Genomic DNA, 56156 nt, shown 5'->3' with positions numbered 1-56156 from the left:
CCACGTTCGGCGGCAACGCAGGAATGTCGAGTCAGTATCTCGAAGTACGAGATCTGACAGTCAGTTTCGACGGTTTCAAAGCCAACACCAACGTGGACCTGACGCTGATGCAGGGCGATCTGCGCTTCCTCATCGGGCCCAACGGTGCAGGCAAGACCACCCTGATCGATGCCATCACCGGCCTCGTCCCGGCCACCGGCTCGGTCACCAAGTCCGGGGTCGAGCTGCTCGGCAAGAAGGTGCATCAGATCGCCCGCCTCGGCATCGGCCGAACCTTCCAGACCGCCAGCATCTTCGAGAATCTGACGGTATTGCAGAACCTGGATATCGCCGCCGGTTCCGGTCGGTCCGTGCTGACGATGCTGCGTCGTCGAGGATCGGTACTCCCCCAGATCGAGGAGGCCCTCGAGACCACCGGCCTGACGGCCGAGCGCGACAAGCCCGCGGGAATTCTCGCGCACGGGCAGAAGCAGTGGCTCGAGATCGGAATGCTGTTGGTGCAGAACGCCGACGTGCTCCTGCTCGACGAGCCGGTCGCAGGCATGAGTCACGAGGAGCGCGAGGAAACCGGCCAACTGCTGCAGCGCATCGGTGGTGAGCGGACCGTCGTCGTCGTCGAGCACGACATGGACTTCATGCGTATGTTCGCCACCTCGGTGACGGTGTTGGCTGCCGGACGTGTTCTGGCCGAGGGCACGGTGGCCGAGGTACAGGCAGATCCGAAAGTCCAAGAGGTCTATCTCGGCACCGCAGCGGCGGGCGAGGAACTCGACCAGATCGCAGAGGAAGGAGCCGACCATGCTTGAACTGGTGGATGTGCGTACCGGCTACGGACGCAGCGAAGTGATTCACGGTGCGTCGCTGACGGTTCCGGCCGACGGTGTCGCCGCGGTCATGGGACACAACGGCGCAGGCAAGACCACTCTGCTGCGGGCTGCGGTGGGGTTGCTCAAGGTCAACTCCGGCAAGGTCATGTTCGACGGCGAGGACGTGAGCGCGTTGCGTCCCAGCGCCCGTGTCGCCCGCGGACTCGCGTATGTGCCGCAGGGTCAGCAGTCGTTCGGCCAGTTGACGACGGCCGAGAATCTGCAGGTCGTCGCCGACGGTCGCAAGCGTGGCAAGGCACTCGTCGACGAGGCACTCGATCTGTTTCCGGCGTTGAAGGAGTTGCTCGGTCGCAGAGCGGGATTGCTCTCGGGTGGTCAGCGCCAACAGCTCGCGATCGCACGAGCACTGATCACCGAACCGCGGATGTTGATTCTGGACGAGCCGACCGAGGGCATTCAGCCGTCGGTCGTCGCCGAGATCGAACGAACCGTCATCGAACTCACTCGACGCGGAGGATTGGGAGTGTTGTTGGTGGAGCAGCACATCGGCTTCGCCCTCGAGTCGGCGCAGAACTACTACATCCTCGAGGCCGGCCGCATCACGTCCACCGGCGTGGGCGGGAGCGAGTCCGAGGCGGACGTCCGCGCAGCCATGGCGATCTGACCGGACCCATCGTGCCGCGCAAGGACCTTCGCGAGAAGGTCTATTCGTCACTGCGCCGGGATCTGATCTCCGGCGCCATCAGCTCCACCGAACGGCTCGGCGAGGAGCGTCTCGCCGAGCTGTACGGTGTCTCGCGCACACCGGTGCGCGAGGCGCTGGCGCGGCTGCAGGCCGACGGCCTCGTCACCCGCGACGAGGCCGGCCTGCACGCCTATCGCCCCCGGATCGGCGATCTCCCCGATCTCTACGAGCTCCGGTCGACTCTCGAAGCCCGGGGCATCACCCGATCGATGTCGCACCCGGTCGATCGGTCGTCGTTGTCGCACCTGTTGGACACCTGGATCGGTTTGCGGGCCGACCCACCCGACACCACCGACGATCTGGTCTCGCTCGACGAGAACTTCCACGTCACCTTGTTGGCTGCCTCGGGCAACCCTGCTCTGACCGATGCACTGTGCACCGTGAACGCCAAGGTGCGTCCGGTTCGGATACTCGGCGGACTCACCGCCGCAGCCGTCGTCTCGGCGATCGATCAACACATCGACATCGTCGAACGTGTCCTCGCCGGGACCTTGGACTCGGCACTGGAACTGCTACTGGCACATATCGATTCCTCACGCGACCTGGTGGTCGAGCGGGCCGAGCAAGCTGCGGCGCTGGCGGGCGCAGTCCGGATGTGACTCGGATCAATTCTCCGAGAGAATCCGATCGATGTCGTCGAGCACGGTCTGTCCGCCCTTGGGTCCGACGCCGGTGATCCAGTACGACAGGTCCACCGCGTGTGGATTCGGCAGTACGGCCGCGTTGGCGGTGATCGACTCCGGTATCGCTGCGGGGTCCGACGGGTCCGAGGCGGTGACGACGATCAGATCCGCGGCCGCCTGAGCTGCCAGCTCGGGCGAGAGGTCGACCGAGATCTCGTCGACCCATTCCGGCCTCGGCGGGGTGGTGAAGCCTGCGCACTCGAGCGTGCTCCCGGCGAACGACGTCGGCCCGTAGAGGGTCAGTTCGCCCGCGCGGGGGCGGATCAACTGTGCCGTCTTCCCAGCGGTGTCGTGTTTCTCGGCGATCTCGGCACACCGATCGTCGTACGCGGTGAGCAGTTGCTCCGCAGTGTCCTCCTTGCCGAGAGTGCGTCCGACGAACCGGACGTTGTCGCGCCACGGATCGGATTGGGAGGCCATGAACACCGTCGGCGCGATGGCGGCGAGTTGGTCGTGGTACTCGGCGTGCCGAGTCTCCGTGCCCAGGATGAGATCCGGTTGCAGAGCCGCGATGTCCTCGATGGTCGGTTCGGCAACGGTGCCGACGGTGGCGATGTTCGCGGCTTCGGTACCGAGGTACGACGGCACGCCGCTCGCCTCGCTGAGCACCGCGGTCCCGACGGGTACGACGCCGAGGGCGACGGTGGTGTCGAGTTCGACCGGCTCGAGCGTGACGATGCGCAGCGGGTTCTCGGGAACCTCGACCGTTCCCCGGACGGTCTCGACCGAGCGCGTCGCGCCGCCGTCGGCGTCGGAGGTGGCCTCGGTGGACGAACACGCCGTCGCAGCCACGCCGATGGCGACGGCCAGAGCGAGGGTCACGATGCGGTTGTGAGACTTGGTCAAGGGTCCTCCGTGGCTGCATTGTCTGGAATCACAAAGAGGCTAGCCTATCCTTTGTCGACCCGGTGACGCCTGGCCGTCCAGTGGGTACGGTGTGGCTGTGACCACTCCACGCATTCCGTCCGGTACCGCCAGAACTCTCGGGCCCGTCAACTGGGTCATCTGCAAGGTGATCGCCAAAGGTGCGGGGGTGCCCAATCCTCATCTGTTCACCACCCTCGGGCGCACCGGCGGACTGTTCCGAGCCTGGCTGTTCTACAGCGGGCACCTGATGCCGGGCGGCAAGATCTCCCGCAAGGAAACCGAGATGGTGATCCTGCGCGTGGCTCACATCCGAGAGTCCGCCTACGAGATGGATCATCACATCCGGCTCGGCAAGCGCGCGGGTATCGACCGCGATCTGCTCGAGCTGATCAAGACCGGACCCGACGCACCAGGCCTGTCGACGCGGTATCGGACCATCCTGACCGCGGTCGACGAACTCATCGCCACCAAGATTCTCTCCGACGCGACCTGGAACGAACTCGCCACCCAGTTCGACGAGCGCAGGCTCATCGAATTCGTCCTGCTGGTCACCCAATACGACGGGCTGGCAACCACTCTCGCGACCCTGCGCGTCGAACGCGACTACACCGAACGGTAGAAGGTGTCCGCCGACCGCCCGATCCCCACCTCGCGTACCGCACGGGGTGCCGCGCTGGGACGCGCAGCGGCCGGCCAGGCGGTCCGCACCGCGGGAGCCCGCATGTCGATGGTCGGACGGTCCGAGGCGGTGCGCGATCGGATCTCGGAGAAAGCCTCGATGCAGGCAGCCGATCAGCTGGTGACCGTGCTCGGCAGCATGAAGGGCGCAGCGATGAAGCTGGGCCAGATGTTCTCGGTACTCGATCCCGCCCTGGTCCCCGAGCACCATCGACAACGGTTCCAGGACAAGCTCGCCGCACTTCGCGACCGAGCCCCGGAAGTCGACTTCGACGCGATGCGCGCCGTCGTCGAAACGGATCTGGGCGACTCCGTCGCCAACCTCTTCGCCGAGTTCGACCGAGATCCGATCGCCGCCGCCTCTATCGGCCAGGTCTACCGTGCTCGCCTGCACGACAGCCGAGTCGTCGCCGTCAAGGTCCAGTACCCCGGAGTCGACGACGCGGTGCGCGCCGACATGAAGAACCTCGCACTGTTTCTGAAGTTCTGGCGCAACGCTCTTCCCGCGGTGGCCGAGCCGGAGCTCGTCGAGGAGTTGCGTCTGAATTTCGAACGCGAACTCGACTACCGGGAAGAGGCGCGCACCCAATCGATCCTGGCCGATCGATTCCGCAACCACCCGTTTCTCGCTGTGCCCGACGCGATCGAGGGCATGTGTACCCGCCGAGTTCTCGTCACCGAGTTCTTCGACGGCATCGCGTTCGATCGAATTCGGTCACTACCCGCCGCCGAACGCGATCGCATCGGCGAGATCGTCTACCGCTTCTACATCGGTTCGCTGTATCGGTACGACGAATTCTGCGGTGATCCGCATCCGGGAAACATGTTGCTCGGCAACGATGGTCGCGTCGGGTTCATCGACTTCGGCCTCTTCAACCGCATGCGACGAGAGCACGTCGAGTTCGAGCTCGACTGTCTGAGGATGGCGTCGGAAGAACGCGGCGAGGACCTGCTCGCCGCGATGATCGCCCGGGGTATCGTCGACGCCACCGCCGGCGTCACCGCGGACGAATGTCTGGAGTACGTCTTCGCGGCGTCGGAATGGAATCTCGTCGATCGGGTCATGACGGTGACACCGTCGTTGGCGTCGAGTGGGCTGATGCTCGCGATCGACCCACGCGGTGGACAATTCACCGGAATGAAGCGGCAGAACCTTCCTGCCGAGCACCTGTTCTCCCGTCGAGCCGATTTCATGACGTTCGGCGTTCTGGGGCAGCTCGAGGCGACGGCCAACTGGCACAGGATCGCTCGCGAATGGATCTACGGCGACGCCCCGGTCACCGAACTCGGTGTTGCCGAGTTGCGGTGGCGGGGCGAGCAGAACCGCTGACGCTGCGCCGCTACTTCGTCACCCCGGCGCGCTTGTTTCCCGCCGACCGGCCGAGCCGACCGAGCGGGGCCAGAATATCCTGATAGCGCGGACCCACGAGTCGCGGAATCAGATCGAAAGCGCGGGCGTCGGGGCCGATCAGAACGCGCGGCTTGTTCTTCTCCACTCCCGCGAGGATCACCTTGGCCGCCCTCGTCGGTGTGGTCAGCGCGATCTGTTGGAATCGACGCGAGGCTTCGTCGGGTGTGCCGAGGTCGTCCATTCCGCGGGCGTTGGCCACGATGTTGGTCTTGATGCCGCCCGGATGCACGCACGTCACTCCGACAGGGTGTCGAGCGATCTTCATTTCCTGACGCAGTGCCTCGGTGAATCCCCGAACGGCGAACTTCGCGGAATTGTAGGCACTCTGACCTGGGATGCCCATCAGGCCGAACACGCTGGAGACGTTGACGAGGTGACCCTCACCCGACTCGATCAGGGCAGGCAGAAATGCCTTGGTACCGTTGGCAACTCCCCAGAAGTCGATGTTCATGACCCACTCGAAATCGTCCCAGGTCATGTCGACCACATCGGCACCCAACGCGACGCCGGCATTGTTGGCGACGAAATTGACGCGTCCGAATTCGCTCAGCACTGCATCCGCGTGCGTGTGGACGGCGGACCGGTCCGACACGTCCAGCTCGTACGTCACCGTGCGGGCTCCGACCTTCTCGCACACAACGAGGGTTTCGCCGAGTCCTTCGCCGTCGATATCGGACAGCGCAAGCTGCGCTCCACGCTCGGCCAGATCGAGCGCGAGGGCGCGACCGATCCCCGAACCGGCACCGGACACGACGGCGACCTTGTTCTCGAAATTCTTCATATACGCACTTCTTCCACATTCTCGCTGTCGGTTCCTGCTCCGGTCGGGAGCAGGAATTCGTACTGTGCCGGATCGAATTTCCTTGTGCGAAGCCAGTACTGCCAGGTGAATCCGGGCCACACCGTCCGGTTGGCACCGTGCGAATCGAGGTACCAACTGGTGCAGCCGCCCGTGCTCCATACGCCCTTGTTCAGCTTCGCCTGGATCTCGGCGTTGAAGCGATCCTGTGTCTGCTGTCGAACCGTCACCGCGTCGGCGGCACTGGACCGGACGAAGTCCATCACCGACAGGGCGTACCGGATCTGTTGTTCGATCATGAACACCACGGAGTTGTGCCCGAGCCCGGTGTTGGGACCGAGCAGGAAGAATGCGTTGGGGTATCCCGCGGCCACGATTCCCAGATGAGTCTCGATTCCGTGTTCTTGCCAGTGCTGCACCAGCTTCCGGCCACCGATACCGGCCACGTTCAGACCGTCGAACCCGTCGGTGACATGAAAACCGGTGGCGTAGATGATGACGTCCACCTCGCGTTCGGTCCCGTCTGCGGCGACGATCGACCGTTCGCGTACCTCCGCGATCGAGTCGGTGATCACGTCCGTGTCGGGCCGAGTCAACGCCCGGTAATACGTGTTGGATCCGAGCAATCGCTTGCACCCGATGCGATAGTTCGGGGTCAATTTCTTGCGCAGCTCCGGATCCGATACCTCTCGCTCGATGAACCTGCGTGCAGCTGCCTCGACCGGACGCAGGAGATTGGAATGCCCGTTGAGGCCTATCGCGAGAGACTCCGCAGACCAGTAGATCGAATTTCGGAACACCTTGCGCGCCAGCGCCGATCGACGAAAGAGCCGTCGGAGACCGGTCGGGATGTCGAAATTCCGCCTCGGGAGTACCCACGCGGGAGATCGTTGATACAGGTGCAGTTCGCCGACGGTCTCTGCGATCTGCGGGACGAACTGCACAGCGCTCGCACCGGTTCCGATGACCGCCACTTTCCTGCCGGTCAGATCCACCTCGTGATCCCACCGCGCCGAGTGAAAGGCCGTGCCCGTGAACGACTCGATGCCCGGCAGCTCCGGAGTGTTGGGAACGTGCAGCGCTCCGATGCCGGAGACGATGAACTGAGCGACGTATTCGTCACCGTTCGTCGTCGTGATGTGCCATCGATGCTCGTTCTCGTCCCAGAAGCCACCGTCGCACTCGACACCGAACCGAATGTTGTCGTCCAGGCGATACTTGACCGAGAGCTGTTGTAGATAGCTCAGGATCTCCGGTTGGGCAGACCACATCTGCGACCACTCGGGGTTGGGCTCGAACGAGTACGAATACATGTGCGAGGGGACGTCGCACGCGCAACCCGGATAGGTGTTGTCTCGCCAGGTGCCCCCGACGGACTGTGCCTTCTCCAGAACGAGGAAGTCGTCGCGACCGCGGGTGCGGAGCGAGATCGCCATCCCCAACCCGGAGAAGCCACTGCCGATGACCAGAACCCCGGTGTGATGGACCGTCATCGCCGATCCTCCGAGGGCACGACGCCGGTCATCTTCCACAACACAGCGGTGATCGTCCCCTCGAGCATCCCGGCCGAATCGAGAAAGGCGACGGTGTTCGATGCGTCCCGACGCCTGATCGCCGCCCGTCGACGCCGCGAGGCGACCATGCCCCGGACCGGGGACATGCCGACGGATCGATACACCTGGGGCGAGACGCCGAGACGAAGGATCACGTTGGCGAGTAAAGCAAGCAGCAATCGGTTGAACGCGCGAGAGAGTCTGTTCGACTTCTCCAGCGCGGCAGCCACTTCCGATCGGGCGAATGCGAAGCGATCGGCGCTTTCGAGTCGATGGATCTTCACCGCCTGCCGAACATGGGGTTCGATTCCTGGTTCTGTCACCGCACCCTGCATCGATCGGGAGAAGGTCTCCTCGACCAGCAGGGTCGACGCATGGGACGCCGCACCGAGGGGCAGGAAACTCAGCAGTTTGACTGCCGTCGTCGTCCCCTTGGGAAGCCTGTACGGCGGGACTTCCGAGGCGCGAACGAGCCGTCCGAAGGTGATCGTGGTCCGCGAGCTACCTGCGACCTCTGCGAGTGCATTGCGGGACGCCGGGCTGTTGAGCCCCTCCTCCGCCGCCCGCCGGAGCTGATTGCCGGTCAGCATCGCGGACAGATAGGACACGGTGCTCCACCTGCTCACTGCCTCGTGCAAGGCGAGCGTGCGCCGGTCCTGCTCGGTCAACTTGGCCCACGAACGAGTTCCGTGCAACGTGATCGATTCACGGGGAAGCGCAAATTCGTCCGGCTGCCAGGGAGATTCCCAATCGATGTCGACGTGCGGATCGTATTCGACCGCCGACGAACGCGGGCTCATGCCAGATCGTCCGGCATCGCCCGGGTCATCTTCCACAGACGACGGGTCACGACACCGTCGCACATACCGGCGTCGGCGAAGAAGCGGATCATGGGTTCGGAGAAGAACTGCATGTTGGTCTTGTAGGTGGGACTCGCCATGGCCGTGACGATTCCGCGGATCGGGTTGATGCCGATCGATCGGTACACCTTCGGGTTGATGAGGGCCAGGTACGTGAAGTTGGCGATCGACGCGAGGATCACGCGATGGATGGCACGGTTCACGCGATTCGTCGCGGCCATCGCGCGCACCATTTCCTCGCGCGCGTAGGTGATGTGGCGCGACTCCTCGATGACGTGGATTCGCATCATCTGGCGCAGGTGCGGCTGCATCTCGGGGTCGTACTGCGCCTCGCGCTGCGCCCGGTCGAGAACCTCCTCGATGAGCAACACTCCGCCGTAGGTGGCGGGTCCGAGCGCCAGAAACTGCCCGATCTTCCCGAGGAACACTGCGGGCTTGGGCATCAGGTACGGGGTGAGCCCGGTCTTTTCGATCAGCTTTCCGAACATGATGGAGTGTCGAGATTCCTCGCCGATCTCGGCTATCGAATACATCGAGTGATCGGAGAAGGTGCCTCTGCCGAACACCCGGAGCAAGTTCGCGCTGAGCATGCCTTCGGCGTAGATGCCGAAGGACAGAATGCTGACGATCTCGTGGCGGCCCAGTTCGCGACGCTGTTCTTCGGTCAGTTTGTCCCACAACTTGGTTCGGTACAGCGAGATTCGGTGCTCGGGCATCCAGCGCATACCGTCGACCATCGGAGCATCCCAATCGATGTCGGCCTCGCCGTCGTAGAACTTGTTCGCAGTCGACTTCAGCAGTCTTCGCGCCGTTTTGTCTCTCGGTCCGACTGTCTTCGCACGCGAGGTCGACTGGTCCTCGGTCATCAGCCGACCCGGAGACGATCCGGCATCCCCGCCACCGACTCGCTCATCGACAATTGCACGCTTCACAACCGATCCCCCTTGTGATCGACGGGCCCCCCGGCCCTTCCGACTACCCCGAACTCGCGGTAGCCAGTACCGGCGGTAGTAGGTACTGTGTCGAGTGTGGTTCAACTCACCGGACGTGTCAACCCCGAGGATGGGCGGCACTCGACCCCGTGCAAGAAGATCGATGCTCGCACCGAACGCTGGCGCGAACACCGCCTCGAGGTGCGACGGAAGTTCGTCGCGGCGGCACTGGTTGCGATCGACGTGCACGGCCCGAGTGTCAGCATGGGCGATATCGCGAAAGCGGCCGGTACCGCCAAACCCAAGCTCTATCGACACTTCGCCGACCGGTCCGATCTGTACTCGGCCATCGTCGAGCACGTGCAACAGATGCTGTGGGATCGGATAGTCGGCACGGTCAACCTGTTCGAGGATTCGGTGACCGACCTCATCGATCGCAGCGCCGCCGGATACGCGGCAGTCGTGTCGGAACATCCCAACCTCTTCCGATTTCTCGTCCACGGCCACTTCCTGGCCCGCACGAGTGGCCGGCAGACCACGACCGACTCCGCAACGGACCCAGCGCTGGCCTCTGCGCGTGCCGCATCCGACACGGTTGCTCAGATGCTCGCCGGTGCCATTCACGGACCAGCAGTGGACAATTCGACGGTCGAGATGGTTTCCTATTCTGCATTCGGCGCGGTGGCCACCGCCACGGACTGGTGGCTCGGCAGTTCGGACGACCACGAGCTCGTCATACCGATAGAAGCTTTCACCGCCCATCTGGCAGCCATCGTGCGGGGGATCGTCGAATCCTCGTGTGCGCTCGTCGGCGTCCGCATCGAATCCGATCAACCCATGCATGTCGCGTTCGTACGCGAGGAGGGAAGAGGAAACCCGTGAGTGATCTCTCCGGCAAGCCCGACTACCGCGGTCCTGCCACATTGACTTTCGACGATCCGGCGGCCGAATTCGACGTCCGGATCGATCTGCGCGGGCACTCCCAACCCATCGACGGCATCTTCCGTTGGTACGGACGCGTCCGGCCACACGAAGGACTCCAGGAATTCATGGAGGCCGCGGCCAGTAGCCGCAAGGGCCTGCTGAGCACCGACAGCGGTACCGCCCCCGTCACGGTGGGCGACGTGGACTTCTGGGGTCGATACCGGCTGCAGGGCAAAGGAAATCCGCCCTACCCGCTCGAACCCGAGGAAGACTGGGACGACACACCGGCCGCAAGCACACCATCGGCCGAGGACCGAGCGCTCGCGAGAGCGGCGGCACTGCTCGAACCCGAATTCCGCGCGAGCGCGGACACGACCGAGGGCTACGTGGAACTGCTCGGCGGTACGCCTGCGCCGTCACCGACCACCGCGAGCAAGGCGATGAACAACCGCCTCGTTGCCTCGATCTACGAAAAGCTCTGGCGTCCCGCCGGTATCGCCATGATGGGGGTCGGTGGCCTGTCCATGTCCGCCGAACGTACCAAGGCCGCCTCGGACCTGCGACTGACCGGCGACATGAAGGTGCTGGACGTGGCATCGGGACCGGGAAACTTCACCAGGAACCTGTCGGAGCACCTGAGCGGAGACGGCATCGCCATCGGATTCGACATCTCGGAGCAGATGATTCGCCGGGCCGTTCGAGACAACCGCGGGCCCCACGCCGCGTACATGCGCGGTGATGCGCAGTCACTGCCGTTCGCCGACAACACTTTCGACGCCGTGTGCTGCTTCGCCGCCCTGTACCTGATCCCGAACCCGCTGACCGTGGTCGACGAATTGGTCCGTGTGCTCCGGCCGGGTGGTCGAATCGCGATCATGACGAGCTACGGCCGTGAGACCGCTCCGGTGCGGTCGGTGGTGGGTGCAGCGTCGGGGCGTATCGGGGTCCGCATGTTCGAGAAGAAACAGTTCACGTCGATCTTCGAGGCATATGGGATGACCGAAATCGAACAGCAGGTGCGCGGGCTCGCCCAGTTCGTCAGCGCCACGAACGCTTCCTGACCCCGGGTCAGGTCTTGGGGCCGTAGTCGCTGACGATCCACTGACCGTCCTGCTCGGTGACCGTCACGAGCAGGAGGTTGGGCACCTTGCCGGGGTCCGGTTGCTGCACGTTCTGTGTGGTCTGCTGCGCGAACACCGCCACCTTGTACTCGCCTCCGGACTCGGAATCGATTGCGGCAGAGAGTACCTCGCCGTTGGCGACCACCTGGGACTCGTTCATGATGGCAGTGAGGGCATCACGAACTCCGCTGTAGCGATCCTGCAGGGACTGCGATGCGCCCTGGTCGACGCCGTCGAAGAACGCGTCGAGGTTGCGGTAGTCGTAGGTCAGCGACCGCGCCGTGTAGTCGGTGGCGGTGTTCAACGCCATCTGTCGATCCTGATCGTGCGCACGCTCGTCGGCCAGATCGCCTGCTGCGGAATGCCACAGCACTCCGAACACCGCCGCGAGCGCGATGCCCGGTACCGCGGCAGCGACCACGGACCACCGAATGCGGCGACGTCGGGGGGTCTCGGCGGACACCGGTGTCTCCTCGGTCCGGGATTCTTCTACTTCGACCATGAGGGGGTCACTCCAATCAATTCGGAATTTCTACGGAAAGCCTCGCCGGCCCGCCGAGAGGGAAGACGGTCTGCATCACGTCGACGATCGAGCCTGCGTCGATCCGCATCGGCTTGATGGGTGCGGTGTACGGCTTGAGCAGTGTCGCTATCAGTGCGAGGTCGGGCGACAGCGGTGTGAGGTACTGATCGATCTTCGGCCCGATCTTGCCCAGCGGATCGTCCCAGACGTCCGCGCCGACGTACGAGTAGTCGTTGAAGCCCTCGAGCAGGTTTGCCACACCCGAACCCGTCGCGCCGACCCACGGTGCCGCGTCGGTCATCACCGGACCGTATCCGTAGGCGAGGCGCCCACCTTGTTGCGCATTGTCGTACAGGCGACGAATCTCTCCGCTCTTGTCCCGCAACGTCGCTGCGAGGAATCGGAATGCCTCCACGAGACGATCGATATCCGAACCACGGCCTTCGACGGCTGCCGACGCGGTATCGGTCAAACCCCTCAAGGCATTCGTATCGAGTTGCGAGGCGAGCGAATCACCCAGGCTGAGGGCCTCGCTGACGGTGACCGACGGGCGTACGTGATCGCTGCCGAGGACATCTCCGTCCGTGAGATACGGCCCTCCGACGCTTCGAGGCCGAAGGTCGAGGAACTGCTCGCCTGCTGCGGACAGGTTCGCCACCACGACCTCGGAGTCGGCCGGTATACGGTTCGCGGCGTCGAGCGCGAGTGTGACGTCGAGGCCGCCCGGCACCACCGCGATGGACTCGACCCGGCCCACCTTGATGCCTCGCGAGGTGACCTGCGAGGTATCCATCAGCCCGCCGGAGGATTCCATGTGCACCACGACACGATCGATCGTTCTGGTCGGGTTCACGTCGAGCACGCCAACGACCAGGTACCCGATGCTCGCAACGGTCATGGCCGTCAGTGCCACGAGGGAGACGAGTGTTCCCCGCTTCATCGGACGATACCGATGCCGCGCAGGATCCCGATCATGTCGTCGGCCAATGCGCCGGCCCCCTGATCGGTCGACACCGACCGCACCGCAATGTTCGGAGTGGACTCGAAGTACGGGATGAGGCGCTCGCGCAAGAGGGTGTTCGCTTTCTCCATGTTCATGGGCACCGTGGTGTCTGCGTTCGAGATCGTGATCAATGCAGGCGCGATGATGTCGATGGCACCTCTGAGTTCCGGATACGGGCCGGCGAGAACGTCACCGACGTTCTGCGACATGTATCCCAGCATGAAGATCATGTGTACGACGCTGAACAGGACCTCGGACAACCCGTCCGATCGTCTCGGGCCCAGCTCGAGAACACGCTCGACGCCGTCACGTTGCGTCACAACGGTATTCGACACACTCTCCGCCGCCGCGAGTATCCGATCGATCTCGCCGGTGTTGTCGCCGATGTCGGTCAGCGCAGCCCGAGCGGCGGAATTGATCTTGTCGACCTGGGCCGGGTCCGGAGGAATGGCCGCATTGACGTTGTTCACCGCCTCCTGCAGTTCCACATAGTGACCGCCGGTCACGATGTTCGACAATCCTCGCAGCACGTCCTCGACGTTGTCTGCCGGTACCGTCCGCTCCACGGGAATGACGTCACCGTCGCGAAGATAGGGCCCGCTCGAACCCGCACTCGCGTTCGCGTCGGACGGCGGTTGCAGCGAGATGTAGATCTCGCCCAGGATCGACGACTGTCGAAGCTCGGCGACGGTATCGGTCGGCAGCTGAACATCGGCCGACAGATCGACGGTCGCGACAGCGGTCGAACCGACGAGGTCTACTCGGTCGAGAACGCCCGCATCGACACCCTCGACGATGACCTTGGCCTTCTCCGGCAGATTCAGGACACTCGCGAACTCGATTCGCAGAGTGTATTTGTCACCCGACACATAACTTCCCGGAATCGGCAGCTCCGCCGGGTCGACGCTGCACGCCGACAGCAGAGCGACGCAGCACAAGCCGATCACCGCCCGCCTCATCGCCATCCCGCCGAACCGAGTACCAGCTGCACCAATCCCACGTCGATGACATCGCCTCGTTGCTGATCGGCCGAACACGTCGGGCGGTACTTGTTGAGCAGAGCGCAGACCTCGTTCGGCGAGTTGGTGTCGATCTCGAACTGTGGCGGGTGATAGATCAGGCGCCCGCTCTTGGAATCGTTGTCGTACATCGTCATCAGGTTCTGCCCTACGGTCGGCACCTGCTCGAGAATGTCCTTGATATCGCCCACTCGCCCGAGCAGGACGTCGACCACAGGGGCCGCCTGGTCGAGAAATGCGTAGACCTTGTCGTCGTACTTCGCGACGTTGCGCGCGAGTGGCGGCATGAATTCGGTGGTCAAAGCGACCGTGGTCCCGAACGACTGGGTGAACTCCGACAGCGTGATCATTCCCCGCTTCAGGTTGTCGAGTAGCTTCGCCACCTCGGGCCAGCTCACCACGAACGTGTCGATGAGGCCGTCGAGATTGTCGATCAGGCGTCGCACGGTGGTGTCTCGGTCGGCCGGATCGCCGACCAGCTGGGCCAACTGCTGGAGGCTCTCGTTCAGCTGGGCACCGGACCCACGGAGCGAACCGTCGACCGAACGAAGTGTGTCGCCCAGGACTTCGTCGTGCTTGCCGTCGGCGTCGGCCGGGCCCAGCAGATCAGCAGTGAGGCCCGATACGGCATCGAGAGTATCGCTGATTCCCAACGGGGTTCTGGTGCGCTCCAACGGAATGCACTGCGCGCGATCGAATTCGGCGCCGCCGGTGTACGGCTCGGTGAATTCCACGTGCCGGTCGGTGACGATCGAACTGGACAGTGTCACGGCACCGACTTCCGCAGGCAACACGAGGCTGTCGTCGACATCCATCGTGACCATCACGGAGGCGTCGGTGTTCTCGATGTGCGTCACCGTCCCGACGACCACACCCAACATCATGACCGAATTGCCCTCGTACAACCCGACCGTATCGGTGAACTCGGCGCACACCGACGAGCTGCCCGCCCCGGAATCGATGACGGCGGTCGCCGACGCGACGGAACCGACGAGAGTGATCACCACAGCCGCTGCCACAGCGACCTTCACGATTCTGCGCCTCATCAGCACGCCTTCCCCGGCAGCGGAATGCAGACACCGACACCGACGACCGTGTCCTGCGACTGATCGATCACCGGACCTTGACCGCCCCCGATCAGTGCGGCGAGACCGTCCGTACTCTGCTTCATGGTCGTGATCGCCCCGTCGAAATCACCGAGCTGCGCGAAGAGCTTCTGTGTGATCTCCTCGAGCTGGACGATCGACGGCTCGAGCCCCTTCTCGAATGCGACCACAGGCCGATGGAAGAGCTTGAACATCCGTCCGAGCAGGTCGAAGGCATTGACCACTTCTGCGCGCTTGTCTCCGAATCCCTTTGTCAAAGTGCCGAGTTCGTGAACCAGCTCTACGAGCATCACTCGATCGGCTGCCAATGCGCCGACGTACTCGTCCGACACCACGAGCCCACGTTCGAGCTGTTCGGAGCGGGTCGCGATGACGTCGGTGAGCGAGGACAGATTGTCCACGATGGCACGGGTCGACTGCGGCTGCGTGCTCACTGCCCGGTCCAGTTCGGCCACGGTCTGTCGCAGCGTCGGTCCGTCGATATCGCGGACCAACGGAGTTGCCTGCTGGATCGCGTCGGACAGCTCGTACGGAAGCGCGACCCGCTCCGACGGAATCGGTGCCGAGTCGAGCGCGCCGTCGCCATGAGAGGTGAGCATCACGTAATGACCACCGATCGGCGTGAGCAACTTGACCGTCAGCGTCGATGCGTCCCCCACGAAAACGTCCGATCGAACACTGAATTCGACATCGACGTGATCGCCCGCGAGCTCGACCGAGCGCACGGAGCCGACGGGAATTCCGGCGATCCTGATTTCGTCACCCGGCTTCACCCCTGCGGCCGAGCCGAACTCCGCGGTATAGGTGCGATCGCCGAACGGAACCGTGTACAGAACGGCCGCGACGAGGAGGAGTACCAAGGAGAAGGCAACACCGACTGCACCCCAGAAGAAATGTGTCTTGTTCTCCGACTGCTCGTCACGAACGCCCCTGCGCAGCACGCGTTTCATCGACACACCACCAAATTCTGTCCGCCGAGCACGATCTGCCCGATCCCCGGGATATCTTGTTGGCCCTGACTACACGTGTAGGTCTTGGCACCCGGCGCGGGAATACTCGCGTTGAGGCCGGTCAACAATGCGGGGGCAAGGGCGAGCATCTCGGTCACCTGTTCCGTCTGCGGAAGCATTCGCCGCAGCGCTCCGTCGACCGGCGCATAACTGTTGTCGTACGCGCTTTCCAGTCCCTCCATCAAACCGACCAACGGAGTGAGCCCGTAGTTCGCCTGATCCAACGAGGCCAAGACCCCGTCCATCTGTGTACTGAGCTTGGACACCAGACCGTGTAGTTGTTCGAGCAGGTCGGCCACGGAGGAGGACTGGCCGCCGATCGAATCCGAGATCTGGCCGAGATTGTCGATGAGCAGGCCGATGATCGACTCCCGTTGAACCGCGAACTGGGTGATGCGGTCCACGTCGCGGAGCACCGGACCCAGGCCGGACCCGTCGCCCTGCACCATGCGCAGAATGTTCTCGGTGAACTGATTGAGCTGTGCGGTGTCGAGCGTGTCGAAGATCGGTTTGAATCCGTTGAACAGCGTGGAAATATCGAACGACGGGATCGTGCGATCCACCGGGATCGTCTCACCCGACGCCAGGGGAGCACCGGTAGCCGCATCCTTCTGGATCAACTCGACGTAACGCTGGCCGAGGAGGTTCTGGTAGCGGACAGCTGCCTGAGTGTTCGCGAAAATCGGTCGCCTGTCCTCGATTTCGAATCCGACGCGCGCAATGCCTCCGTCGAGGTCGACCGAGGAGACCTTGCCGATCTGCACCCCGGACATGCGCACATCGTCGCCCACGTACAGACCCGACACGTCGTCGAACTCCGCGCCGTAGGACGACAGCGGACCACCGACCGGGGTACGGAGTGCAGCCACGATGATCACGGCGCACACCGCGGTCACCGTGAAGAAGACGAGCAATTTGAGCACAGGTCCGGTTACCTTCTTCACCCGTTCGCCTCCTCGTGCGCGGCAACGGCTCCGGCCAGATTGGGCATGGTCCGAACTATCAGGTCGAGCTGGAGTTGCGGCTTGCCGTCGACGATGGGGAATGCGTCGGAAATGCCGTCGATCACCTGCGGGACCCTGTTGTAGCTGGGCGCGAACGTGCCGATCGATGCCGTGATCGGCACCAGCAGATCGAGCACGGTCGACAGAAGCGGAGTCAGGTTCGGATTGTTCTTCTTCAGCAGGTCGCCCACCGGAACCATCAGCTGATCGCTCAGACCGTCGTTGGCCGCGATGGTCCTGGCCCTGTCGGCGGGCGCTTCGACGTACGCACTCTTGTCCACCACTCCCACCACCAGATCGAGAAGAGGTGGAATCAAGTTGGCGATACCGTCACCGAGTTCCGCCCCTCGGTGCAGCTTCCAGGCGAGCGGATCGATCTGATTGTTCGCCATCATTTGCGCAGTATCGAAGTACGGCTTCAGGTTTCGACTCACCTCGACGGACGTGTTCGCGATGAGATCGAGAAGGTTCTGCACTTGTTCGGAGTCGAGTACCTCGGTCAGTTCGGCGACTCGCCGGAACACTCCGGTCACCGTTGCACCGCGCAGTTCGCTCGACACTGCCAGGGTCGAATTCGAGGCGAGTGGATTGCCGGTACCGTCGGAGACCAATTCGATTGCAGTGGAACCGAATACGTTGGACGAGGAGAACTGGGCCTGCATGGTGTCGGTCAGCTCGCCCGCCTGGCTCGGGTCGATCTCCAGTTCCAGCCTCTGATGGCCGAAGCCGACGGTCTCGATGTGGTCCACCGTGCCGATCGACAGGCCCCGGAACTTCACCTCCGAGCCGGGGGTGAGACCGTCGCCGACCGACGCCGCGTCCAGCGTGAGTTCGAAGGGCGACTCGAAGGTACCCCGCGCGTACGCGGTGAGGCCGCAGGCGAGAACGGCAGCGGCGACAGCAACCGCCAGTCCGCGCATGCGAAGGGTTGCAGGACCGGCCGATCGACCGGTCAGATCATCGAACACTGCCATCTCTACCCCGAAATCCTTATCCCCGAGTCGAATCCCCACAGAACCAAGGTCATGATCATGTCCAGCACCACCACCGCGACGAGGCTGGCTCTGATGGCGCGGCCCGACGCTCGCCCCACACCTTCCGGACCGCCCGAGGCGTAGTACCCCTGGTAGCCGTGGATCAGAATGATCGTCACGACGAACACAGCAGCCTTGAGCAGGGAGAACAGCACGTCGATCGGTTGCAGAAAGGCACTGAAGTAGTGGTCGTAGGTGCCGGAGGACTGTCCACCGACGACCCGGACCACGAACGCGCACGACAGGTAGCTCAGGATCAGCGTCAGCAGATACAGCGGCACGATCGTGACGATTCCCGCGATCACCCGGGTGGTCACCACGAACGGCATCGACTGGATTCCCTGAGCTTCGAGGGCGTCGATCTCCTCGGAGATCCGCATTGCGCCGATCTCGGCCGTCATCCGACATCCTGCTTGCGTCGCGAACCCGATGGCCGCGATCATCGGGGCGAGCTCACGAGTGCTGGCGTACGCGGAGATGAAGCCCGTCAGCGGCTCCATCCCCACCATGCCCAGTGAATTGAACCCTTCGATTCCCACGGATGCACCCACCGCGACACCCAGGACGACGAGAACCGACACCGTTCCGCCACCGACGATCAGTCGTCCACTGCCCCAGGTGATGTCACTGAGGATCAGCAGCATCTGACGTCGGTAGGCACGAACCGTGTGAGGTATCGCCACGAGCACCTTGACGCAGAACGTCAGCTGATGGCCCAGCATCTCGAGTACCTCGAACGGCTTACGTCCGAGGTATCTGGCACCGCGGGTCAGATGAGCGGTGCCGTGCACTGTGTATCGAGAAGGAGTGGCCACGTCAGCCCAATCTCTGCGGCATGAACATGGCGACCAGCTGGGTGATCACCACGTTGACCGCGAACGCCGACACCACACCGAGCACCACGGACGCATTGACCGCGTTGGCCACCCCGCGAGGACCGTGCGAGGCGGACAAACCGCGGTGGCACGCAACAACGATGACGATGACCCCGAATATCTCGGTCTTCACCAGGGCGACGACGAGGTCTGCCACCGAGGCGAAGCTCGCGAACGAGCTGATGTAACTGCCGGGCGTGCCACTCTGGAAACCGACGTTGATCGCGTAGCCGGCGGCCAGACCCATGAAGATGATCAGAATGCACAGAAACGGTGCCACCAGGAGGATGGCTGCCAGCCGTGGCGCGACGAGCCTGCGCACCGGGTCGATTCCCATCGTCGACAAAGCATCGATCTCGTCGCGAATGGTGCGCGCCCCCAGATCGGCTGCGACCGCCGACCCTGCGGCACCGCCCAACAACAGAGCCGCGACGATCGGTGCCCCTTGGCGGATCACCCCGAGACCACCTGCAGCACCTGCGATGGACGTCGCGCCGATCTGATCGGTGAGACTGCCGACCTGCACGGAGACGATGACGCCGAACGGAATGGACACCAGTACCGCTGGGACGACCGTGACGGTGACGACGAACCAGGCCTGGTCGACGGTGTCACGCCACGGATGCCGCAACGTGGCGATGTCACGTACGAGGTGAACGAAGGCCAGTACGCCCAGCTCCAGCGTCTGGCCGAACGTCCTGAATCCACCGGAAACCCCGTCGCTGACGCGTGCGAGCGTCGATACCGGCGACGACAATTCCCCACCCCCCAAACTCGTGTTCATGGCGACTCCCCCGCGCCGAAAACGAAAAGTACCAGCCGGCAGTCGACCAAGTGACGTTTTCCTCACTTACCGACCTATGAGAAATCACAGACTTCGGCCGGGCTGCCTGAGGTTCCGTTGCGACCGAGCGCTCGGGTGCGCGCAGCGTCGTACGGGCGTCGCTCGCCTCCAGTACGGACCGTTCGCCCCGCTTTACTGATACTTTGAATTCTCATCGACGCTGGGAGAAAAGATTGACAAGCGCTCCGGATCGCACCCGCATCGAATTCCCCGACATCTCCTCTCGCGCGTGGGAACACCCGTCGGATCGAGCTGCGCTGGTCACCCTGCGCACCCTCAAAGGTTTCGACACCGTTCTGCGCACGCTGTCCGGGCTGCTACGCGAACGGCAGCATCGCCTGATGTACCTCGCCACAGCGGTACGCGTCGACGAGCGCCAGTTCAAGGACCTGAACGACCTGCGCACCGACTGCGTGAACATTCTCGGTGCCGAGGAGACACCCGAGTTGTTCGTCGTGCAGTCACCGATGGTCAATGCGTTCACCATCGGAATGGACCGCCCGTTCATCGTGCTGACCACGGGCATGCTCGACATCATGACCTACGAGGAGCAGCGTTTCGTCGTCGGTCACGAGCTGGGCCACGCGCTGTCCGGGCACGCGGTGTATCGCACCGTGCTCATGCATCTGATGCGGCTCGCCGGCACGGTCGGCTGGGTTCCGGTGGGCGGCTGGGCCCTACGCGCGGTCATCGCAGGATTGATGGAATGGCAGCGAAAGTCCGAACTATCCGGTGACAGAGCAGGTTTGCTGTGCGGACAGGACGTGCACACCGCGATCCGCGTGCAATTGAAGCTGGCCGGCGGCGCACGCATCAGCGAAATCGACGTCGATGCCTTCCTGGCTCAGGCCGCCGAGTACGAGGCCAGCGGAGATCTGCGCGACGGCGTACTCAAGCTGCTCAATCTCGAACTCCTCTCGCACCCGTTCTCGGTGCTCCGCGCCGCGGAGTTGAAGAAGTGGGTCGACGACGGCGAGTACGCGGCCGTACTTCGCGGCGACTACCCACGCAGGTCCACCGACCACGAGGCCAAGGTCTCGGAGGAGTTCCGTAACGCAGCGCGCACGTACAAGAACAACTTCGACACCTCCGAGGACCCGCTGATCAAGACGGTGCGAGACATCGGAAGTGGCTTCACCGGAGCCGTCGACGCCGTCGGCAACGGAATCGGCGACGTGGCGTCGGACATCAAGGGACGCTTCGATCACTGGCGAAAGTCGTAGCGCCGGAGCAGGACCCGAGAACGACGAGGGCGGCGACCACCGAAGTGGTCGCCGCCCTCGTCGTCGTTCGGCTGGGATCAGAAGTTGATCATGTGCCCCGCGAGGCCGTGGATGGCCTCCTGCAGTGCCTCCGACAGCGTCGGGTGCGTGTGCACGTTGCGTGCCAGTTCGTTGACCGTGAGGTCCCATTTCTGGGCGAGGGTCAGCTCGGGCAGCAGCTCGGAAACGTCCGGTCCGATGAGGTGTCCGCCGAGCAGTTCACCGTGCTCGGTGTCGGCGATGAGCTTGACGAAGCCGGTGGCGTCGCCCAGTCCGTGTGCCTTGCCGTTGGCGGCGAACGGGAAGTTCGCAACCTTGATGTCGGACCCGCGGGCCTGAGCCTCCTCGCGGGCCTGATCCTCGGTGAGACCGAAGCTGGCGACCTGCGGCTGGCAGAACGTCGCACGCGGCATCATGCGGTAGTCGTCGATCGGCAATGTCTCTGCGCCGCCGATGGTTTCGGCAGCCACGACGGCCTGGGCCTCGGCCACGTGAGCGAGCTGCAGCTTGGCGGTGACGTCGCCGATGGCGTAGATGTGCGGCACGTTGGTCTGCATCGTGTTCGTGATGCCGATGGCACCGCGATCGGTGAGCTCGACGCCGGTCTTCTCCAGGCCGAATCCTTCGACGCGAGGCGCGAAGCCGACGGACTGCATCACCTTGTCGACGGTGAAGGTCTCGCTCTCACCGGACTTGTTGTGCTTGATCGCGACGGTGACCTTGGAGCCGTCGTCGTCGATGCTCTGCACGCCTGCGCCGGTGATGACCTTGACGCCGAGCTTCTTGTACTGCTTCTCGATTTCCTTCGAGACGTCCTTGTCCTCGTTGGGGAGCGCGCGATCGAGGAACTCGACGATGGTGACGTCGACTCCGTAGTTCTTGAGGACGTAGCCGAACTCCATGCCGATCGCGCCGGCACCGACGATGAGGATCGAACCCGGCAGATCCTTCGTCATGATCTGCTCTTCGTACGTGACGACGTTCTCGCTCAGTTCCGTCCCGGGAAGCAGCTTGGTGGTGCTGCCCGTCGCGATGATCGCGTTGTCGAACGTGATCGTCTCGGTACCACCCTTGGTCAGCTCGACCTCGATGGTGTTGGCATCGGTGAACGTACCCTTGCCGTCGTACTCGGGGATCTTGTTCTTCTTCATCAGGAAGTGGATGCCCTTGACGCGGCCGTCGGCGACCTTGCGGCTCCGATCGAAGGCTGCGCCGAAGTCGAAGGAGGCTTCACCCGAGATGCCGAACAGCTTGGCCTCTTTGGTGAAGAGGTGCGCCAGCTCGGCGTTACGGAGAAGGGCCTTCGAGGGGATGCAGCCGACGTTCAGGCACACACCGCCCCAGTACTTCTTCTCGATGATGGCAGTGCTGAGTCCGAGTTGTGCCGCGCGGATAGCAGCGACGTACCCACCGGGACCGGCTCCGAGGACAACGACGTCATAGTGTGAGGTCACGAGTCCCCAGCGTAGTCGTGCGGTCCGACGCTGTCTCGACCTGGTCTTCGTTACCAGCCGGTAGCCACGCGAGCGCCGACCACCCCGACGGCCCGAGTGCTGCTAGAACTGTGGAATGGCAATCTCGGACGACCCGTACCTCTGGCTCGAAGACGTCACCGGCGACGCTGCGCTCGCGTGGGTGCGCGAGAAGAACGAGGTGACGGTCGAGGCGCTGAGCGGGACGGCGTTCGAGGCCACCGAGGCGAGCATCCGAGAAATTCTCGACACCGACGCGCGCATTCCGTACGCCCGTCGGCGCGGGCGATTTCTGTACAACTTCTGGCGCGACGCCGAGCACGTCCGCGGCCTGTGGCGTCGAACCACGATGGACGAGTACCGAACCGAGAATCCGGCGTGGGACGTGCTGCTCGATCTCGATGCGCTGGCCGCGAGCGAGGACGAGAACTGGGTGTGGGGTGGCGCTCAGGTGCTGCGCCCCGATCAACGGCTGGCTCTGGTGACGCTCTCTCGCGGCGGCGCCGATGCAACGGTGGTCCGCGAGTTCGATCTGGACTCCCGCACCTTCCGCGCCCCGGAGAACGGCGGATTCGCCCTGCCCGAGGCAAAGACGGACATCGGGTGGATCGACGCTGACACCGTCTTCGTCGGAACGGATTTCGGACCGGGCTCGCTGACCGAGTCGGGCTATCCGCGCATCACGAAGCGGTGGCATCGCGGTACCTCGGTCGACGAGGCCGAGACCGTGTACGAGGGTGCGGCACAGGACATCTCGATCTCCGCCTGGCACGATCGCACCCCCGGCTTCGAACGCGACTTCGTCCAGCGCGCCACCGACTTCTACAACTCCGAGACCTACGTGCTCGACGGGTCCACGTTGACCCGGATCCCGACGCCCACCGACGCGTCGACCTCGGTGCACGAGAACTGGTTGCTGGTTCGCACGATGACGCCGTGGACGGTGGGCGACGAAACCTATCCGGCCGGCGCACTGCTCGCTGCGGATTTCGACGAGTTCGTCTCCGGCACGATCGCTCTCACCGTTCTCTTCGCTCCCGATGCGCACACCTCCCTGCACCAGTACGCCTGGACCGAGAATCACCTGCTGCTGGTGACCTTGCAGGACGTACGGACGCAGTTGCACGTCCTCACCCCCGGCGAGAAGGAGTGGGCAACCGGCACGATCGACGGGTTGTCGGATCTGACCTCCACCGAGATCATCGGAACCGACGCCGAGGAGAACGGTGACGAGTTCTTCCTCTCCTCGTCCGGCTATCTCACTCCGGCGACATTGCTGGTGGGCACCGTGGGCGGTGAACTCGAAGTTCTCAAGCAGGCTCCGGCGTTCTTCGACGCCGACGGCCTGACGGTGGAACAGTTCTTCGCACGGTCCGACGACGGTACCGACATCCCCTACTTCGTCGTCCGACGCGCCGATTCCGGTCCCGGACCGACACTGCTCTACGGTTACGGCGGCTTCGAGATCTCGATGACGCCCGGCTACAGCGGTGCGACCGGACGGGCGTGGCTCGAACGTGGCGGCACCTACGTCGTCGCGAACATCCGCGGCGGCGGAGAGTACGGGCCGTCCTGGCACACCCAGGTCCTGCGCGCCGGACGCCATCTGGTGCACGAGGACTTCGCCGCCGTCGCGCGCGACCTCGTCACCCGCGGCATCACCACCACCGAGCAGTTGGCCGCGCAAGGCGGGAGCAACGGCGGTCTGTTGATGGGCATCATGGTGACGAAGTACCCGGAACTGTTCGGCGCGTTGGTATGTCAGGTCCCGCTGCTGGACATGAAGCGGTACCACCTGTTGCTCGCGGGGGCGTCCTGGGTGGCCGAGTACGGCAACCCCGACGACGCGGACGAGTGGGAGTTCATCTCGCAGTACTCCCCCTACCAGAACGTCGTCGCCGCATCCGAACGTCGGTATCCGCCGATTCTGATCGCCACGTCGACCCGCGACGATCGCGTCCATCCCGGACATGCACGCAAGATGGCGGCTCGATTGGCCGAACTCGGCCACGACGTCAGCTACTACGAGAACATCGAAGGTGGGCACGGTGGGGCGTCGGACAACGCGCAGTTGGCGTTCAAGACCGCGTTGACCTACGAGTTTCTGTGGCGACACCTCGCTCGTAGCTGACGGTCAGGCAGCGAGAGCGTCCTCGAACATCGGCCAGGAATCGTGCAGGTCGTTCTGCCAGTAACCCCACGAGTGAGTCCCGCGGTCACGCAACTCGAAGTGGGCCGGGATGTCGAGCTGCTCGAGGGCCGTCTTCAACCTGCGAGTGCAGTCTCCGGTCGCCACCTCGATAGCACCGCCCACGACCATCTGGTTGAGCAACACGAAGCCGGTTCCGTTGGGGTTCGTACCGTCGAGGGTGTCCGATGCCCCCGCCAGCCCGCTGCCGTTCGAGATGTACAGCGCTGTGCCACGCAACTTTTCGGCATTGATCACCGCATCGTTGCGTACCCAGTCCTGATGATCGTCCGGCCCCCACATGTTCGTGACGTTCGCGCCGAGCGCCATGGACACGACCGTCTTGACGTATGCCTGGCCCAACGCGTCGGTGGTCGACGCGCATCCACTGTAGGAACCGACGGCACGGTAGAGCCCCTGGTGGTGAGCGGCCAGGTTCAGGACCGAGGTCGCGGCCATCGAGATACCTGCAATTGCGTTGCGGCCGTTGGTATCGAGCAGATCGTCCACGAGCGGTGGGAGTTCGGCGGTCAGGAAGGTTTCCCACTTGTTGCGCCCGAGCCTCGGATCGTCCTGCTGCCAGTCGGTGTAGTAGGAGTAGGCCCCTCCGACCGGGGTCACCACATTGACGTTCTTGTCGGCGAAGAACGACACGACATCGGTCTGGGTGTACCAGTCCATTCCGTCGAGTCCGCCGCCCGCGCCGTTGAGCAGATACAGCGTGGGGCTCGGAGCCGTCCGATCGGGAGATCGCAGAATCTTCAGTGGGATCGTCCGGTCCATCGCGGCCGAGTGAACGAATGCCGTCATGGCGACGTCGTCGGTCACCTCGGTGCGCACCACGTACGACTCCGTCGGACCGGACGTCTCCTCGGCCGGGGTCGCGGAGGCGAGCGGGTGCGCCCCCGCCGCGGCGCAGGCCACCACGCATACGACGACCACTCTGCGTAGCGCCCTCGATCGGAGAAACTGCTCCCCACCACCGATTCGACGAACAGAATCCCCCAGGCCGCTCATAGTCGTGCTCGCTATCGTCGTTCACACAATTGTTGGTTCAAAGACTTTGTACACCAAAACGAACCAGAAGCATGTGCAAACGTACGAAAACCAGTGGATTACCCAGTTCGGATCCGAACCCGTCAGCGATGCATCCACTCCGCCACGAGGTCAGCGACCGCCGTGGGGCTACGGATCCACCCGTTGTGTCCGAGTGGCTCGTCGACGTGCACCGAGGTGACTTCGGCACGGGCAAGCTTGCGTACGAGGTTGTCCATCGAGCCACGGGGTGCGAGGTCGTCGCCTTCGATGGTGACTGCGAGCACGGGAAGCGTCAGACGGCCCATCCGCTCCTCGTAGTCCATGTCCGCTCCCGCCGGTTCGATCGTCCCGGTCCGCGCGAACCGGGACCAGTCGTCGATCAGAACCCTCGACTGACGGCCGAACCCGCCGATACCGATCCGATCTCCCGGCCAGAACCCGGCGATGCTGCTGGTGATCGCCATCGCTGCGGCACCCACGTACAGCGGGACGCCGCGGGTGGTGCCGAATCCGCGGTGGTAGGGCGAACCCGACGCCACCAGGATCAGTCCGCCGAGCCTGCCCCTGATGCGGGCGGCGTACATCGCACCGAGCTGGCCGCCCATGCTGTGGCCGAGCAGGAACGGCGTCGCTTCCGGGAACTGCTCGCGAACCACCTCGAATATCGCCGGGAAGTCGACCGAAACCAGTTCCTGGTACCCGTAGCGACTCGCCGAACTCGGCTTCGGCACGCTGTCCCCCTGACCCCGGAGGTCGCCGATCGCAGCATGGAAACCGCGCGCGACGAGAGCCTCGGCGAACAGCCGGTAGTAGCCACCGGGAATGCCGAGGCCGGGAAGAACGACGATCACGGGTGCATCGTCACGGCCCTCACCGGGGAACAGTGACACCGGCACGGTCGAACCGTCGGGCATCTGAATCGGAACCGTCTGCATCGGCTCACCCTATGACGGGTGCAACCATGCCTCCCCCCAGGGCTCGTGTTCACCGGATCGCCGGCCAATCATCGAGTGGTGCAGATCTTTTCGGTCGAACGAATGACATCTCCAACGAATGCACGTCGAACGACGAGAGCCGGGCCCGACGATGCGGACCCGGCTCGAAGCCGTGAATCAGGAAGTCATGAGTCAGGAGGGCAGGCCGGGGATTTCGACGGCCGAGCCGCTACCTTCCGAGCTACCGAGAGCGAGCAACTGCAGCAGGATTGCGAGCAACTCCATGAAAACTCCTTCGAGAGAGGGGGATTCGATGCCTGGACAGCATCGCGAACCGTCACGAGTTCATCGGATGTAGAGATCCGTGCAGCCGTTGGGCCGCAGGCCCAACGGCGCGGCGGTCGGTCAGTCCGAGGAGGAGCTGATTCCCGAGAAGAGCTGGAGGAAAATTGCGAGGAGGTCACCGAGTTCAGCGGACATGCGAAATACTCCTTCTTCGAGGGGGGTGTGCAGATCGCCTGTGACGGATGTCACGCGATGATCTCTGCAAGAAGATTTGTACCGCAGTCGGTCTCGGTTTGTACACGGAAACAACAGTAAAAGTCGAAAATCTTGGTGCGGTGTCACAAAACGGTGACGGTACCGACCGTGGCCGCCCCCGACGAACGGTCACGGCCACGGTCGACACGGATGAACTACGCCGCGCTACCCGACGTCAGCACGCCGACGATCTGATCGACGATCGCGTCGACGATGCCGTCGTAGACGCCGGTGGCGATGTCGGAGATGAACTGCGCTGCTGAACCCATGAGAACTCCTGTTACTCGTGTGCAAGGACAGCCGTAGGCAATACGACCTCGTTCGTTCCTACCGCACCGACGATGACGGTGCATAGCCCGGTACCAACTCGAGACATCGAAGATCCACTACCGCAACGACTTACCGGATATTGCACCATATTACGCGGCAAAACTACTCGCCGATCACGTCTTTCGCGCGCCCCACGAGCAGAGGGTCTGTTTCACCGACTATTTCGGAATCCTTGTTCGCGTAGTCGAATTTGTTGAGCACGAAGCGCATGGCGTTGATGCGAGCCCGCTTCTTGTCGTTGCTCTTGACGACCGTCCACGGCGCGACATCGGTGTCGGTGGCACGGAAGTTCTCCTCCTTCGCCGCGGTGTAGGCATCCCACTTGTCCAGCGAGGCAAGGTCCATGGGCGAGAGCTTCCATTGCCGCACCGGGTCGACCTGCCGGATGGCGAAGCGGGTGCGCTGCTCGTGCTGCGACACCGAGAACCAGAACTTGGTCAAGCTGATGCCCTCGTCGACGAGCATCTGCTCGAACAGCGGTGCCTGCCGAACGAACTGAGCGTGCTGCTCGTCGGTGCAGAACCCCATGACCCGCTCGACGCCCGCCCGGTTGTACCAGGACCTGTCGAACATGACGATCTCCCCGGCCGCGGGCAGATGTGCGATGTAGCGCTGAAAGTACCACTCGGTCGACTCACGAGCCGACGGCTTCTCCAGCGCGACCACGCTGGCACCGCGCGGGTTGAGGTGTTCCATGAATCGCTTGATCGTGCCGCCCTTACCGGCGGCATCTCGGCCCTCGAAGATGATGACGTGCCGTCGCCCGGTCTCCTTGGTCCACATCTGCAACTTGAGGAGTTCGATCTGCAGAAGACGCTTCTCCAGTTCGTACTCGGCACGCGTCATACGCTCGTCGTACGGGTAATTCTCGCGCCAGGTGTCGACGACGTGGCCGTCGGGGACGGTCAGCAGTACCGGATCGTCGTCATCGGAGTCGTCGACGGTGAAGCCCGACGTGTCGGCAAGATCCACGGCTGTCGTGATGTCGAGCAGGTCGCTCAGGTTGGTACGCGCAGCCGTGCCGTTGCGGAGATCGTTGTCGGTCATGGGCCGAAAGTTAGTGCTCATCGGTGACCGATCCATGTCGGTTCGGTGAACACCCGATGCATCCGGTTTCACCGCAGGCGCTACCCGGTCCGCAAGGGGGACGGACCGGGTAGCGCCTGCTCGTGAACTCGCCGATCTCATGCGAACGTATCGGCCGTCACAGCGGTAGGTCCAGGGGTCTGCCCGGAAAAGTCGACGATCTTGTTCGAGCGCCGATTTCGGACCGTTCGTTTGTCGGGGTCGATATGGGTGAAATCCCCGATGCGCCGAAAGGTGTTGCTGATGCAGACTTTTCAGCATGACATTCGAGAGCGGTTCCCCCAGAGAGTTCACCAGGTCGAGTTCGCAGAAGATGATGGGAGGTGTATGCGGCGGAGTTGCCGAATATTTCGGCTGGGACGTCAACATCGTCCGACTCGCGACCGTTGCCGGCGCAGTCCTGACCGGCGGCACCGTCGTGCTGATCTACCTCGCGGCGTTGATGTTGATGCCGCTCCGATGAAGCCCGAACGCGACGAAGCCCCGGACCTCGACAACAGGTCCGGGGCCCCGCGACCGACTACTCGGCGACGCTGGAGAGTCCTTCGGCGCTTCCGGTGAAGAGCTCGGTGATCGCGTCGGAGATGCCTGCAGCGATGCCGTCGGTGATGATTCCGCCGAGGCCGCCGCCTTCGGTGCCGCCGCCGAGCAGACCGGTGATGAGATCGAGAAGCATGGAGTGAGCACCTTTCGGAGTAACGACGAGGCCTGGTTGAAGATTGGACCGGGCGGCAGAAATATAACGCGCCCGTTCTGTCCGATCCGCCGTTTGCCCGAAAAAGTCCCGCTCCCCGTTTGTTGCCGGAAAAAACTTCCGCGCGGTTGCGCGCGAACTACTCCTGTCCGGTGATCAACCAGCCGCACGGTCCGGCGAGCTCGTCGGCCTCGGCGGGTCCCATCGAACCGGGCGCGTAGCTCTTCACCTCGGGCGGGTTGCTCAGCAACGGGGCGGCGACGTCCCAGACGTGCGCCAGACCGTCCGGCCTGGTGAACAACGACCGGTCTCCACTGAGCACATCGAGGATCAAGCGCGCGTACGGGCTCAGCGGCTCGGCGTCGGGCACCGACTTCAGCGGCAGCGCCAGATGCCCCACCGACAGATCGAAATCCGGGCCCGGTTCCTTGACCGTCATGGCGATGTCGATGCTGCCGTCACCCGAGAGGTCGAACGAGAGCACAGTGCCGTCCTCGGGCAGTTCGGTGAGCGGACTGTCGGCCGGTTTACCGAACACCAACGACACGCGCTGCTGGCTCACGCCCAACATCTTTCCGGTGCGGAGCAGAAACGGGACTCCGCGCCACCGGTCGGTGTCGACCCACAACTTCGCCGCGACGAACGTGTCGACCCTCGAATCGTCGGCGACGCCCTCGACATCGCGGTAGCCGTCGTACTGACCGAGAACCACCTCGCCGGTGTCCAGCGGCCGGAACTGCCCGATCACGGTCTCACGCGCCGATTGCAGATCCTCGGCCTTCAGCGATGCGGGCGGCTCCATCGCGACCTCCGCGGCGACCTGGAACAGGTGGGTGACGAGCATGTCCAACACGGCACCGGTGGCGTCGTAGAACTCGGCGCGGTCGTCGATGTCGAGCGTCTCGGGGACGTCGATCTGTACCTGCGCGACGTGTTCGGAGTTCCAGATTCCGCTGATCATGCCGTTCGCGAACCGCAGCACATGGAGGTTCTGCGTCGCCTCCTTGCCGAGGAAGTGATCGATGCGATAGACCTGGTTTTCCTCGACCACCTCGTGCACGGCCTTGTCGAGTTCCTCGAAGTTGCTCTGCGAGGTACCGAAGGGCTTTTCGTAGACCACCCGGGAGCCGTCGGCCAGATCGTGTGCTCCCAAGGCCTTCGTGTAGTCGACGAAGGTGCTCGGCGGCAGAGCGATGTAATGGACCAGCTGGGCGTCGTCGCCGACGACCTTCTTCGCGTCGGCGACGACCTCGGGCAACTTACCGGGATCGTCGACGGTGAAGCCGTTGCCCGCGAAGCGGATTCGCTCGGAGAACGTCGTCCAATCGTCCTCGGCCACGTTCTCGGCGAACTCGTCGAGGACGCTGCGTACGTGATCGCGGAACTCGTCGTCGGAGGTGTCCTTGCGGCCGTTGCCGATCAGGACCCATTTCTCCGGGAGCAGGCCTTCGAGGTGGAGTTGGTAGAACGACGGCAGGACCATTCGCTTCGCGAGGTCTCCGGTTGCGCCGAAAAGGACGAATACAGTGGGTTGCGAGGACGCCATGACCTCCACTATGCACCGCACACTTTGGGCGCGCACAGTGCCGACGAGTGAGAGTGCATGATGACCAGATCACGGTTTCACGGTGAGATCTACGGGGTAGGCACAACGTCCGGCGTGCGCATCGTCGTCGGGCATTGGACGCGATCGCCGCTGGGCGAATTCACCGACGTCATGATCCAATTCGCGGACGGCAGACGCCTGCTCGTCGCGCCCGACGAGGACGTTCGGGAATTCGTCACCGCCACATACACCTTCGACGCCACCGAACTCGTACCGGTGACATTCACCGCTCAGCAGGATGGTTGGCGGTCGGTGACAGCGGGTGACCTGTCCGTGAGAATCCGCGTTGCCGGACCCACCGTGCTCGGCCGCGCACTGAGCCTCGTCCCCGACGTGGTGTCGACAGCACCGTGGTTCTGCGCGATCAGCGATCCCATCGCCCGAGTGATACTGCGCGGAGTCCGCACCCGCGGCAGCGCGGGTGGGGGCCGACGTGAGTACTACGGTGCCAGGCACCAACACCGCGTCACCGACGTGCAGGCCTCGTGGCAGGGCGAGGACCTCGGATCACTGACCCCGGTCACTCCCCCGGTGACCTTCGGATTCGGCAGCACCCCGGCGGCACCGTCGGTCACATCCATCACCACGACGATCGACAGTTAGACCACCACGGCGCCGGACGCCCGCAGATCGTCGAGGGCAGCGGCCGACGACTCCGGCGCAACTCCCGCGACGAGGTCGGTGAGAACACGGACGTCGAGCTTCTCGGCCACAGCGTCTTTCGCCGAAGCCAGAACGCAGTAGTCGGTCGCAAGCCCGACGACGTCGATGTCGGTGACCTCGTTGGCGGTGAGTATCTCGGCGAGGGACGTCCCGTCGTCGGTGACACCCTCGAACGCCGAGTACGACGGTTTGCCCTGCCCCTTGTAGACGTGGACGTCCACCGAACCGGTCGCGAAATCGGGGTGATACTCGGCTCCGACGGTGCCCGCGACGCAGTGCACCGGCCACGTGGTGACGAAGTCCGGGGCGGCGTCGGTGGCGAAGTGTCCGCCGTTGTCGCCCTCGGCGTCGTGCCAATCGCGCGAGGAGACCACGAGGTCGTACTCGTCACCGTGGCGCGCGAGGTACGCGCTGATCCTGCGCGCGACTTCCGCGCCGCCGGTCACCGCAAGCGCGCCGCCTTCGGTGAAGTCGTTCTGCACATCCACTACCAACAGAGCACGAGTCATGGATCCCAGTATCCTCGACGGGTGCGCGTGTCGTCTCTGGTGACCTACCCCGTCAAAGGATGTGCCGGTGCCGTGCTCGATGCCGCCCAGGTGAGTGCCACCGGCCTCGAACACGATCGATCGTTCATGATCGTCGATGCGGACGGCGCATTCCGCAGTCAACGCACCGACCCCGTGCTCGCGGTCGTCCGCTGTTCGGTGGGCGACGGAACGTTGACGCTCGAGCACGACACGTCCGGCTCGGTGACCGTGTCGGTGGACCGCGATTCCGAGGCGCGAGACATCACGATGTTCCGCAGCCCGATGCGCGGGATCGATCAGGGCGACGACGTCGCCGACTGGCTCACCGACGTCATCGGAGAACCGTCACGCCTCGTCGCCGCACCGCGCGACCTCGACCGCGTCACCGACGGAATCCGGCCAGGATCAGCACAATTCGCCGACAGCTCTGCGGTGCACATCCTCTCGACCGCCACCTTGGCCGGGCTCAATTCCCGCCTCGACGTCCCGCTGCCGATGGATCGTTTTCGGCCCAACATCGTCGTCGACGGCTGGGACTCCCCGCACCGGGAAGACGAGGTGCGGGAGGTGACCATCGGCGGGGCGCGATTGGCCTACACCAAACTCGCCATACGCTGCGCCGTCACCACGGTCGAGCAGTCCACCGGTGTGCGCACCGGTCCTGAACCGCTGCGCACGCTCGGCGACTACCGCCGCGGTCGGCAGAAGGGCGTCGCCTTCGGGTCGAAGTTCTCGGTGGTGCAGGACGGCACGGTGACCGTCGGGGACGAACTACACGTCGCGAGTTGGGGCGAGTCGGAGCTGTAGCTCGGCTGTGGTGCGCTGAGTGTCCACTTTTCGGTTCCGCGGGCGGGTTTCCGCTCACGCGAAGGAATTGTGGACAACCACGTCACTCGCTCCGGTGGCAATCAGCGCCGCCAACTGGATCCGCGCCTGCCCCGCCCGCAGTTCGCGGGAGAACACCGCACCCGCATCGAGGAGATCGTGGCCACCCCCACCGCCGCCGTACGTCGGCGAGGTCTCGCCGAACGGAACCCGCGTCGTGACCACCACGTGCACCCCGGCGGCCACTGCCTCCTTCACCGCATGGACGACGCGGGCGTTGGTGTTGCCCGAACCCGTCGCCTCGAGCACGATGCCCGACGCCCCGGCCTCGCGGCACGTGTCGATCTGCAGTCCGTCGGCCCCGGGATAGAGGGCGACGATGTCGACGCGAATCCCGGCAATGGGCTTCCACTGCAGGGGTTTCGGCCGAGGCAGCGCCGCCGACCGAAAGGCATCGAGTTCGGTGGTGTGCTTCTTGATCGCGCCGCGCGCCGGCAGCAAACGACCGCCGAACGCGATCAGAACACCGGGCTCGGACTGCGCGGCCGCCACCGCCGCGGCGATGTTGCTCGGGCCGTCCGGATCTGGATGATCGGCCGTGCGCTGTGCACCGGTGAAGACCACCGGACGTTCGTCGTCGTGGAACAGATCGACGTAGAGCGCTGACTCCTCCATCGTGTCGGTGCCGTGCAGCACCACCACTCCGGCGCATCCGTCCTCGGCCAGCGCGTCCGCGACCGCAGTGCGAATGGTGTCGAGATCGGCGAAGTCCAACGCCGAGCTGTCCTTCGACATCACCTCGTGCACCCGAACACCGTCGACATCGACCCCGATGCCGGCGACCGGACGAGAGACACCGTGCTCGTCGCGACTGCTGGCAATCGTGCCGCCTGTGGTCAACAAGGCGACATGCTCGGCGCTCTCCGGTCGTTCCTGCAGGCTCCACTCCTCAGTCACTGCGCGCCGCCACCTCTCGAATTCGCTTGCGGCACAAAAACCATCCTCCGACGAGCATCGGCGCGATGAGCAGGATCGACGCCACCGTCCAGGTACCGACCGGTTTGTCGAAGGCCATCAGCACGAGTACACACGCCAGGAAGCCTAGCGTTGCGTATCCGGTGTACGGGGCACCGAAGAGCTTGAATGCAGGTCGGGTGACCGCACCGGTTCTCGACAGTGACCAAAACTTCAACTGACACGCCACGATGACGGCCCAGGCGCTGATGATGCCCAGAGCGGCAAGGTTCAGCACGATCTCGAAGGCCTGCGCCGGAACCACGGCGTTGAGCACGACGCCGAGCAGCGTCACCACCGACGTCAGTGCGATGCCGCCGTACGGCACACCCGACTTGTTCATCCGCGCGGCGAACGAGGGGGCCGAACCGGCGACCGCCATCGAATGCAGGATGCGTCCGGTCGAGTACAGCCCGGCATTGAGGGAGGACAACGCTGCGGTGAGGACGACGAGGTTCATGATCGCGTCCGCGCCTTCGACGTCGATCGCTCCGAAGAACGTCACGAACGGACTCTCACCGGCCCGATAGGCGGTGTACGGCAACAGCAGTGACAGCAGCAGCACCGAGCCGACGTAGAACACGACGATACGGATGATGACGGTGTTGATCGCCTTCGGTATCACCTTCTCGGGATTCTGCGTCTCACCGGCCGCCGTGCCGACCAGCTCGATCGAGGCGTAGGCGAACACCACTCCCTGGATCACCACGATGGCAGGCAGCAGTCCGTTGGGAATCAGCCCGCCGTTGTCGGTCAGCACGCTCAGACCCGGTTCTTGTCCGTCGATGGGAGTGCCGAAGATGACGTAATAGGTGCCGATGGCCAAGAAAGTCACCAGTGCGACGACCTTGATGAGCGCGAACCAGAACTCCAGCTCACCGAACACCTTGACCGACACCAGGTTCAGCCCGAGCACGAGCACCAGGCCTGCGAGCGCGAAGACCCATTGATCGACGTTGCCGAGCGGAGCCCAGTATTTCTTGAAGAAGTTCATGTAGAGCGCCACGGCCGTCACGTCGACCACCGCTGTCATCGCCCAGTTCATCCAATACAGCCAGCCGGCCGCGAAAGCGACTTTCTCGCCGAAGAATTCGCGCGAATACGAGACGAAGGATCCCGACGACGGGCGGTGCATCACCAGCTCACCCAGTGCGCGCAGAATCAGGAAGGCGAAGAATCCGCACAGCGCGTACACCAGAACCAGGGCAGGTCCAGCGTCGCGCAGTCGCCCGCCCGCGCCCATGAACAGTCCGGTGCCGATCGCGCCGCCGATGGCGATCATCTGGATCTGGCGAGGGGCCAGCTCTTTTCGGTAGCCCAGGTCTTCTTCACTGAAGGCCTTGGCGGTGTCGACACTCCGGTTCTCTGTACTCATCGCGTTACCTCGTCGACGTCTCGGGAGCAACGGAATGCTCGGTGGGAGCCACCCGCAGATTCGCGAGGTGCTCGGGGCTCAGGAGTCGATCCAGTTCGTCCCGGGCCAACAGGCCCTTCTCGAGAACGAGGTCGACCACGTTTCGACCACTGACCAACGCCTCCTGGGCAATAGCAGTCGATTCCACGTATCCGAGATACGGGCTCAGCGCGGTGATCAGGCCGATGGAGTTCTCCACGCGTTCACGCAGCAGGTCGACGTTGGCGGTGATGCCGTCGACACACCGATGCGCGACGGTTCGGCATGCGGCGCTCAGGTGCGCCATGCCGTCGGACAGGGACTTGACGATGATCGGCTCGAATGCGTTGAGCTGCAACTGTCCCGCCTCTGCCGCCATGGTGATGGTGACGTCGTGACCGATCACCTCGTAGGCGACCTGATTGAGAACCTCGGGGATGACGGGGTTGACCTTGCCGGGCATGATCGACGAACCCGCCTGCATCGGAGGCAGATTGATCTCGTTGAAGCCCGCGCGTGGCCCGGAGGACAACAGCCGGAGGTCGTTGCAGATCTTCGACAGCTTCACCGCGACGCGCTTGAGAACGCCGGACAGGTGCACGAACTGACCGACGTCCTGCGTTGCCTCGATCAGATCCGTCGCGGTCACCAGAGGCAGACCGGTGATGGTCCGCAGATGTGCGACGGCCGATTCGGTGTAGCCGGCGGGAGCGTTCAGTCCGGTGCCGATGGCGGTGGCTCCGAGGTTGATCTCGTGCACCAGCAGTGCCGCTTCCTCGAGTCGCGAGCAGTCCTCGTCGATCATGACCGCGTAGGTACCGAACTCCTGGCCGAGGGTCATCGGCACTGCATCCTGCAGCTGCGTGCGGCCCATCTTGACGACGGTGGCGAACTCGGTTGCCTTGCGGCCGAACGAGTCTCGCAACACCTTCATCGAGGCGATCAGCTCGTGGACGGCGAAGACGGTCGCGATGTTGACCGACGTCGGGTACACGTCGTTGGTGGACTGCGACGCGTTCACGTGCTCGTTGGGGTGCAGCATGCTGTAGTCGCCGTGCGGGTGCCCGAGAATTTCCAGGGCGCGGTTGGCGATGACCTCGTTGGCGTTCATGTTGGTCGAGGTGCCCGCGCCACCCTGGATGACGTCGACGACGAACTCCTCGTGCCACTGACCGTCGAGAATTTCCTGACACGCCGTACGGATCGCTTCCCCGCGGGTGGCGTCGAGAATTCCGAGATCCTGATTGGCCGACGCGGCGGCCCACTTCACTGCGGCGAGTCCGCGAACGAGGTGCGCATTGGTGGAGATCGGACGCCCGGTGATGGGGAAGTTCTCGAGGGCGCGCAGGGTGTGGATTCCCCAATACACGCTGTTCGGGATTTCGCGTTCCCCGAGAAGATCCTTCTCGATGCGGGTATCGGCCACGGTGCGCTCCTAGGTGAGGGTGTCCAGCTGTCCGGCTGTCTGACAGGTAGAGTGTGGCGCAGAACACCTCATCGGTCAACCCCACGCTAGGATCACGTCATGAACCTGTCGGACAGCTGGGCAGTCAGTGCGCCCACGAATGCCCGGATGAGCGCGGCCGAGGCGGTGTTCGCAGACCTGCGCGCGGCCATCGCGTCGGGCGAGCTCCCCGTCGGCCAGAAGTTGCCGTCCGAGGCGGCCCTTGCCGCCCGGCACAGCGTCAGCCGCTCCGTCATCCGCGAGGCACTGCGCTCCTGCCACGCCCTCGGCCTGACCGAGACCAAGACGGGCCTGGGCACGTTCGTGATTCGCGACCGCGTCGGAAACGACCTCGACATCGGCAACTACGCGGCCCGCGAACTCATGGAGGCCCGCCCTCACGTGGAGATTCCCGCCGCCGGCTGGGCCGCGGAGCGACGCACCGACGAAGAGTTGGCGGTGCTCGCCGGCCTGGCGGACGAAATGCGTTCGGAGGACGACCACGAGGCCTGGGTTCTGCTGGACGCGCAGTTCCACACCGCGATCGCGCGGGCGAGCAAGAATCGCGTGTTCGAGGCGATCATCGTCGACATCCGGGATGCCCTGACGCGGCAATCGGAGACCCTCAACCTCGTCGCACATCGGCAGCAACAGTCCAACGTCGAACACGACGCCATCGTCGACGGCATCCGATCGGGCGAGTACGACGCCGCAGCCCGCGCCATGACCACGCATCTCGATGCCGTCCGGGGTGCCGTGGAGTCGCTCGCCGATCACCCATAACAGCCCGAGTAGCCCGTCCGACTAGGCTGCTTGCCGTGACGAAGGTATTGAACTCCCTCCCGGTCGGCGAACGAATCGGCATTGCATTCTCCGGCGGTCTCGACACCTCGGTGGCTGTCGCATGGATGCGCGAGCACGGGGCGATCCCCTACGCGTACACAGCCGACATCGGCCAGTACGACGAGCCGGACCTGTCCGATGTGCCCGAGCGCGGCCTGGCCTACGGGGCCGAGCAGGCGCGGCTCATCGACTGCCGTGAGCCGCTCGTCGAGGAGGGTTTGGCGGCACTGACCTGCGGCGCGTTCCACATTCGCTCGTCACTGCAGACGTACTTCAACACCACCCCGCTCGGCCGCGCAGTCACCGGCACCATGCTGGTGCGCGCGATGGCCGAGGACGGCGTCTCGATCTGGGGCGACGGATCAACGTACAAGGGCAACGACATCGAGCGGTTCTACCGCTACGGCCTGCTCGCCAACCCGCAGCTGCGGATCTACAAGCCCTGGCTCGACGAGGCGTTCGTCGCCGAGCTCGGCGGTCGGCACGAGATGTCGCAGTGGCTCACCCAGCGCACGCTCCCCTACCGTGACTCGGCAGAAAAGGCCTACTCCACCGACGCCAACATCTGGGGCGCCACCCACGAGGCGAAGAAGCTCGAATACCTCGACACGTCACTCGAGATCGTCAGCCCCATCATGGGCGTTCGGTTCTGGGACCCCGAGGTGGACATAGCGCCCGAGGAGGTCACCGTCGAGTTCGAGCGGGGTCGACCGGTGCGGATCGACGGCAAGAGCTTCGACAGCCCCGTCGACCTGGTCATGGAAGCCAACGCAATCGGTGGACGCCACGGCCTCGGCATGAGCGATCAGATCGAGAACCGCATCATCGAAGCCAAGAGCCGCGGCATCTACGAGGCTCCAGGAATGGCACTGCTGCACATCACCTACGAGCGCCTCGTCAACGCCATCCACAACGAGGACACCGTCGCCTCGTACCACAACGAAGGCCGTCGACTCGGTCGTCTGCTGTACGAGGGACGCTGGTTCGATCCGCAGGCACTGATGCTGCGCGAGGGCCTGCAGCGGTGGGTCGGCAACGTCGTCAGCGGCAGCGTGACACTGCGACTGCGCCGCGGCCAGGACTTCACGATCGTCGACACCCAGGGCAGCAACTTCAGCTACCACCCCGAGAAGCTGTCCATGGAACGCAGCCAGGGCCAGGCGTTCTTCCCCGGCGACCGCATCGGGCAACTCACGATGCGCAACCTCGACATCGCCGATTCACGCAGCAAGCTCGAGCAGTACGCCGCCCAGAACCAGCTCACGGCCTGGGGCGAACTGATCGGAGAACTGCCCGCAGGCGGAGCCGACGCCATCGCCGCCAGCGGCCCCGACGGCTCCGTGGACTCCTCGGCACTCGACCACGCCGCCATCGAGTCCGGCACCGACTGATTTTTGCCGCCGAACTCGAAGTTATGGACGGATTTCCGCCGATTTCCGTCCACAACTTCGAGTTCGGCTACTCCTCGGGCTCCGTCAAACCCTCGTGCTCGTCGCGCTCCGCCCATTCGAGTAGCTCGTCGATCGCGAACACCGCATCGTCGATGCCCGCGTGCAGGTCCCCCAACTCGGCGAATCTGGCCGGCACCGTGAACATCGTGAACTCGCGCGGATCGACGTCGGCAACCTCGTCCCACGAAATCGGCGTCGACACCGTCGCCTGCTGATTCCCGCGCACCGAATACGCGCTGGCGATGGTGTGATCGCGGGCGTTCTGGTTGTAGTCGACGAACAGTTTCGACGGGTCGCGGTCCTTGCGCCACCACGTCGTCGTCACGTCCTCGGGTGCGCGGCGCTCGACCTCACGCGCGAAAGCCAGTGCAGACCTTCGCAAGTCCTTGAACCCGTAGGCCGGGTCGATGCGCACGTAGATGTGCAGACCGTGCCCACCGGAGGTCTTGGGCCAGCCGACGGCCCCCAGATCTCCCAGCACCTCCTGAACCACCCCGGCCACGCGTCGGACCCGGTCGAAGGAACAGTCGGGCATCGGATCGAGGTCGATGCGCCACTCGTCGGGCATCTCGACGTCGGCGCGGCGGCTGTTCCACGGATGGAACTCCACGGTCGACATCTGCACCGCCCAGGCCACGTGCGCCAGTTCGGTCACGCACAGCTCGTCCGCGGTGCGGTTGTAGCGGGGAAACGTCACCTGCACGGTCTCGAGCCACGGCGGCGCGCCGTTCGGCACCCGCTTCTGGTGCACCTTGTCGCCGGCCAGTCCCTTGGGAAAGCGATGCATCATGCACGGGCGCTCCCGAAGCGCCCGCACGATGCCGTCGCCCACGCTCAGGTAGTAGTTCACCAAATCCAGCTTGGTGGCTCCGCTTTCGGGGAAGTACACACGCTCGGGGTTGGAGATGCGGACGATGCGGTCACCGACCGGTAACTCGATCGACGGAGAGCTACTGACCATGAGGTCGAGGGTAAGCGATCAAGAACGAAGCGTGATGCCGTATCGGTCGCGTTTGCGATAGATGGTCGCTCGACTCATCCCGAGTTCCTCGACCGCGTCGTTCATGGTGATGCCGGGGCGAGAGAGCACGCGGATCATCTCGTCGCGCTCGAACGTCTCGATGCGCGTGAGCCGATGGGTGGTGCGCGAGAGCACCTCCGGCGGTAGATGGTGGACTCCGATGACGTCGGCGCGGACGGCTGCCTTGTGCATCACCGTGGCCAGCTCACCGACGTTGCCCGGCCACGGATGTTCGCGCAGCGCTCGCTCGGCAGCGGGGGTGAGCGTGACCTGGCGGCCGCGTACTCGACCGGCCAGATGGAGGGCGAGCGGGGCGATGTCGTCGGGCCTGTTTCGCAGCGGCGGTACCTCGACCACGGTGCGCAGCAGTCCCGCGAGTGCCGGGGGCACGTCGTCGTAGTTCGACGCCGTGACGGTGACGGGTACGCCGTGGCCGGCGCGGCGGATCAGTTCGGCGAGGGCGTCGGCTGCACGCGCGGGAAGCCTGTCGACATCGCGGATGATCACTGCCGTATCGGGTTTCGGCAGCTCGGGCGTCCAGAGGTCGAGCCAGGCGTCGACGTCGCGGGCTGCCGGTGCTCCGGCGCTGAGGATGCGGCCGCGCGGGCGTGCCGCGCGCAGTGCGCGAGCGAGCACGGTGGCCCGGCCCGATCCCGGCTCTCCGACCATGAGAATCGAACCATGTTCGGCCAGAGCAGCTTCCGCAGACTCCAGTGCACTACGCCAGCCAGGGGAAAGGTCGTCGAGGATGCCTGATCCCGGCCCGCTGTGAGCGGTCTCGACCCGGAACACCTCACCGCGCGGAGCAGGCCGTGGATGCTGGCCCTGTGCCCGCGCGAGCATCATCGCCGAGGTGTTGCCTGCCGCCGACTGCGCAAGGGCCAGAAGCAGATCCGACGACGACTCCGACCAGGTGGTCAGATTGACGCAGCCCTCCACCCTGCCGGTGAGGGGATCGAGGACCGGCGCAGCCGCGCACGTGTAGCCGGCGAGCGAGAGCGAGTAGTGTTCGTCCGCCCTCACCACTGCGGGCACCTGATCCGCCAGCGCCAGCGCCAGGCCGTTGGTACCGGCCTGGTCCTCCGCATACGAGAAGCCGGGTGCCAGATGCACACGGTCGAGCGCGGCCAGCAGATCGCGATCGGCGCTGACTCGGTCCAACACGAGACCGTCGGCGTCGGTGAGCATCATCGACACCGGTTCGTTCGCCAACGTGTCGCGCAACCCGTTGAGCACCTCGCGGCCGCATCGGTAGAACAGGGACTCGTCGTCGTAGGTTCCCGAGAAGACCGGAGCAACCTCGTCGAGCGACACCCCGTACCGCTGGCTTCGGTGCCAGGACGCGAGGAGCCGATGCGAGACGGCAGCGAGCGGCTCCGAGTGGAGTCGGGCTCGCGAGAGACCCCCGGAATCGGCCATGTGATCCAGGTTACATTCGCATGTCGCCATCTGTGCCGGGGCAGCGTCTCGAATTGAGACGCCGAGGCCGCGACGCCGGCTCGATTCGGACCTACCGTCGTTCCCATAACGACGTGACGCACGTCACGTATCGCACCATCCGGGAGGCACACCGCATGTACACCAAGAATGGCGAGAAGTTCTTCATCGTCGACGCTCACATCGCTCTGTGGGACGCGCGGGAGCAGAACCAGCGCAACATCCACGGCAAGCAGTTCATCGACTGCTTCTACGACTACCACCGCAACCTCTCCCCCGAGAGCGAACTGTGGACGTACGACGAGTACCTCTACCAGGGTGGCGAGCGCCTGATGCACGACCTGTTCGAGGTCGGCTACGTCGATCACGCCATCTTCCAGCCCGCCCACCTCGGCGAGTTCTACAACAACGGGTTCGGACAGACCGAGGAGGCGTCGGCGTTGGCCGCCGCGCACCCGGACAAGCTGACCTACAACCACCACTTCGATCCGCGCAACGGCGAACGTGGCCTCGACCAGCTGCGAGCCGACGCCGAGCGCTTCGGACTCAAGGGCGTCAAGCTCTACACCGCCGAGTGGCACGGCGATTCCCGCGGCTACAAGCTCGACGACGACTGGACGCGGCGCTACCTGGAGGTCTGCCGCGAAGTCGGCATCAAGAACATCCACGTGCACAAGGGGCCGACGATCCGTCCGCTCGATCGAGATGCGTTCGACGTAGCGGACGTCGACCACGTGGCCACCGACTTCACCGATCTGAACTTCGTCGTCGAACACTGCGGACTGCCCCGGCTCGAGGACTTCTGTTGGATCGCGACCCAGGAACCCAACGTGTACGCCGGTCTCGCGGTGGCCATTCCGTTCATGCACACACGTCCGAAGTACTTCGGCCAGATCATGGGTGAGCTGCTGTACTGGCTGGGCGAGGACCGCATCTTCTTCTCCTCCGACTACGCACTGTGGACGCCCAAGTGGCTGGTCGAAGGATTCGTCGACTTCCAGATCCACGAGTCCCTCGACGAATACGCTCCCATCACGCTCGAGCAGAAGAAGAAGGTGCTCGGACTCAACGCCGCCAAGCTCTACGACATCGAGGTCCCTGCAGAGCTGCAGCTGCCCGACGCCGACGAGACCGAGACCGGACCGCGTCAGCCCGAGCGCGCCGACCTCGCGGCGGTGTGAGATGACGACTGCCACGACCACCAGGAAGGACGAGGCCTACGCCGCCCTCGGTGTCGTCCTGGATCCCGAATTGGACGAGCCCATCACCGATCTCGGCTTCGTCCGATCCCTGGAGGTCGACGAGAGCACCGTCCACGTTCATCTGCGGTTGCCCACGTCGTTCTGCTCGCCGAACTTCGCGTACCTCATGTCGGGGGATGCGAAGGACGTGCTGACGGCACTGCCGTGGACCGAGCATGTTCTCGTCGAACTGGACGATCACCACGACTCGGACAAGATCAACGCCGGCCTCGCCGCCGACGCGGGATATCGAGGCACCTTCGGCCACGAAGCCGAGGAGGACCTCGAGGAGTTACGAGCGACGTTCCGCCGCAAGGCGTATGTGGCGGCGATGGAACGTTCTCTCCAGGGGTGGCTGCGAGCGAACCCCGGTGCGACCGAGAACGACTTGGCCGCAGTGGTTCTCGGGGATCTTGCGGACGATCGCACGTCGACCGCTCTGCTTCGCCGCCGCGAGGCACTCGGGCTGAGAATCGACCCGGCCGCTCCGGCGTTGGTCGACCACACCGGTCGCCCACACACCGGTGATCTGACGATGGTGATGCGGCGCGCCCGCGCCACCCGCGTCTCGATCGACGGCAACGCGCACTTCTGTCGTGGGTTGCTGCAGACTCGCTACCCCGGCGCGGAAGAACAGCAAGTCCCTCGCGAGGAGGGCGCGTTCATCCCCCTCACCTCCCTCACCTCCCTCACCGTCCAGCACACCACAACACAGGAGCAGTCACGATGAGCACGATGCGCGCCGTCCAGGTGGTCGGGTATCACAAGAATCTGGAGATGACCGAGGTACCGATTCCCGAGGTTCGAGGCCCTCTCGACGTGATCGTGAAGATCGGCGGGGCAGGCGTGTGCCGCACCGATCTGCACATCCTCGAAGGCCAGTGGGCCGAGAAGTCCGGTGTCACACTGCCGTACACGATCGGACACGAGAACGCCGGATGGGTGCACGCGGTCGGTTCGGCCGTCACCAACGTCCGCGAGGGCGACAAGGTGATCCTGCATCCGTTGGTCACGTGCGGACTGTGCCGGGCGTGCCGGTCCGGTGACGACGTGCATTGCGAGAGCAGTGATTTCCCCGGGATCGACACCAACGGCGGGTACGCGGACTATCTGCGGACCAACGCCAGGACAGTGGTGAAGATCGACGATTCGCTCGAACCGTCCGCGGTGGCAGCGCTGGCCGATGCAGGCCTGACGGCGTACCACGCCGCCGCCAAAGCGGCCCGGCGGCTGACTCCACGCGACAAATGCGTCGTCATCGGTGCAGGCGGCCTCGGCCACATCGGTATCCAGGTGCTGGAGGCGCTGTCGCCAGCGGAGCTCATCGTCATCGACCGCAACGCCGATGCCGTCAAGCTCGCCCTGACTCTCGGTGCCGATCACGCCGTGGTCGCCGACGGCAGCCAGATCGACCAGGTCATGGAGCTCACGGGCGGATTCGGCGCCGAGGTCGTTCTCGACTTCGTCGGCGAAAATGGCTCCACCGCAGAGGGATTGGCGATGACCAGACGGGCCGGTGACTACCACGTGATCGGCTACGGCGAGAACGTCGACGTGCCGACCATCGACCTGGTGTCGGCGGAGAAGAACATCGTCGGCAACCTCGTCGGGTCCTACAACGACCTGTGCGATCTGATGTCTCTCGCCGCGCGCGGTGCCGTGAATCTGCATACGCAGACCTACGCACTGGACGACTTTCAGAGTGCCATCGACGACCTCGACAACGGACGGGTTCGCGGCCGCGCGATTCTCGTACCCTGAAATCGGGTAGTAACCACCGACACAACCCCAACAACGAGGAGCAACGTTGATCTTCATCACCGCCAAGTTCAAGGTCAAGCCCGAGCACGCCGACAACTGGCCCGAGATTTCGCGCGACTTCACCGAAGCCTGCCAGGCCGAGGAGGGGTGCCTCTGGTACTTCTGGTCACGCACCCTCGACGACCCGACCGAGTACGTCCTGGTGGAGGCCTTCAAGGACCCCGATGCCGGTGCGACACACGTGAACTCGGATCACTTCAAGCAGGCGCAGAAGGATCTCCCGCCGTACCTGCAGGAGACACCGAAGATCATCAGCCAAGAGGTCGACGGCACCGACTGGAACGAATTGGGCGAACTCGCCGTCGACTAGATCGTTCTAGCTCCGTTCTCGATCCCGGACCACCTGGCCCAGCGTCACGACCGCGTCGGCGAACTGTCCCGGCAGTTCCTGAGGCGGGTTGTGGCCGCAGTCGATCTGCCGAACGTCGATCAGATCGGTGAAGTGCGCCGCGTGGTCCGGGCTGCCGTACAGCGAGGCAACGGTGTCCTCGGTCGGATCGATCACGATCGTGGGCACCGTGATCCTCGGTTGCTCGGTCAGCGATTCCTGCGTCGCTGCATAGGCCGGGTCCCCGGCCTCGATGCCGTAGCGGTGGCGGTAGGAATGCACGGACACGTCCACGAAGTCGGGGTTGTCGAACGAGGGTGCGGTGGCCGCGAACTCGGAGTCACCGAACCGCCAGGTCGGCGACCAATCCGTCCACAGTGTCTGTGCGATCTCTGCGCGATGGGCCGCGAGCCCGGCCCGGCCCCGCTCGGAGTGCAGGTAGTACTGATACCAGTACCGCTTCTCGAGATGCGGCAACACCGGCGTCGACACTGCCGCGGCGATGTCCTGGACCAGGTAGCCGGACACGCTCACCAGGCCCGACACCAACTCCGGCCACATCGCGGCGACGACGCACGCCGCTCGCCCACCCCAGTCGTAGCCGGCGACGATGGGCTCGTTCAGTTCCAGCGCGAGAATCAACTCACGCAGGTCGTGGCCGATCGCGGCCTGCTCTCCGGATCGCATCGTGTCGGCGTCGACGAACCGGGTCGGTCCGAAGCCCCGCAGATACGGCACCACCACGTCGTATCCGGATTCGGCGAGCAGCCTGGCGACGTCGTCGTAACCGCGTGGGTCGTACGGAAACCCGTGTAGCAGCACCACCGAGGGACCGGACGGATCGCCGACGCGGTCGAACTCCACATCCAACACTCCTGCGCGAATCATCATGGGTCCATGCTCGCATTGCGGTGGCGGTATGCGCCGAGGGTCAACTGCTCAACACGTCCTGCATGCCGGGCGCGAGAACGTCGGACAGGTCGGTCCATGGGACGGTGATCGTGATGAGGCCGATGCCATAGGCCCCCACCTGGTAATCACCGAAGTGAATGTTCATCCCCTCCGGTGATGCGGTCCAGTTGCCGAAGTCGGCCACCGTCGGCTCGATGCCCGAGCGCTCGAAGTCCTCGCCGGCCCGGGTAGTCGGAAGAATCTTCGCCGCTTGCTCGGACAACCTCGACAGACCGGCATCGAGATCGGTGAACGCGTCACCGAGGGTGATCGGCTGTGCGGTGTCGACCTCGATCGTCACGGTCGAGATCAGCGAATCACCATGGGCGCCGGCAGGCACGGCGATCCAGTCGGTGATCTGTTCGGAACTGATCACGCGCCTACCGACGTAGGTAGAGCTCGGCGTGTAGCCGTCGCCGAGAGCGAAGTCCTGTCCGTTGTGGCCGTCGATCAAGTCCTGCAAGGCCGCCCGCATCGATTCGTTGAACTCCGCCGTCACAGCGGGATCCCCACCACTGAGCTGCGGAATGGCGACATCGTAGGTTGCATGTTCCGTGGATCCGGTGACCCGAGTGCTGCCGACGACGTACGACTCGGCGGCATTCGACGTGGTGGGAGGAGGGGTACTCGTCGGCTCGGCGCGCTCGGTCGTGGCCGGTGCATCGGAGGTCGTCGACGCGGACGCGGGCGTGGCGGTTCCCGAAGTGGAACAACCCGCGAGGGCCGCTGTCACGGCAAGTGCGGCAGCCATCGAGCGAATGCGAGTCATGACCGACCCTAACCACTGCGCGTCGACTCACTCAACAGGAAACAACTGCGGAGCACCGACTCCGCAGCTAGCGTCGAACCGTTCGGTTCGTCTCGACCGGCCACGTTTCGGAGGGAGTTCGATGAGAACCAGGAGCATCATCACCAATCTGCGCGTGCCGAACGTGGACGCGGCCAAGTCGTTCTACACCGAGTTTCTCGGTCTGCGTTCGGAGGAGTTCGACATGGGCTGGGTTGCGCGGCTGACGTCGCCCGACCGCCCGGTCAGCGTTCAACTCGTAACCGAAGATGCCAGCGCACCGGAGGATTCGGTGATGTCGGTGCACACCGACGATGTCGACGGCGCGTACACCGAAGCCCAGAAGTTGGGCTACGAGATCGTGTATCCGTTGACGACCGAACCGTGGGGTGTTCGCCGCTTCTTCGTTCGCGCTCCCGACGGCAACGTCATCAACATCGCGTATCACCGGGACTGACTGCTTCGAATCGGGTGCAGCCGACCGCGCCAGGCGCGGCCCAGTGCACCCGATTCGAACGCGAAAAAGCCCGACCCCGCAGAGCGGAGTCGGGCTTTTTCAGCGAGGGGCCGGACTCAGAAGTCCATGCCGCCCATGCCACCGGTCGGATCGCCTGCGGGCGCTCCGGCCTTCTCGGGCTTGTCGGCGACGACGGCCTCGGTGGTGAGGAACAGAGCCGCGATGGACGCTGCGTTCTGCAGTGCCGAGCGGGTGACCTTGACCGGGTCGTTGATGCCTGCAGCGAGCAGGTCCTCGTACTCGTTGGTCGCGGCGTTGAGGCCGTGACCGGCGGGCAGGTTGGAGACCTTGTCCGCAACGACGCCGGGCTCGAGGCCAGCGTTGAATGCGATCTGCTTGAGCGGAGCGGACAGCGCGACGCGAACGATGTTCACGCCGGTTGCCTCGTCACCGTCGAGCTTGAGGTTGTCGAGTGCGGGCGCTGCCTGGAGCAGTGCCACGCCGCCACCGGCGACGATGCCTTCTTCGACGGCTGCCTTGGCGTTACGCACGGCATCTTCGATGCGGTGCTTGCGCTCCTTGAGCTCGACTTCGGTTGCCGCTCCGGCCTTGATGACTGCAACGCCACCGGCCAGCTTGGCCAGGCGCTCCTGCAGCTTCTCGCGGTCGTAGTCGGAATCGGAGTTCTCGATCTCGGCGCGGATCTGGTTGACGCGACCGGCGATGGCGTCGGAATCTCCCGAGCCCTCGACGATGGTGGTCTCGTCCTTGGTGATGACGACCTTGCGTGCCTGACCGAGCAGCTCGAGTCCGGCGGTCTCCAGGGAGAGGCCGACCTCTTCGCTGATGACCTCGCCGCCCGTGAGGATGGCGATGTCGGCGAGCTGAGCCTTGCGGCGGTCACCGAATCCGGGAGCCTTGACGGCCACGGACTTGAAGGTGCCACGGATCTTGTTCACCACGAGGGTGGAGAGAGCTTCGCCCTCGACGTCCTCGGCGATGATGACGAGCGGCTTGCCGGACTGGATGACCTTCTCCAGCAGCGGCAGCAGGTCCTTGACGGTGCTGATCTTGGAGCTGACGAGCAGGATGTACGCGTCTTCGAGGACGGCTTCCTGACGCTCTGCATCGGTGGCGAAGTACGCCGAGATGTAGCCCTTGTCGAAGCGCATGCCCTCGGTGAGCTCGAGCTGCAGGCCGAAGGTGTTGGACTCCTCGACCGTGATGACGCCTTCCTTGCCGACCTTGTCCATGGCCTCGGCGATGAGCTCGCCGATGGACGGGTCGCCTGCGGAGATGCCAGCGGTAGCAGCGATCTGCTCCTTGGTGTCGATCTCCTTGGCGGACGCGAGCAGCGACTCGGTGACGGCTGCAACAGCCTTCTCGATGCCGCGCTTGAGGCCGAGCGGGTTCGCGCCGGCTGCGACGTTGCGCAGGCCTTCACGGACGAGTGCCTGAGCGAGAACGGTAGCGGTGGTGGTGCCGTCGCCTGCGACGTCGTCGGTCTTCTTGGCGACCTCCTTGACGAGCTCGGCACCGATCTTCTCGTAGGGATCTTCGAGCTCGATCTCCTTGGCGATGGAAACACCATCGTTGGTGATCGTGGGAGCTCCCCACTTCTTCTCGAGTACGACGTTGCGACCCTTGGGGCCCAACGTCACCTTTACTGCGTCGGCGAGGGCATTGAGGCCTCGCTCGAGGCCACGGCGTGCCTCTTCGTCGAACGCGATGATCTTGGCCATTGCGAAGTGATCCTCCGGATTGGGGGTGACACATTGCTGGCCGAGCTCGGTGCCCGCGACGGACGACCAGGGGTGTCGTTGATTCCCCGGCCTCACCGTGTCCCGACCTGGCACTCACGTGTCGAGAGTGCCAACTGCATTTCTAGCACTCGACCATGGCGAGTGCAAGGTCGTCCGCCGGGAGCGAACCACCGCCACCCTCGTGCCCGACGCCACCGCGCGGCGGCTGTCGCGAGCAGATGCTCACCTTTGCACGGGCCCTTCACACACTGTTCACATCCGTGGCCATTGTTAACATTCGGCATCTTCCGCACGAACGCCGAACGCTAATATCGTTCTGGGACAGTAGTTTTCACGTCATTTCAATTCGGACATACCCCCACAAAAGCGACAGTAAGGATCGAAACATGTCCGATACGGTCGACACCTCGTACGACAATTCGGCGATGGATCACGAGGAGGAGGGCTACCACAAGGGCCTCAAACCTCGTCAGTTGCAGATGATCGCGATCGGCGGCGCAATCGGCACCGGCCTGTTCCTCGGCGCGGGCGGACGCCTCGCCAGTGCCGGCCCCGGCCTGTTTCTCGCCTACGCCCTGTGCGGCATCTTCGTCTTCTTCATCCTGCGTGCACTCGGCGAGCTGGTCCTGCATCGCCCGTCGTCGGGCAGCTTCGTGTCCTACGCGCGCGAGTTCTTCGGCGAGAAGGCTGCGTTCGTCGCGGGCTGGATGTACTTCCTCAACTGGGCGATGACGGCCATCGTCGACGTCACGGCCATCGCGACGTACATGCACTACTGGGGCAGCTTCGAGGTGATCCCGCAGTGGGTCATCGCACTGATCGCCCTCGTCATCGTCATGTCCATCAATCTCGTCTCGGTCCGCTGGTTCGGTGAGATGGAATTCTGGGCGGCGATGATCAAGGTCGTCGCGCTGGTGACCTTCCTCATCGTGGGCATCGTGTTCCTCGCCGGACGCATTCCGGTCGGCACCGAGGTGCCGGGTATCAACCTGATCACCGACAACGGCGGCTTGTTCCCGTCCGGAGCATGGCCACTGGTGATCGTGATCTCGGGTGTCGTGTTCGCCTATGCCGCAGTGGAATTGGTGGGGACGGCTGCGGGTGAGACCGAGAACCCGGAGAAGATCATGCCGCGGGCGATCAACTCGGTCATCGCTCGTATCGCACTGTTCTACGTCGGCTCGCTGGTGTTGCTGGCCGTGCTGATGCCGTACACCGCGTACCAGGCCGGGACGTCGCCGTTCGTGACGTTCTTCTCGAGCATCGGCCTGGGCGGCGCGGGCACCATCATGAACATCGTGGTGCTCACCGCCGCGTTGTCGAGCCTGAACGCCGGGCTGTACTCGACGGGCCGCATTCTGCGCTCGATGGCGATGAACGGCAGCGCGCCGGAGTTCACCAAGAAGATGACCAAGGGCGGCGTACCGTTCGGCGGCATCCTGCTCACCTGCTTCATCACGCTGTTCGGCGTCGCCCTCAACGCGATCGCCCCGGGCGAGGCCTTCGAGATCGTGCTGAACATGTCCGCGCTCGGCATCATCGCCAGCTGGGCGACCATCGTGCTGTGCCAGATACAGCTGTTCCGCTGGTCCAAGAAGGGCATCCTCGAACGGCCCAAGTTCCGGTTGTTCGGTGCGCCGTACACCAGCTACGCAACCCTGGTGTTCCTGTTCGGCGTACTGGTGCTGATGGCGTTCGACGCCCCGATCGGCAGCTGGACCATCGCCACCCTGGTGGTCATCATCCCCGCGCTGATCGGCGGCTGGTTCCTGGTGCGCACCAAGGTGCTCGCCGTCGCCGAGGAACGCCTCGGCTACACCGGTCAGTACCCGGTGGTGGCGAACCGTCCGGTCGATCCGGAGGAGTGAACCCGTGAGCGAAGGCCCCACACCGACTCGGTGTGGGGCCTTCGTCGTGTCGCGGTCAGGAAAACTTGAGCCAGCGCGATCGGCTGAACGGCGATCGGCGCGGCGGCGGTTCCGGAACTCCCGCTTTCACTGCTGCCGCCACCGCATCGCTGAGCTCGGCGCAGGTTCGGAAGCGATCCGCCGGGTCCTTCGCCAGCGCGCGTGCGACCACGGCGTCGAGGCCTCGGGGCAACGAGCGTCGACGCCGTGTCACCGACGGCGGCTCGGCCGTGAGGTGTGCAGCGGTGATGGCCAACGGCGTGGCCAGCGGATACGGCGTCCGGCCAGTTGTCAGTTCGACGAGCGTGGCCCCCAGACCGTAGACGTCGGTCTGCGCACTGAGCACTCCCCCGCGCAGCAGTTCCGGTGCCGCGTACGGGATGGATGCCATCACCGTCCCACCCGCAGCGAGCGGAGTCGCATCCCCCAGTAGGCGTGCAATTCCCCAGTCGGACAACATCACCTGCTCGTAGCCGTCGATTCGCTCGGTGGAGACGAGGATGTTGGCCGGCTTGACGTCCCGATGCACGACGCCCTGCGAGTGGGCGTAGTCGAGCCCTTTGGCCACCTCGGCGACGATGCGCGCCACCCGGGACACGTCGAGAGCGATCTGTCCGCGGGCGACCAGCCGCGCGGCGCTGTAGCCGTCCACGTAGTGCATCGACATCCACAATTGGTGCTCGAACTCACCGTGCTCGTGCACCGACACGATGTTCGGGTGCACCAGTTGCGCTGCGACGGCCGCTTCCATCCGAAACTTGTTGCGCAACCTCGGCGATCGAGACGCGTCCCGGTCCAGGATCTTGAGGGCCTCGAGCCGATCGTGGCCGCGTCCGAGAACCAGATACACCTCGCTCATGCCCCCGACACCGAGGCGGCGCTGCACCCGAAATCCCGCGAACTCCGAACCCGGCTGCAATCGCATCGTCATGGAATCGCCTGCCGCACAGGACTACTCGCGCCGCCGTAACCGACGGGTGACACGATCGGACACGTCCGCAGCATCGACAGAACTGTAGTCCGTTCCAGGGCTCGAGGCGACTCGGCAGTTTCGCCACCAGCGCCGATGTCGTTTATGGTGATTACCGGTACTTGACCGAAACAAGAGAAAAAGAACGGCAAACCGATAACGGTCAGCCGATTACGGTGACTCGAGTTGTAAGGAAGTCAAGTAAGTGAAAGCAATAAAAGAAGCCTGGGGAGGCCTGCTCAAGCCGGTCTTCGTCCCCGCCTCGGTCATCATCTTCGTCATGATCGCCTTCTCCGTGATCTACGCGAGCACGGCGGCAGACTCGTTCGAAAAGCTCAACGAGGCCATCACCGCGGGCGTCGGCTGGTGGTACATCCTGGCCGCGACCGGCTTCGTGCTGTTCTCCCTGTACTGCGGCCTGAGCAAAGTCGGCAACATCCGGCTCGGTCGCGACGACGAGAAGCCCGAGTTCGGCGTTCTCTCGTGGTTCGCCATGCTGTTCAGCGCAGGCATGGGCATCGGCCTGGTGTTCTACGGCGTCGCCGAGCCGCTCTCGCACTACGTGACGCCACCCGAGGCGGGCGGCGTTCCCGGTAGCACCGACCCCGCTGCACGACAGGCCATGGAGCTCACCCTCTTCCATTGGGGCCTGCACGCCTGGGCCATCTACGTCGTCGTCGGACTCGGCATGGCGTACATGACGTACCGCAAGGGTCGCCCGCTGACCGTCCGCTGGCTGCTGGAGCCGCTGCTCGGCCGCAAGCGCATCGAGGGTCCGATCGGCCACGCCATCGACACCGTTGCCATCGTCGGCACACTGTTCGGCGTCGCGACCTCACTCGGGTTCGGTGTCCAGCAGATCTCCGCGGGCCTCGAGTACCTCGGCTGGGTCGAGACCACCAATTGGTTCGTGATCGTGCTCATCGCCGCCATCACCGGTATCGCCACCTTCTCGGTGGTCAGCGGTGTGTCCAAGGGCCTCAAGTGGCTCTCGAACATCAACATGGGACTGGCAGCTGCACTGGCCCTGTTCGTGCTGCTCCTCGGCCCGACACTGTTCCTGATGCAGTCCTGGGTACAGAACCTCGGCGGCTACGTCCAGGCTCTTCCCGAGCTGGCCCTGCGCACCTCGCCGTTCTCCGACGACGGCTGGGCCGGCGGCTGGACCATCTTCTACTGGGGCTGGTGGATGAGCTGGGCACCGTTCGTCGGCATGTTCATCGCGCGTATCTCCCGCGGCCGCACCATCCGTGAATTCGTGTTCGGTGTGCTGCTCGCTCCGACCATCGTCGGCTCGCTGTGGTTCACCATCTTCGGCGACACCGGCATCCTTCGGCAGCGCAACGAGGGCGATCTGCTCGACGCCGAGGGCGCGGTGAACACCGACACCAGCCTGTTCCAGGTGCTCGACGGCCTCCCGATCGCCGCGATCACCAGCGTCATCGCCATCGCGGTCATCGTGTTCTTCTTCGTCACGTCCTCGGACTCGGGATCGTTGGTCATCGACATTCTCTCGACCGGTGGGGAACTGGAAACCCCGAAGATCACCCGGGTCTACTGGGCCGTGCTGCAGGGCGTGGCCGCGGCCGTGCTGCTGCTCGTCGGTGGTTCGAGTTCGCTGACGGCGCTGCAGACGATGTCGATAGCCACGGCCGTGCCCTTCTCGATAGTGCTGGCACTGGCCTGTGTGTCGATGCTCAAGGCGTTCCGCTACGACGTCGCCACCACACCGCGGTACGTGCGCGTGACCACCACCTCCGACGTCGCAGACGAGGAGCCGACGGTGTCCGCACCTGCCGCACCTCGAAAGCGTGCGACGGCCGGGATCTCCACGACGTTCTCCGGACTGTCGCCGTCGCGGGAGGGGCTGACATCCTCTCGCGCCGACGGAAGCGTCGTACTGGCAGTGCACGAGGTGCCCAACGAACAGCTCGAGGTTCATCCCGAAACCGGGGCGGTCGAGTACTCCGGAGACAATGCTCCGGTCGACCCACTCGGCGGCGAAGTCTTCGACACGCAGGAATTCGCCGACTCGGCCGAGGGCCAGAAGGACAGCAACCACACCGACTGACCGATCGATCCACCTCTGGCCCTCGCGACGCCGTCGCGGGGGTCAGAGGTTTTTCGAAGCCCAGTCGGTCAGAGCCTCCAACGACGGCAGCAGCGCCTCTCCGGACGTCGTCAGGCTGTAGCCGACGGAGATGGGTGGCCCGTCGTCGACGGTGCGCGTCACCAGGCCTGCCTTGCCGAGTTCGCCCAGTCGCTCCGACAACACCGAGTCACTGATGCCACCGACCGCGCGGCGAAGGTCCGAGAACCCCATCGGCCCGTTCATCAGCGTCGCGAGAAGAATTCCGTTCCATCTCTTGCCGAGGAAGCCGAAGGCTTTGGTCAGCGCCCCGTCGCAGGCACGAGGGTCGTGAGGCTGCTCGCTGGTGACCATACGTCCACCTTACCGAGGTGCTACAGTCCGCCTTGCTGCTTCTGAATTACTAGTGGCCTCGGATATGAAAGAAGGGCTCATGTTCATCGCAACCCTCGTCGTCTCGGTTCTGCTCGCCGTCGCGCTCACGTTCTCCGCCATCGGAAAACTGACGAAGAATCCCTCCGTCATCCCCATGCTCGAACAGGTAGGCGTCCCCGCCGACAAGATCCCCTGGCTCGCCTACGTCGAAATTCTCGGAGCCGTCGGCCTGCTGGTCGGATTGGCCGTCTGGCCCATCGGCGTCGCAGCCGCGATCGGCGTCATCCTCTACTTCGTCGGAGCCGTTGCCGCCCACCTTCGCGCCAAGGACAAGGAATTCGCACCCGCCGCCGGACTGGCCGTGTTCGCGATCGTCGCGCTGGTGCTACGGGTGCTCAGCGCCTGACCAGTCGTAATCCATCTGGCTCGCGGTGGCGAGAGCATGATCCGCTCCCGCCCACCGCGCGACCAGGTGCAACGCCAGATCGAGACCGGCGCTGATACCCGCCGAGGTCGCCAGATCGCCGTGGTCGATGTATCGAACGGCCTCGTGGACGACGAGGGCAGGCCATCGAGCGGACAGTTGCTCCAGATCCTCCCAGTGCGTGGTGACCGGGCGTGTGTCGAGCAAACCCGCTGCGGCGAGCACGAACGCACCGGTGCACACCGACGCGACCAACTCCGCACCGGGCCGAGTGCGCTGCAACCACTCCAGCACTCGGCCGTTCGCCTCGAGGGCGTCGACGACACCGCCGGGAACCAGGACGACGTCGTATCCCCGCGGATCGTCGATCGTGGTGTCCACCCCGATCCTCATTCCACCCCTGGCGACGACCGGCCTGTCATCGATCCCCACGAGACTCACCTCGAAAGGTCGTGCACTCCCGGCACGGTCGGCCACTCGATTCGCCACCGAGAACACCTCGAACGGCCCGCACGCGTCGAGTACCTCGACATCGTCGAACAAGACAATTGCAACGCTTCTGCTCATACCCTGACTTTCAGCTGCTCGTGGTCGACACGATGACGGGCACCATCACCGCGGCCATCACCGCAGCGTTCACATCCGAGACGGCCTTGCGCACAGCCGCGCCTGCCCATTCCCCCTCGGCGACCTGCTTCGCCCTCTGTTTCAGCAGCTTCTTGTCCGCATCCACTATCACCTTGTGCGTCAGGTCCACCGCCGAGATCAACGAGATCAGCGCAGCCGTGTGGGGCGACGGCGTCGTCCCGTCGACGAGCGCGCCGCGTAGGGAATCTCGCAACCCCTTCTCGTGCGAGGTGTCACGAGCAGGCCACGTCGTGGTCGGGAACAGCCCCAACACCTTGGCCTTGTTCTCGGCGACGAAACCCTGGGCCACCAACCGAGCAATCAACTCCTTCGACAGATTCTTCTGCGACTTCTCGATCACCTTCTGCGGCTTCATCGGCCGCGACGCCGATGCCACGAGATCGAACACTCGACGCAGCAGGCCGTCGGCGGGGGGCGCTCCTGCGACGACCACGTGATCCTTCTTCGTCTGCTCGCCGGGGCCGGTGATGCGCAACGACCCACCCATCGCGAGCTCGACCACCAGGGCACCTGCCAGCACCCGCGGTAACTTCGTGCTGTCGGCCAGCGGTTTGCCCGAGTCGTCGTCGAGCAACAGCAACAGGAGGTCCTCTGCGATCAAGGTCATGACGCGAGGCTACCCAGGATGTACGCGTAGTTGTGAGCCACCAGTTGCTCGAGAATCGCTATGTCCACATCGGCGAGCTTGTTCACGTACAGGCAACCTGCGCCTCGCTTGTGCTTGCCCAAGCGTTCGAGCAGTGAATCCGATTCCGGGGCGTACGTCGCGCCGTACACCGACAGATTCGCCTTACGTGGAGAGAAC

At 64.4% G+C, this 56156-nt stretch carries 56 protein-coding genes (2 of these 56 running past the window's edge); 22 read left to right on the top strand and 34 right to left on the bottom strand.

Going from position 1 to position 56156, the window contains the following annotated elements:
• The 3 genes in view from urtD to CH273_RS07320 are tightly spaced (at most 11 nt apart) and all read left to right on the top strand, a layout consistent with a single transcriptional unit that may run on beyond the window.
• Positions 1-806 carry the 3' portion of an urea ABC transporter ATP-binding protein UrtD gene (gene urtD, locus CH273_RS07330; RefSeq protein ID WP_032393822.1) on the top strand. 25 nt of this gene lie to the left of the window's left edge, so 806 of the gene's 831 nt are visible here — the last part of the coding sequence; its start codon lies off the left edge, out of view; its stop codon occupies positions 804-806.
• The gene (gene urtE / locus CH273_RS07325; protein WP_032393821.1) at positions 799-1491 is read left to right on the top strand and encodes an urea ABC transporter ATP-binding subunit UrtE; all 693 of its coding nucleotides are present in this window, start codon (positions 799-801) and stop codon (positions 1489-1491) included. Before urtD ends, urtE begins: the two co-directional genes overlap by 8 nt.
• Before the next feature lie 11 nt (positions 1492-1502).
• On the top strand, positions 1503-2171 hold the full coding sequence (locus CH273_RS07320) for a GntR family transcriptional regulator (RefSeq protein WP_032393820.1): 669 nt from the start codon (positions 1503-1505) through the stop codon (positions 2169-2171).
• 6 nt (positions 2172-2177) lie between these two features.
• Here CH273_RS07320 and CH273_RS07315 read toward each other — a convergent pair whose 3' ends face one another.
• Positions 2178-3101 carry an ABC transporter substrate-binding protein gene (locus CH273_RS07315; RefSeq protein ID WP_032393819.1) on the bottom strand — a complete coding sequence of 308 codons (924 nt, stop codon included), beginning with the start codon at positions 3099-3101 and terminating at the stop codon, positions 2178-2180.
• 91 nt (positions 3102-3192) lie between these two features.
• Here CH273_RS07315 and CH273_RS07310 point away from each other — a divergent pair, with 91 nt between their 5' ends.
• Together CH273_RS07310 and CH273_RS07305 are read left to right on the top strand one after the other, a co-directional pair.
• A complete protein-coding gene (locus CH273_RS07310) occupies positions 3193-3741 on the top strand; it encodes a carboxymuconolactone decarboxylase family protein (protein WP_032393818.1) in 549 nt (182 codons plus the stop codon).
• Positions 3742-3744: 3 nt separating this feature from the next.
• Complete coding sequence (locus CH273_RS07305; protein WP_032393817.1) at positions 3745-5130, top strand: ABC1 kinase family protein; 1386 nt, start codon at positions 3745-3747, stop codon at positions 5128-5130.
• A gap of 10 nt (positions 5131-5140) precedes the next feature.
• On the opposite strand, the gene CH273_RS07300 is transcribed toward CH273_RS07305, so the two are convergent.
• From CH273_RS07300 to CH273_RS07285, 4 genes are read right to left on the bottom strand one after another with little or no spacing between them, the layout of a single operon-like run.
• The gene (locus CH273_RS07300) at positions 5141-5992 is read right to left on the bottom strand and encodes an SDR family NAD(P)-dependent oxidoreductase (RefSeq protein ID WP_032393816.1); all 852 of its coding nucleotides are present in this window, start codon (positions 5990-5992) and stop codon (positions 5141-5143) included.
• A complete protein-coding gene (locus CH273_RS07295; protein WP_052049281.1) occupies positions 5989-7503 on the bottom strand; it encodes a flavin-containing monooxygenase in 1515 nt (504 codons plus the stop codon). The genes CH273_RS07300 and CH273_RS07295 overlap by 4 nt, the downstream gene beginning before the upstream one ends.
• The gene (locus CH273_RS07290; protein WP_032393815.1) at positions 7500-8363 is read right to left on the bottom strand and encodes a diiron oxygenase; all 864 of its coding nucleotides are present in this window, start codon (positions 8361-8363) and stop codon (positions 7500-7502) included. The genes CH273_RS07295 and CH273_RS07290 overlap by 4 nt, the downstream gene beginning before the upstream one ends.
• Complete coding sequence (locus CH273_RS07285) at positions 8360-9289, bottom strand: AurF N-oxygenase family protein (RefSeq protein WP_032394148.1); 930 nt, start codon at positions 9287-9289, stop codon at positions 8360-8362. The genes CH273_RS07290 and CH273_RS07285 overlap by 4 nt, the downstream gene beginning before the upstream one ends.
• A gap of 162 nt (positions 9290-9451) precedes the next feature.
• On the opposite strand from CH273_RS07285, the gene CH273_RS07280 reads away from it, so the two are divergent.
• Together CH273_RS07280 and CH273_RS07275 are read left to right on the top strand one after the other, a co-directional pair.
• Positions 9452-10237 carry a TetR/AcrR family transcriptional regulator gene (locus CH273_RS07280; protein ID WP_052049239.1) on the top strand — a complete coding sequence of 262 codons (786 nt, stop codon included), beginning with the start codon at positions 9452-9454 and terminating at the stop codon, positions 10235-10237.
• Positions 10234-11340 (top strand): DUF4873 domain-containing protein, encoded by a 1107-nt coding sequence (locus CH273_RS07275; RefSeq protein ID WP_179275432.1) that lies wholly within the window; start codon positions 10234-10236, stop codon positions 11338-11340. The genes CH273_RS07280 and CH273_RS07275 overlap by 4 nt, the downstream gene beginning before the upstream one ends.
• A 7-nt stretch (positions 11341-11347) precedes the next feature.
• Here the strand turns inward: CH273_RS07275 and CH273_RS07270 are convergent, their stop codons facing one another.
• From CH273_RS07270 to CH273_RS07230, 9 genes are all read right to left on the bottom strand, one after another.
• Positions 11348-11863, bottom strand: a complete 516-nt coding sequence (locus tag CH273_RS07270; RefSeq protein ID WP_143546186.1) for a hypothetical protein — start codon at positions 11861-11863, stop codon at positions 11348-11350.
• 55 nt (positions 11864-11918) lie between these two features.
• Positions 11919-12863: an MlaD family protein gene (locus CH273_RS07265; protein ID WP_032393814.1), complete on the bottom strand. Its 945-nt coding sequence runs from the start codon at positions 12861-12863 to the stop codon at positions 11919-11921.
• The gene (locus CH273_RS07260) at positions 12860-13891 is read right to left on the bottom strand and encodes an MlaD family protein (protein ID WP_052049237.1); all 1032 of its coding nucleotides are present in this window, start codon (positions 13889-13891) and stop codon (positions 12860-12862) included. Before CH273_RS07260 ends, CH273_RS07265 begins: the two co-directional genes overlap by 4 nt.
• Positions 13882-14991 (bottom strand): MCE family protein, encoded by a 1110-nt coding sequence (locus CH273_RS07255; RefSeq protein ID WP_143546185.1) that lies wholly within the window; start codon positions 14989-14991, stop codon positions 13882-13884. Before CH273_RS07255 ends, CH273_RS07260 begins: the two co-directional genes overlap by 10 nt.
• On the bottom strand, positions 14991-16001 hold the full coding sequence (locus tag CH273_RS07250) for an MlaD family protein (RefSeq protein ID WP_032394142.1): 1011 nt from the start codon (positions 15999-16001) through the stop codon (positions 14991-14993). The genes CH273_RS07255 and CH273_RS07250 overlap by 1 nt, the downstream gene beginning before the upstream one ends.
• Positions 15998-17005: an MlaD family protein gene (locus CH273_RS07245; protein WP_032393813.1), complete on the bottom strand. Its 1008-nt coding sequence runs from the start codon at positions 17003-17005 to the stop codon at positions 15998-16000. Before CH273_RS07245 ends, CH273_RS07250 begins: the two co-directional genes overlap by 4 nt.
• Entirely contained in the window at positions 17002-18039 is a 1038-nt protein-coding gene (locus CH273_RS07240) for an MlaD family protein (RefSeq protein ID WP_032393812.1), read from the bottom strand. Before CH273_RS07240 ends, CH273_RS07245 begins: the two co-directional genes overlap by 4 nt.
• Positions 18040-18041: 2 nt before the next feature.
• A complete protein-coding gene (locus tag CH273_RS07235) occupies positions 18042-18821 on the bottom strand; it encodes an ABC transporter permease (RefSeq protein WP_094629802.1) in 780 nt (259 codons plus the stop codon).
• Between the two features lie 94 nt (positions 18822-18915).
• Positions 18916-19758: an MlaE family ABC transporter permease gene (locus tag CH273_RS07230; protein ID WP_082322355.1), complete on the bottom strand. Its 843-nt coding sequence runs from the start codon at positions 19756-19758 to the stop codon at positions 18916-18918.
• Positions 19759-19991: 233 nt separating this feature from the next.
• Here CH273_RS07230 and CH273_RS07225 point away from each other — a divergent pair, with 233 nt between their 5' ends.
• Positions 19992-21041: a M48 family metallopeptidase gene (locus CH273_RS07225; protein WP_032393810.1), complete on the top strand. Its 1050-nt coding sequence runs from the start codon at positions 19992-19994 to the stop codon at positions 21039-21041.
• 77 nt (positions 21042-21118) lie between these two features.
• On the opposite strand, the gene lpdA is transcribed toward CH273_RS07225, so the two are convergent.
• Positions 21119-22534 (bottom strand): dihydrolipoyl dehydrogenase, encoded by a 1416-nt coding sequence (lpdA, locus tag CH273_RS07220; RefSeq protein ID WP_032393809.1) that lies wholly within the window; start codon positions 22532-22534, stop codon positions 21119-21121.
• 115 nt (positions 22535-22649) lie between these two features.
• On the opposite strand from lpdA, the gene CH273_RS07215 reads away from it, so the two are divergent.
• Positions 22650-24683, top strand: coding sequence for a prolyl oligopeptidase family serine peptidase (locus CH273_RS07215; RefSeq protein WP_032393808.1), 2034 nt, complete (start codon positions 22650-22652; stop codon positions 24681-24683).
• A gap of 3 nt (positions 24684-24686) precedes the next feature.
• Here CH273_RS07215 and CH273_RS07210 read toward each other — a convergent pair whose 3' ends face one another.
• The 3 genes from CH273_RS07210 to ppk2 form a co-directional block, all read right to left on the bottom strand.
• A complete protein-coding gene (locus CH273_RS07210) occupies positions 24687-25757 on the bottom strand; it encodes an alpha/beta hydrolase (protein WP_052049235.1) in 1071 nt (356 codons plus the stop codon).
• Between the two features lie 122 nt (positions 25758-25879).
• Positions 25880-26713, bottom strand: a complete 834-nt coding sequence (locus CH273_RS07205) for an alpha/beta hydrolase family protein (RefSeq protein ID WP_032393806.1) — start codon at positions 26711-26713, stop codon at positions 25880-25882.
• A gap of 972 nt (positions 26714-27685) precedes the next feature.
• Positions 27686-28630: a polyphosphate kinase 2 gene (ppk2, locus tag CH273_RS07200; protein WP_032393805.1), complete on the bottom strand. Its 945-nt coding sequence runs from the start codon at positions 28628-28630 to the stop codon at positions 27686-27688.
• Positions 28631-28928: 298 nt separating this feature from the next.
• Here ppk2 and CH273_RS07195 point away from each other — a divergent pair, with 298 nt between their 5' ends.
• Entirely contained in the window at positions 28929-29132 is a 204-nt protein-coding gene (locus CH273_RS07195; RefSeq protein ID WP_032393804.1) for a PspC domain-containing protein, read from the top strand.
• Between the two features lie 57 nt (positions 29133-29189).
• Here CH273_RS07195 and CH273_RS27605 read toward each other — a convergent pair whose 3' ends face one another.
• The gene (locus CH273_RS27605; RefSeq protein ID WP_155290781.1) at positions 29190-29345 is read right to left on the bottom strand and encodes a hypothetical protein; all 156 of its coding nucleotides are present in this window, start codon (positions 29343-29345) and stop codon (positions 29190-29192) included.
• A 157-nt stretch (positions 29346-29502) separates the two neighbouring features.
• Positions 29503-30909, bottom strand: a complete 1407-nt coding sequence (locus CH273_RS07190) for a glucose-6-phosphate dehydrogenase (RefSeq protein ID WP_032394140.1) — start codon at positions 30907-30909, stop codon at positions 29503-29505.
• 60 nt (positions 30910-30969) lie between these two features.
• Here CH273_RS07190 and CH273_RS07185 point away from each other — a divergent pair, with 60 nt between their 5' ends.
• Positions 30970-31572 (top strand): hypothetical protein, encoded by a 603-nt coding sequence (locus CH273_RS07185; RefSeq protein ID WP_032394139.1) that lies wholly within the window; start codon positions 30970-30972, stop codon positions 31570-31572.
• Here CH273_RS07185 and CH273_RS07180 read toward each other — a convergent pair.
• Positions 31569-32141: an isochorismatase family protein gene (locus CH273_RS07180; RefSeq protein ID WP_032393803.1), complete on the bottom strand. Its 573-nt coding sequence runs from the start codon at positions 32139-32141 to the stop codon at positions 31569-31571. The genes CH273_RS07185 and CH273_RS07180 overlap by 4 nt on opposite strands.
• A 21-nt stretch (positions 32142-32162) precedes the next feature.
• Here CH273_RS07180 and CH273_RS07175 point away from each other — a divergent pair, with 21 nt between their 5' ends.
• Positions 32163-32969, top strand: coding sequence for an MOSC domain-containing protein (locus CH273_RS07175; protein WP_032393802.1), 807 nt, complete (start codon positions 32163-32165; stop codon positions 32967-32969).
• Between the two features lie 54 nt (positions 32970-33023).
• Here the strand turns inward: CH273_RS07175 and CH273_RS07170 are convergent, their stop codons facing one another.
• From CH273_RS07170 to aspA, 3 genes are read right to left on the bottom strand one after another with little or no spacing between them, the layout of a single operon-like run.
• On the bottom strand, positions 33024-33944 hold the full coding sequence (locus tag CH273_RS07170; protein ID WP_230596608.1) for an asparaginase: 921 nt from the start codon (positions 33942-33944) through the stop codon (positions 33024-33026).
• A complete protein-coding gene (locus tag CH273_RS07165; RefSeq protein ID WP_032393801.1) occupies positions 33937-35376 on the bottom strand; it encodes an amino acid permease in 1440 nt (479 codons plus the stop codon). Before CH273_RS07165 ends, CH273_RS07170 begins: the two co-directional genes overlap by 8 nt.
• A 4-nt stretch (positions 35377-35380) precedes the next feature.
• Positions 35381-36820, bottom strand: coding sequence for an aspartate ammonia-lyase (gene aspA / locus CH273_RS07160; RefSeq protein WP_032393800.1), 1440 nt, complete (start codon positions 36818-36820; stop codon positions 35381-35383).
• 99 nt (positions 36821-36919) lie between these two features.
• On the opposite strand from aspA, the gene CH273_RS07155 reads away from it, so the two are divergent.
• Positions 36920-37621: a FadR/GntR family transcriptional regulator gene (locus tag CH273_RS07155; RefSeq protein WP_032393799.1), complete on the top strand. Its 702-nt coding sequence runs from the start codon at positions 36920-36922 to the stop codon at positions 37619-37621.
• A 35-nt stretch (positions 37622-37656) separates the two neighbouring features.
• Positions 37657-39072: an argininosuccinate synthase gene (gene argG / locus CH273_RS07150; RefSeq protein ID WP_032393798.1), complete on the top strand. Its 1416-nt coding sequence runs from the start codon at positions 37657-37659 to the stop codon at positions 39070-39072.
• 67 nt (positions 39073-39139) lie between these two features.
• On the opposite strand, the gene ligD is transcribed toward argG, so the two are convergent.
• Both ligD and CH273_RS07140 read right to left on the bottom strand, forming a co-directional pair.
• A complete protein-coding gene (ligD, locus tag CH273_RS07145; protein ID WP_032393797.1) occupies positions 39140-40093 on the bottom strand; it encodes a non-homologous end-joining DNA ligase in 954 nt (317 codons plus the stop codon).
• A gap of 18 nt (positions 40094-40111) precedes the next feature.
• Positions 40112-41572, bottom strand: a complete 1461-nt coding sequence (locus CH273_RS07140) for an AAA-type ATPase lid domain-containing protein (protein ID WP_032394137.1) — start codon at positions 41570-41572, stop codon at positions 40112-40114.
• Between the two features lie 155 nt (positions 41573-41727).
• On the opposite strand from CH273_RS07140, the gene CH273_RS07135 reads away from it, so the two are divergent.
• From CH273_RS07135 to CH273_RS07120, 4 genes are read left to right on the top strand one after another with little or no spacing between them, the layout of a single operon-like run.
• On the top strand, positions 41728-42771 hold the full coding sequence (locus CH273_RS07135) for an amidohydrolase family protein (protein WP_032394136.1): 1044 nt from the start codon (positions 41728-41730) through the stop codon (positions 42769-42771).
• A gap of 1 nt (position 42772) precedes the next feature.
• Entirely contained in the window at positions 42773-43561 is a 789-nt protein-coding gene (locus CH273_RS07130) for an iron-sulfur cluster assembly protein (protein ID WP_032393796.1), read from the top strand.
• A gap of 5 nt (positions 43562-43566) precedes the next feature.
• Positions 43567-44592 (top strand): NAD(P)-dependent alcohol dehydrogenase, encoded by a 1026-nt coding sequence (locus CH273_RS07125; RefSeq protein ID WP_032394135.1) that lies wholly within the window; start codon positions 43567-43569, stop codon positions 44590-44592.
• Positions 44593-44638: 46 nt separating this feature from the next.
• A complete protein-coding gene (locus CH273_RS07120; protein WP_027498443.1) occupies positions 44639-44962 on the top strand; it encodes a putative quinol monooxygenase in 324 nt (107 codons plus the stop codon).
• A gap of 6 nt (positions 44963-44968) precedes the next feature.
• On the opposite strand, the gene CH273_RS07115 is transcribed toward CH273_RS07120, so the two are convergent.
• Both CH273_RS07115 and CH273_RS07110 read right to left on the bottom strand, forming a co-directional pair.
• The gene (locus tag CH273_RS07115) at positions 44969-45871 is read right to left on the bottom strand and encodes an alpha/beta fold hydrolase (RefSeq protein ID WP_032393795.1); all 903 of its coding nucleotides are present in this window, start codon (positions 45869-45871) and stop codon (positions 44969-44971) included.
• Positions 45872-45911: 40 nt separating this feature from the next.
• Positions 45912-46700, bottom strand: coding sequence for an RsiV family protein (locus tag CH273_RS07110; RefSeq protein WP_032393794.1), 789 nt, complete (start codon positions 46698-46700; stop codon positions 45912-45914).
• 121 nt (positions 46701-46821) lie between these two features.
• On the opposite strand from CH273_RS07110, the gene CH273_RS07105 reads away from it, so the two are divergent.
• Positions 46822-47175 carry a VOC family protein gene (locus CH273_RS07105; protein WP_032393793.1) on the top strand — a complete coding sequence of 118 codons (354 nt, stop codon included), beginning with the start codon at positions 46822-46824 and terminating at the stop codon, positions 47173-47175.
• Positions 47176-47291: 116 nt separating this feature from the next.
• Here the strand turns inward: CH273_RS07105 and groL are convergent, their stop codons facing one another.
• Positions 47292-48917, bottom strand: coding sequence for a chaperonin GroEL (gene groL, locus CH273_RS07100; RefSeq protein WP_008713461.1), 1626 nt, complete (start codon positions 48915-48917; stop codon positions 47292-47294).
• A 407-nt stretch (positions 48918-49324) separates the two neighbouring features.
• Between groL and CH273_RS07095 the strand changes: the two genes are divergently transcribed.
• Positions 49325-50806: an amino acid permease gene (locus CH273_RS07095; RefSeq protein ID WP_032393792.1), complete on the top strand. Its 1482-nt coding sequence runs from the start codon at positions 49325-49327 to the stop codon at positions 50804-50806.
• Positions 50807-50861: 55 nt separating this feature from the next.
• Here the strand turns inward: CH273_RS07095 and CH273_RS07090 are convergent, their stop codons facing one another.
• A complete protein-coding gene (locus CH273_RS07090) occupies positions 50862-51776 on the bottom strand; it encodes a serine/threonine-protein kinase (protein ID WP_032393791.1) in 915 nt (304 codons plus the stop codon).
• Positions 51777-52020: 244 nt separating this feature from the next.
• Between CH273_RS07090 and CH273_RS07085 the strand changes: the two genes are divergently transcribed.
• A complete protein-coding gene (locus CH273_RS07085; protein WP_032393790.1) occupies positions 52021-53886 on the top strand; it encodes a BCCT family transporter in 1866 nt (621 codons plus the stop codon).
• Between the two features lie 42 nt (positions 53887-53928).
• On the opposite strand, the gene CH273_RS07080 is transcribed toward CH273_RS07085, so the two are convergent.
• Entirely contained in the window at positions 53929-54258 is a 330-nt protein-coding gene (locus CH273_RS07080) for a winged helix-turn-helix transcriptional regulator (protein WP_032393789.1), read from the bottom strand.
• A 79-nt stretch (positions 54259-54337) separates the two neighbouring features.
• Between CH273_RS07080 and CH273_RS07075 the strand changes: the two genes are divergently transcribed.
• Positions 54338-54685, top strand: a complete 348-nt coding sequence (locus CH273_RS07075) for a DoxX family protein (RefSeq protein ID WP_032393788.1) — start codon at positions 54338-54340, stop codon at positions 54683-54685.
• Here the strand turns inward: CH273_RS07075 and CH273_RS07070 are convergent.
• The 3 genes in view from CH273_RS07070 to CH273_RS07060 are tightly spaced (at most 10 nt apart) and all read right to left on the bottom strand, a layout consistent with a single transcriptional unit that may run on beyond the window.
• Entirely contained in the window at positions 54665-55270 is a 606-nt protein-coding gene (locus CH273_RS07070; protein ID WP_032393787.1) for a DJ-1/PfpI family protein, read from the bottom strand. The two genes, CH273_RS07075 and CH273_RS07070, sit on opposite strands and share 21 nt — an antisense overlap.
• 10 nt (positions 55271-55280) lie before the next feature.
• Positions 55281-55958 carry a GOLPH3/VPS74 family protein gene (locus CH273_RS07065; RefSeq protein WP_032393786.1) on the bottom strand — a complete coding sequence of 226 codons (678 nt, stop codon included), beginning with the start codon at positions 55956-55958 and terminating at the stop codon, positions 55281-55283.
• Positions 55955-56156: the 3' end of a DUF1801 domain-containing protein gene (locus CH273_RS07060; protein WP_032393785.1), read on the bottom strand. It continues 218 nt past the right edge of the window; only the last 202 of its 420 coding nucleotides appear in the window; its start codon lies beyond the right edge, outside the window; its stop codon occupies positions 55955-55957. The genes CH273_RS07065 and CH273_RS07060 overlap by 4 nt, the downstream gene beginning before the upstream one ends.

Source organism: Rhodococcus sp. 05-339-2, assembly GCF_002258965.1.
Taxonomy (GTDB): domain Bacteria; phylum Actinomycetota; class Actinomycetes; order Mycobacteriales; family Mycobacteriaceae; genus Rhodococcoides.
The sequence above is the reverse complement of the archived record's forward strand: the minus strand, read 5'-3'. Positions and strand labels throughout refer to the sequence as shown.

What these genes read in the sequence shown, in the direction of transcription:
- urtE (WP_032393821.1), top strand. Translation starts at nt 799, where the DNA reads ATGCTTGAACTGGTGGATGTGCGTACCGGCTACGGACGCAGCGAAGTG.
- CH273_RS07300 (WP_032393816.1), bottom strand. Translation starts at nt 5,992, where the DNA reads ATGAAGAATTTCGAGAACAAGGTCGCCGTCGTGTCCGGTGCCGGTTCG.
- CH273_RS07295 (WP_052049281.1), bottom strand. Translation starts at nt 7,503, where the DNA reads ATGACGGTCCATCACACCGGGGTTCTGGTCATCGGCAGTGGCTTCTCC.
- CH273_RS07290 (WP_032393815.1), bottom strand. Translation starts at nt 8,363, where the DNA reads ATGAGCCCGCGTTCGTCGGCGGTCGAATACGATCCGCACGTCGACATC.
- CH273_RS07285 (WP_032394148.1), bottom strand. Translation starts at nt 9,289, where the DNA reads ATGACCGAGGACCAGTCGACCTCGCGTGCGAAGACAGTCGGACCGAGA.
- CH273_RS07265 (WP_032393814.1), bottom strand. Translation starts at nt 12,863, where the DNA reads ATGAAGCGGGGAACACTCGTCTCCCTCGTGGCACTGACGGCCATGACC.
- CH273_RS07260 (WP_052049237.1), bottom strand. Translation starts at nt 13,891, where the DNA reads ATGGCGATGAGGCGGGCGGTGATCGGCTTGTGCTGCGTCGCTCTGCTG.
- CH273_RS07255 (WP_143546185.1), bottom strand. Translation starts at nt 14,991, where the DNA reads ATGAGGCGCAGAATCGTGAAGGTCGCTGTGGCAGCGGCTGTGGTGATC.
- CH273_RS07250 (WP_032394142.1), bottom strand. Translation starts at nt 16,001, where the DNA reads ATGAAACGCGTGCTGCGCAGGGGCGTTCGTGACGAGCAGTCGGAGAAC.
- CH273_RS07240 (WP_032393812.1), bottom strand. Translation starts at nt 18,039, where the DNA reads ATGGCAGTGTTCGATGATCTGACCGGTCGATCGGCCGGTCCTGCAACC.
- CH273_RS07235 (WP_094629802.1), bottom strand. Translation starts at nt 18,821, where the DNA reads ATGCTGGGCCATCAGCTGACGTTCTGCGTCAAGGTGCTCGTGGCGATA.
- CH273_RS07230 (WP_082322355.1), bottom strand. Translation starts at nt 19,758, where the DNA reads ATGAACACGAGTTTGGGGGGTGGGGAATTGTCGTCGCCGGTATCGACG.
- CH273_RS07215 (WP_032393808.1), top strand. Translation starts at nt 22,650, where the DNA reads ATGGCAATCTCGGACGACCCGTACCTCTGGCTCGAAGACGTCACCGGC.
- CH273_RS07210 (WP_052049235.1), bottom strand. Translation starts at nt 25,757, where the DNA reads ATGAGCGGCCTGGGGGATTCTGTTCGTCGAATCGGTGGTGGGGAGCAG.
- CH273_RS07205 (WP_032393806.1), bottom strand. Translation starts at nt 26,713, where the DNA reads ATGCAGACGGTTCCGATTCAGATGCCCGACGGTTCGACCGTGCCGGTG.
- ppk2 (WP_032393805.1), bottom strand. Translation starts at nt 28,630, where the DNA reads ATGACCGACAACGATCTCCGCAACGGCACGGCTGCGCGTACCAACCTG.
- CH273_RS07195 (WP_032393804.1), top strand. Translation starts at nt 28,929, where the DNA reads ATGACATTCGAGAGCGGTTCCCCCAGAGAGTTCACCAGGTCGAGTTCG.
- CH273_RS27605 (WP_155290781.1), bottom strand. Translation starts at nt 29,345, where the DNA reads ATGCTTCTCGATCTCATCACCGGTCTGCTCGGCGGCGGCACCGAAGGC.
- CH273_RS07190 (WP_032394140.1), bottom strand. Translation starts at nt 30,909, where the DNA reads ATGGCGTCCTCGCAACCCACTGTATTCGTCCTTTTCGGCGCAACCGGA.
- CH273_RS07185 (WP_032394139.1), top strand. Translation starts at nt 30,970, where the DNA reads ATGACCAGATCACGGTTTCACGGTGAGATCTACGGGGTAGGCACAACG.
- CH273_RS07180 (WP_032393803.1), bottom strand. Translation starts at nt 32,141, where the DNA reads ATGACTCGTGCTCTGTTGGTAGTGGATGTGCAGAACGACTTCACCGAA.
- CH273_RS07165 (WP_032393801.1), bottom strand. Translation starts at nt 35,376, where the DNA reads ATGAGTACAGAGAACCGGAGTGTCGACACCGCCAAGGCCTTCAGTGAA.
- CH273_RS07155 (WP_032393799.1), top strand. Translation starts at nt 36,920, where the DNA reads ATGAACCTGTCGGACAGCTGGGCAGTCAGTGCGCCCACGAATGCCCGG.
- ligD (WP_032393797.1), bottom strand. Translation starts at nt 40,093, where the DNA reads ATGGTCAGTAGCTCTCCGTCGATCGAGTTACCGGTCGGTGACCGCATC.
- CH273_RS07140 (WP_032394137.1), bottom strand. Translation starts at nt 41,572, where the DNA reads ATGGCCGATTCCGGGGGTCTCTCGCGAGCCCGACTCCACTCGGAGCCG.
- CH273_RS07135 (WP_032394136.1), top strand. Translation starts at nt 41,728, where the DNA reads ATGTACACCAAGAATGGCGAGAAGTTCTTCATCGTCGACGCTCACATC.
- CH273_RS07130 (WP_032393796.1), top strand. Translation starts at nt 42,773, where the DNA reads ATGACGACTGCCACGACCACCAGGAAGGACGAGGCCTACGCCGCCCTC.
- CH273_RS07125 (WP_032394135.1), top strand. Translation starts at nt 43,567, where the DNA reads ATGCGCGCCGTCCAGGTGGTCGGGTATCACAAGAATCTGGAGATGACC.
- CH273_RS07115 (WP_032393795.1), bottom strand. Translation starts at nt 45,871, where the DNA reads ATGATGATTCGCGCAGGAGTGTTGGATGTGGAGTTCGACCGCGTCGGC.
- CH273_RS07110 (WP_032393794.1), bottom strand. Translation starts at nt 46,700, where the DNA reads ATGACTCGCATTCGCTCGATGGCTGCCGCACTTGCCGTGACAGCGGCC.
- CH273_RS07105 (WP_032393793.1), top strand. Translation starts at nt 46,822, where the DNA reads ATGAGAACCAGGAGCATCATCACCAATCTGCGCGTGCCGAACGTGGAC.
- groL (WP_008713461.1), bottom strand. Translation starts at nt 48,917, where the DNA reads ATGGCCAAGATCATCGCGTTCGACGAAGAGGCACGCCGTGGCCTCGAG.
- CH273_RS07095 (WP_032393792.1), top strand. Translation starts at nt 49,325, where the DNA reads ATGTCCGATACGGTCGACACCTCGTACGACAATTCGGCGATGGATCAC.
- CH273_RS07090 (WP_032393791.1), bottom strand. Translation starts at nt 51,776, where the DNA reads ATGACGATGCGATTGCAGCCGGGTTCGGAGTTCGCGGGATTTCGGGTG.
- CH273_RS07080 (WP_032393789.1), bottom strand. Translation starts at nt 54,258, where the DNA reads ATGGTCACCAGCGAGCAGCCTCACGACCCTCGTGCCTGCGACGGGGCG.
- CH273_RS07075 (WP_032393788.1), top strand. Translation starts at nt 54,338, where the DNA reads ATGTTCATCGCAACCCTCGTCGTCTCGGTTCTGCTCGCCGTCGCGCTC.
- CH273_RS07070 (WP_032393787.1), bottom strand. Translation starts at nt 55,270, where the DNA reads ATGAGCAGAAGCGTTGCAATTGTCTTGTTCGACGATGTCGAGGTACTC.
- CH273_RS07065 (WP_032393786.1), bottom strand. Translation starts at nt 55,958, where the DNA reads ATGACCTTGATCGCAGAGGACCTCCTGTTGCTGTTGCTCGACGACGAC.